The following is a 55,776-nucleotide window of genomic DNA, read 5'->3' as shown; positions in this document are numbered from 1 at the left end:
TGATCGTGTCCTGGCTGTCACAGGTCGGCCCGGTCAGGTGGAACCGGTCGCGGGTCGCGCCACCGCGCGAGTCGGAGACGGGAAAGCGCAGCTGGTTGCCGGTCTCCAGGCTCTCCATGAGCCCGTTGAACGCGCCCACGTCCAGGTGCGCCCAGCGCCGGCCGGCGCGGACCGCGGTGCCGATCACGGTCGTGCGCAGCCGCCCGGCCTCGGCCACGAGCGCCCGGCCCGGCTCGCAGACGGCCTGCACCGGATACGGAAGCTCGGCCAGCCCGGTGCCGATGGTCGCGCCGTAGTCGGCCAGGGGCGGAATCTTTCCGGCGTACCGCGCGGGAAAGCCGCCGCCGAGGTTCACCATGTGCACAAAGACATTTTCGGCCGCCAATTCGTACATCACGTACCCGACGGCCCGCAGCGGCGCCCGCCACGCGTGCGGCAGCAGCATCTGCGAGCCGACGTGGAAGGCGATCCCGTACGGGCGCAGCCCGCGCTCGCGCGCGGCGAGCATGAGGGCCACGGCGTGCCGGGCGTCGACGCCGAACTTGCCCTCGCTGGGCACGCCGCTGCGGATCTGGTGCGCGGCCAGGCGCACCACGACGGCGGCGCCGGGCGCGGCGACGGCGAGCTTGTCCAGCTCGTCCTCGGAGTCGGCGGCGAAGCGCCACACGCCGGCCGCGGACTGCCGCGCGATGTGCGTGAGCGGCTTGACCGGGTTGCTCGACAGCACCAGCCCCGGGTCCGCCCCGATGCCGACGAGGGCGTCGAGCTCGGCGGCGGAGGCGATCTCGAAGCGGCCCCCGAGGGCGTGCAGCAGCGCGAGGATCTCCGGGTGCGGGTTGCACTTCATCGCGTAGTGCACGTCCACGCCGGGCAGCGCGGCGGCGAACCCGCGGTAGGCGGCGGCCACCCGATCGAGGTCGATGACGAGCTCGGGGGACGGCGGGAAGGCGTCGAGGCGGTCCATGGCCCCTCCCGAGATCGCAGATGGCGACGGATTGAGAGCACCATATTGCACAACGTGACTCTTGGACTACTCTCAATACACCATCGATCGAAAAAAGTTGATCGACTCCAGTTCACGGGACCAATGACGTGCCCAGCCGACGGCGATCGGAGTGCTCGACATGAACGTCAAGATTGTCGATCTGGTGCAGGGCGAGCTGCGAGAAGAGGCCTGGAGACTCTACTCGGAGGCATTCGCCGAGCTCAACGCGCTGGCGGTGCAGCGCCACCTGATGTACCGCAACGAGTTCGACGCCGTGATGGACGACCCCCGGGTCGACAAGTACCTGTGCCTGGACGACGACGACACGATCCGGGGCATGTCGATCTACACCAACCACCTCGACGCGGTGCCCCTGATCTCGCCACCGTACTTCGAGCGCCGGTGGCCGGAGCACTACCGCGAGGGGCGCATCTGGTACTGCGGCTTCGTGGCCACCCAGGCCGACGCCCGGGCGGCCACCGCCTTCGGCGAACTGGTCACGCAGATGTACCTGACCGCGGCCGCGCAGAACGGCCTCATCGCACTCGACTTCTGCTCGCGCACCGACGAGGTGCGTCACATGTCCCGCGTCGTCCGGCTGATGCTGCACCGGCTCTCGGGCGACGTGAAGGCGCAGAAGATGGACGAGCAGCAGTACTGGCTCTACGAGTTCCCGTCGGCCTGAGCTGCGGCATCGACGCTACAGCAACGGCTCGCGCCACATCGGCCACACGGGCGGCCCGTCCGGCAGCAGCACCGGCGGGCGGCTGCGGTAGCCGTGGCGAAGGTACAGCTCGCGGTTGCGAGGGTCGTTGGCCTCCAGGTATGCCGGGAGGCCGGCCCGATCGAGCCGCGCGTGGTGCCTCGCGAGCAGTGCGCTGCCGATGCCGAGGTTCTGCCGGTCGGGCCGCACCGCCACGAACGCCAGATAGTGGTGCGGCCCGAGCGGGTGCTCGGCCTCCAGGGCCGCGTCCAGCTCGCAGATGCGGTCGAACGCGGGGCCGGTGACCTCCTTGAGCCGGCTGTCGTAGTCGACCGGCGGCGGGATGGCCCGGGTCAGCGGGAACCACAGCGCGACCCCCGAGAGCTTGCCGTCGATGGGGTCGACGCTGGCGTAGACCTCGCCGTGGCGCAGCGCGTGCTCGGCGAAGATCGCGAAGTACTCCGGGCTCGACTCGCGCCGCAGACCGTCATCCGGCATGAGCCAGCGCGCGACCGCGCCGTCGCTCATCGCCTTCACGAGCACCTCGGTGACCTCCTCGGGGCTCACCGGATCGATGTCGCGGACGACCACGTCCTGTATGGCGTGCGTCATGTGCATCCTCTCCCGAGACGTACGGCCGAGATATCCACAGTGGACGGTGCTAGGCCGCGTGGTGCGCGACGTCGGCGGTGACCCGGTGCGGCCTCGTGGGCCGGCCGAAGACGCTTTCCGCCGCCACGAAGCCCTCGGTGCCGCGGCCGATCCCGGCGTAGGCATCCGGTCGCGAGCCGCGCATGATCGCGGCCCACCCGATGCCGAAGAGGGCGCAGAGTGCGTAGATCGTGGGGAACAGCCAGTTGAACGGCGAGTCGGCCGGCACCTGCAGCAGCTGCCCGAGCCCGATCACGGTCGCCGCGAGCACGACGGACAGCAGCAGGAACGCCATGACCGGGGCGATGCGGGCGCGCCAGACGTTCTCCCGGCGCCGGTTGCGCAGGAAGAAGCCGATCACCGCGGCCGACGTGGCCCACATGAGGATCAGCACGCCGAGGCCGCCGACGACGGTCATCCACGCGAACAGGTGCACGAGCGGGTCGGTGTGCGTCACGAAGTACAGGATCAGCACGACGAGCGCGATGACGCTCTGGGTCACCGAGCCCGCGATCGGCGCGCCGGTGCGGGGGTGCGCGAAGCCGTAGATCCGCGGGAGCACGCGCTCGCGGCCGAGGGCGAACTGGTATCGGGTCACCGAGGTGTGGAAGGCCAGCATCGCGGCGAACACGCTGGTCAGGAACAGGATGTAGCCGATGTTGACCAGGGCCTCGGGGACGTACGGCGTGACCAGGTTGAACACCAGGTTCGTGGTGTCGGCCCGGGCGGCGCCCACGATGTCGCCGGCGTTGGTCGACATGGCGAACGCGGAGACCCCGCACAGCAGGCCGGGCAGGATCACGGCCCAGTGGGTCGCCCGCCCGATGGTCCGCTTCGGGTCCTTGGCCTCCTCGGAGAGCACGACGGTGGCCTCGAAGCCGACGAAGCCCGCGATCGCCAGCACCAGCATCGCGACCACCTCGGGGGTGGCCAGCTGCTGCGGGTCGAGCGGGCCGAAGTCGGTCCGGCCCCCGTGCGGGTGGGCCAGCATCACGAAGTCGTAGATGAGCACGATGGCGATCTCGACCGTGAGCAGCACCGCGAGGACCTTGCCGCTCAGGTCCACCCACAGCACGCCGAGGATGGCCACGAGGAACCAGCCCACGATCGCGCACACGAACCAGCTCGCCTGCACCCCGCCGGCCGCGAGGATGCCGGATGCGACCACCCCGAAGAGGCCGAGCAGGCCGATCTGCATGGCGGCGTAGGCGGGCAGCGCGATGAACGCCGCCGCGACCCCGACCATGCGGCCCAGCCCGTGGCTGATGTAGCTGTAGAAGGCGCCGGAGTTGACGATGTGCCGGCTCATGGCCACGAAGCCGACGGTGAACAGGGACAGGATGGCGGCGGCCACGAAGTACACGAGGGGAACGGCGGTGTTGCCGACGACGGCGTAGATCGTCGAGATCGAGCCGAGGATCACCGTCAGCGGGGCGGCTCCGGCGACGCCGAAGAACACCACCGACGGCACGCCGAGCCGGTTGTTGGCCAGCCCGCGCGCGACGATGTCGGGCCCGGTCAGGGTCGTACGCGCCATAGTCTTCGTCTCTCCTTGAGCGGGACGTCGCCTGGGCTCACCGGCGGCCGGCGGCGAGGGCTGAGCCCACCGCGGCCTCGGTGTACTGCACGAGCTGGACGAGGTCGTCCGGGAGCGAGCCGAGAATCCCCGGCATCGCCTGCATGCAGTCGCGCTGCTGCTGGGGGCTGAAGAACACGTAGCGGGTCAGTCCGGTCGCCACGACCAGTGCCACGAGCACACGGTCGGAGAGGTTCATCGACCGGCGCCGGCCGAGCGCCTCGGCGAGGCGGATGGACTCCCAGGCCGCGGCGTTGCGCTGGTCGGGGCTGACCGGCATGTAGAGGGTCTGGGCGGACAGCAGCTTCCGCTTGGTGACGGGCTCGACCACGCCCGCCCGCAGCAGCCGCTCACCGACCTGGTCGGCCGCATCCTGCGAGAGATACGCCAGCCAGGTCCGGATCTCCTTGTGCTGCGGCTGGGCCACGAGCAGGTCGAGCAGCGTGTGGGAGAGCGAGTCGCCCGGTGGTTCGTGGCTGACCACGTAGAGGTCGCCCGTCATGGCGCGCAGCCGGCCGAAGAGCATCAGCTCGCCGAGCAGCCCCGCCGCGAGGCCGAGCCCGGTCGCCCTTGGGTGCAGCCGGGAACGGCCGGTCCGATCGTCGTGGGCAATGAGGTAGTAGCTGTTGGCAAGCACGACAAATCACGCTCCCCGGCACTAGGCAAAAGGAGATCATGAACGAATGGAGGTTCATCCTCGATGTCCCCAGCATCATGTACCAAGCACTGCGCGTAGTGCAACGAGTACTAGACTCGGAGTATCGGTGAACGCCACATTGTTTAGGATCACCAGCGTGCAGACGGACACCACCAGAACACCCGATGAGCTGCCGACGGCGATCGATGAGGGGCCGACGCTGCGCCGCCGCCGGCTCGCCGCCGAGTTGAAGAAATGCCGCGAGGAGGCGGGGTTCACCCAGGAGGCGGTCTCCCGCCAGTTCGAGTGGCACTCGGCCAAGGTCACCCGGATCGAGAACGCGCGCGTTCCGGTCACCCCGCGGGACGTCAACGATCTTCTGACGCTCTACGGGGTGGCCGACAGCGAGTACCGCGACGCCCTCATGACCCTGGCCCGGCTGGCCCGTCAGCGCGGCTGGTGGACCGACTACAAGGACGTCATGCGCCCGGGCAACTTCGTCGGGATGGAGGCCGACGCCTCCTCCGCGAAGGTCTGGGAGCCCATCGTGCTGCCCGGGCTGCTGCAGAGCGAGCCCTACATGCGCGCGCTCTTCGGCAGCGGCCGCAGCCACGACCCGCAGGCCGCCAACGACCGCCGCGTCGAGCTGCGCAGGACGAGGCAGCGGCGCCTGACCGGGCCCTCGCCGCTGACCCTATGGGCGATTGTGGACGAGTCCGTGGTGCGCCGGATGATCGGCGGCGCGGAGGTCATGGCCGGCCAGTGGAGGCGCCTCATCGAGGTCGCCGAGCAGCCCAACGTCACGCTGCAGGTCCTGCCGTACGGCGCCGGCGAGCACGCGTTCCTGGGCGGTTCGGTCGCACTGCTGGAGTTCCCCGACGTCGCCCACCTGGATGTCGTGTACCTCGAAGGGCTTGCCGGGGACTACTACGAGGAGCAGCCTGCAGAGGTCAAGCGTTATCGGGTCGAGTTCGAGCGCCTCAGCACCAGAGCACTCACGCCGGAGGAGTCGACCGGCATGATCCAGCGCCTGCTCGACGACCTCTGACGGCCGAGGAGTCCGTCAAGAAGGGAGGTGTGCGATGCATGGCTACGAGTTTTCAGCATGCGGCCTGGCGTAAGAGCAGCCGCAGCAACGGCAACGGCGGCGCCAATTGCGTGGAGGTCGCGCTCGCCGGCACGAGCATCGGCGTCCGGGACAGCAAGAACGCCACGGGCCCCGTGCTGCAATTCACGCCCACGGATTGGAAATCGTTCGTGGACGGCACGAAGCACGGTCGTTTCGATTCCGCCCACTAACGACAGGTCACATCAGCGCCGGTGCTGCCAACACCGTCACTGCGTTATGCAAGGGCATTTTTCCGTGCCCTGATGTCGAGCCGAGACGCCTGACGGCGCGTTGCGGGGGCCGATGCGTTCTGCATCGGTCCTCAGCAATCGAACGCATCGATGCTATTGCTTGTCCCGGCGGAAGCCCAGCACGCCGTTTCGCAGCATCTGCGATTTCTGCCCAACCACCAGAGACGGGTCGCTCAGGGGTAGAACTGTCCTCATCGTACCGCACGCAACGATCGGGATCACTCGACCGAAAAGCCCTGTTGACCTGCGGGTTCACCGGCATACGCTCGCGGCTCACGAACGAGCGCGGAGGTATGCGTTGGTCGATCCCGGCATGGTGACGTGGGCCCGAGTGGTGCTCCTGCAGGACCACCCCCGCCCGTACGAGCGTGTCCAGGCGTACCGAATCCTCACCCTCTCCAACCCCGCCGTCCACGCACCGCGGCTCGCCCGGGCCCTGGGCGACCTCGTGGACGGCTTCGCCCCCGGCGCCCCGCACGCGGCCCTCATCGAGGAGGCCGCGACGACCCTGCGGCGCTGGGCCGAGTCCGACGCCGTCGCGTCCGGCGACGTCGCCGGACTGCTCGAGGGCGGCCGCAACCGCCGGGCCGCCGACCACGACGGCCCCGACTGGGAACTGCTGGCCGCGTCCCTGTCCCTGTCCGCGGCCGGCCGGGGCGACGCGGCCCTGGCCGTGGCCGAGGAGCTCGTGGAGTGCGAGCGCCGCCGGCGCCGCCACGCTTCTGAGGTCGCCGGACGGCTGGCCGTGGCGCTGGAGCATCTGGCCGTGCTCCTGGAGTCCCGCTCCCGCACGGCAACGCACCTGCGCGCGGAGGCCGCGGCGCTGACGAGGACCGCGGTGCCCGTGCGCAGCACCGGCATCGCCCACCTCCTGCGGGCCGCGACCCCGGTGCGGCCCGCCCGGGTCAAGCGCGCCCCGGCGCCGTCGCGCAACCCCATGCCCATGCGCTGACGGCCCGGTGCCGGGTGCCCGTCCGGGGCACCCGGCACCGGCCCCGGCGATGGCATGATCACCGATATGACGCGGGGACAGCGCATCGCGTGGATCGTGGGTGCGCTCGCGGGATGTTCCTGATCCTGGGCTCCGGCGCGGCCGTGATCCTGCGACATGAGTCGACGACCGGTATATGGCGACGGGCCCCGCGTCGACAAGCCCCGCGCCGATCCATGAGACTGCTCGGCGTGGAGCAGCAGATCGCCTTCGCCGGGGGACGATCCGGCACCGGCCCGGCCACCTGGGGACAGAGCGCGATCTGGGACGTGGTGCGCCGGCTCGGCGACGACGCGGCGCGCTACAACGTGAGCGGCGGGCTGCCCCTGGACCCGCCGCTGCCGATGGACCGGCTCGCGGCGATCGTCCGGGAACTGCTGCTGCGGCACGACTCGCTGCGCACCACGCTGCGCTGGGACGGCGACCGGCTCGAGCAGGACGTGCACGCCGACGGCGCGGTGGCGCTGCACGTGCGCGAGTCCGAGCCGGCCGACGTCACCGGGACCGCCTACGCCTTCTACCACGAGCTGCAGGCGATCCCGTTCGACGCCGAGCGGCAGCTGCCGGTGCGGGCCGGGGTCGTCACGGCGGGCGGGCGCGCGGGGTACCTCATCCTGTCCCTGTCCCACACCGCGTCGGACGGCTGGGGCCTGCGCAACCTGCTCGCCGACGCGGCCGCGCTCGCCGCCGGGCGCCCGCTCGCCGGCGAGGAGCCGGCGCAGCCGCTCGACGAGGCCGCGTTCCAGACCTCGGACAAGGGCCGCCGCCGCGACGCCGCCGCCCGCCGCTCGTGGCTGGAGAAGCTCGCCAAGGGCCCGGCGAGCCAGTTCCCGGCGCGGGCCGGGCGCCCGGCCGCCGGGACGTTCCCGAACGCGGTGCTGAACTCCCCCGCCCTCGCCCTGTCGCTCGACCGGGTCGCGACCGGGCTCGAGGTGAACCCCGGCGCGGTGCTGCTGGCCGCCGCGGCCGCCGCGGCCGCCCGGCTCGGCGGGGCGCCCGACGCCGTGTTCCAGATCGTGGTCAACAACCGTTTCCTGCCGGGCATGGCGGGCGCGGTGAACACCATCGCGCAGGAGGGCCTGCTCCTGCTGCCCGGGACCGCCGAGGACTTCCCGGGCCTGGTCCGGCGCACGTTCGGGGCCGCGCTGTCGGCGCAGCGGCACGCCTACTACGACAAGCTCGCCCTGGCCCGCGACATCGCCGGGCTCGGCTCGCCCGGCGACCACTCCTGCTTCGTCAACGACGTGCGCGGGCTCGTCCCGATCGCCGGCTACGGCCAGGCGCCCGACGAGCCGCTGGCCGCCGCCCGCGAGCGGACCACCCTCACCTGGCCGATCGAGCACGCGCCGCGGCACAACACCACGTTCGCCCTCGACGCCCAGGACGCGCCGGGGAGCCTGGAGCTGGCCATGACCGCCGACGCCGCGATCCTGCCGCGGGCCGACATGCAGCGGTTCCTCTTCGGCATCGAGGACCTGATCGTCACCCAGGCGATGCGACTCACCGCGGTGTGACCGCCGCGGTGTGATTGCCGCGATGTGACCGTCGCGGTGTGATCTATTGCCGCTTGATGTCCATCAGGTGGTGCTCGCCCTCGTGGACGGTGTGCCGGCCGAGCCAGAGCAGCGTGCGCGGGACGGGTTCGGGCCACGGATACAGCCCGACCCGGTCGAGCTCGGCGGGCCCGAGCGCGGCGAACGCCGTGCCGAGCAGGTCGGCGGCGGCCCCGAGCGCGGCGAGGACGACGGCGGGGTCCTGCCGGTTGTAGGCCGCCGTCACCGCGAGCTCGTCGCGGCCCATCGGCGCGAACTCGGGCGCGTCGGCGCGCAGGGCGAGGTCGAGCCGTTCGCGCTGCACGCGCAGGACGTCCCGGACATGGCACGTGTACTCCAGCGCCGACCACACGCCGGGCGCGGGCCGCCGCCGCACGTCCGCCACCCCGTCGAGCGCGTCGGCGTAGCGCCCGGCGAACTCCCCGAGCCGCCCCGCCACCTCGGCCGCCGCGACACCGTCATACGCGAACCCGCACTCCTCGCAGAGATCCACGTACGGAGATTAGTACCGGAAACTCGCCACCAGGGCGCTGAGCTCGGTCGACATGCGGGCCAATTCGGCCGTCGCCTGCTGGGACTGCCCGACGCCCTCGCTCGTGAGGCGGGCCGAGTCCGCGACGCCGGCGATGGTGCCCGAGATCTCGCCGGAGCCGGCGGCCGCCTCGGCGACGCTGCGGCTCATCTCGGCCGTGGTCGCGGTCTGCTGCTCGACCGCCGAGGCGATCGTGGTCTGGAAGTCGCTGATCCGCGCGATGACCTGCGACACCTGCTCGATCGCGGCGACCGCGCCGGCGCTGTCGGCCTGGATGGCCTGCACCCGGCGGGAGATGTCCTCGGTGGCCCGGGCCGTCTCCTGGGCCAGGTCCTTGACCTCGGAGGCGACGACCGCGAAGCCCTTGCCCGCCTCGCCGGCGCGGGCCGCCTCGATGGTGGCGTTGAGCGCGAGCAGGTTCGTCTGCTCGGCGATCGAGGTGATGACCTTGATGACGTTGCCGATCTGCGCGGAGGAGTCGCCGAGGCGGCCGATCGTGGCCGAGGTGGTGGCCGCGACCGCGACGGCCTCGCTGGCCACCCGGGCGGCCTCGGAGGCGTTCAGGGCGATCTCGTGGATCGAGGCGCCCATCTGCTCGCTGCCGGCGGAGACCGTACCGACGCTGGCCGACACCTCCTCGGCCGCGCTCGCGACCGCCTTGGCCTGTGCCGAGGTCTCCTCGGCGGATGAGGCGATCGACGCCGACACCGAGTGCATCTCCTCCGACGCGCCCGCGAGCGCGGTCGCCGAGCGGTCGATCGTGGACACCGTGGTGCGCAGCCGCTCCATCGCCGAGTCCAGCGCCCGGCCCATCCGGCCCGGCTCGTCGCCCGAGGCGAGCCCGGCCACGCGGGTCAGGTCGCCGGCCGCGAGCCCGTCGCAGACCGCCTGCACCCGCTCGAGCGAGCGCATGATGGCGCGGGCCACCAGCCAGCCGACGACGAGCGCGACGACGAGCCCGCCGATGAGCAGGGCGAGCGAAATCTCGCGGCTGCGCCTGTAGCTGGAGCGGGCGGAGGCGGCCGCCTTCGCGGCGGCCGCGCTCTCGGCCGAGTACATGGTGTCCAGGGCTTCGCTGATCTTCGTGTAGATCGGGCGGATCCGCGTTTCGAGGGTCTGCTGCCACGCGGTGAAGTCGCGCGCCTTCGCGTTGGCCAGCTGGGTGGTGGTGGCGATCTGGACGTACGCGGCCCAGTTCGACTCGAGCTCGTCGCCGACCTGCTGACCGGCGGCCGGGTCGCTGGCGCGGTACTTGTCCAGCGCGGCCCCGAACGTCTTGACGTCGGCGGCGAAGGCATCCGCGTACTGCTGCTGCGCCGCCGCGTCCGACGAGATCATGTTGTTGGCCAGGTCGACCCGCGCCTGCTTTACCGCCAGGCGCAGGTCGCTGACGGCGTTGATGGTCAGCAGGTTGCTGCTGTAGATCGACTGAGCCGCGTTGCTGGCGTTGCGCAGCGCCAGCAGCCCGGTGACGCCGATGACCAGGGCCACCGCCGCGGCCACGGCGATCGCCCCGAGAATCTTGACCCGAACACTCACATGATCCACCGTAAAACTTCCTCAGGTTTCACCGTGGCCGTTTGGCACGCACAGGCAACTCCCAGTCCCGCCACAGCACACGGGCAACAAGCTCCGAGATGGTTGAGCGCATGACTACCGACGCCGTGCCGGTCCGGCGCGCCGGGACGCCGTGGTGGTGGGCCGACGCCGCCGGGATCGCCGCGGCCGCGAGCCTGCTCGTGGTCGCCGGGCTGTGGGTCGGCGACGGCGGCGCGGGCGAGCTGGCCGGGGGCGGCTGGGCGGCGGTCACGGCCGCGGCCCGCCTCTTCGGGCTGCTCGCCGGCGACCTCATGCTGCTGCAGGTGCTGCTGCTGGCCCGGATCCCGGCGGTGGAGCGGGCGTTCGGGCAGGACCGGCTCGCCCGCTGGCACCGCTGGGTCGGGTTCACCTCGTGCAACCTCATGGTGCTGCACGTGGTGCTGGTCGTGCCCGGCTACGCCGGCGGACGGGCGAACCCCTTCGCACAGCTGTGGGACCTCGTCACCGGCTACCCCGGCATGCTGCTGGCCGCGGCGGGGACGGCCGCGCTCGCGATGGTGACCGTGACGTCGCTGCGGGCCGCCCGACGCCGGCTGCGCTACGAGTCGTGGCATCTGCTGCACCTGTACGCGTACCTCGGCGTCGGCCTGGCCCTGCCGCACCAGCTGTGGACGGGCGCGGACTTCATCGGCTCGGCCGCCGCGCGCGCCTACTGGTGGACGCTCTACGCCGCGGCCGCCGGAGCCGTGCTGCTCTACCGCGTGGGAATCCCGCTGTGGCGCAGCCGCCGCCACGCCCTGCGGGTCGGCGAGGTGCGCGCCGAGGGGCCGGGGCTGACGTCGGTGTACCTGCACGGTGAGCGACTCGACCGGCTGCCGGTGCGCGCCGGGCAGTTCTTCCTGTGGCGCTTCCTCGACGGCCCGGGCTGGTCGCGGGCGCACCCCTACTCGCTGTCCGGCCCGCCCCGCTCCGGCCTGCTGCGCATCACCGTCAAGGACCTCGGCGACGGCAGTGCCCGGGTGGCGGCGCTGCGGCCGGGCACCCGGGTGCTCATCGAGGGCCCCTACGGCCGGCTGACCGGGGAGTCGTACCGCGGCGGCCCCGTCACGCTCGTGGCCTGCGGCATCGGCGTCACCCCGCTGCTCGCCCTGCTCTGGGACCTGCCCTACGCCGACGGGGAGGCGACGCTGCTGTACCGCGCCCGATCCGAGGCCGACCTGGCCTTCCGCGACGAGCTCGCCTGGCTCGCCCGGCACCGCGGGGTCCGCCTGGTGCCGCTGGTGGGCCGGCGCGCGCCCGGCTCGTGGCTGCCCGCGCCGGCCGCGGGCGCCTCGCTGGCGGGGCTCGTGCCCGGGATCGCGGGGCCTCAGGTCTACGTCTGCGGCCCCGACGACTGGACGGAGACGGTCGTGCGCGAGGCCCGCTCCGCCGGGGTGCCCGCCGACCGGCTGCACACCGAACGCTTCGCCTGGTGAGGGGGGACGCGTCGATGCGCCGCATCGTGCTCTGGCTGGCATCCACCGCCGTCGCGCTCGTGTTCTTGTTCAGTTACCGTCCGTCATCGGGTGGCGCCCCGGCCGGCGTGACGACTCCGGCCGGCCCCGGCACCGCGGCCGGCTCCGGCAAGACGTACGACGGCTCGACCGCGTCGACGCGGTGGGGCCCGGTGCAGGTGCGCATCACCGTGGAGGGCGGCCGGATCACCGACGTCGAGGCGGTCACCTATCCCACGGCCAACCGGCGGGACCAGCAGATCAACGCGTACGCCCTGCCCCGGCTGCGCACCGAGGCCCTGCAGGCGCAGAGCGCGGACATCGACTCCGTCTCGGGCGCGACGGTCACCAGCGAGGGGTACAAGACCTCGCTCCAGGCCGCCCTGGACGCCGCCGGCATCGGCTGACGCCGGGAGACGATATTCGGGGGAACCGGCGCGCGGCCGTCACGCTATGCTCCACAATCGGCCAAGTCCGCCGACGTCTTCTCGGGAGCAGGCCCAGCATGACGGCAACCGTCGACCACCGCGCCACCGCCCGACTCGGCGGCGCCCGGCGCCCGCTGCACGTCCGCCAGCGGTGCCGCCTGCTCTTCCTCAACACGCAGGAGCAGGCGCCGGTGCGGGAGATGGGGCTGCCGCCGTACCGCGACTGGATCGCCGAGGTGACGCGCCTGTCGCCGGACCAGATCCACTGCGTGAACGTGGCCGACGGCGAGGCGCTGCCGGACACGATCGAGGCGCACGGCATCATCGGCGGCGGCTCGGGCCACTCCTCCTACGAGGAGCTGCCGTGGATTCGCCGGGTGAAGCAGTTCCTGGCCGCGGCCCAGCGCCGAGGCGTGCCGGAGCTGCACGTCTGCTGGTCCCACCAGGCCAAGGCCGAGGTCGCCGGCGCCGTGTCCAAGGTCGGGCACCAGGGCCGCCGCTTCGGCATCGAGACGCTGACGCTGACCCCCGAGGGCCGCCGGGACCCGCTCTTCCGCGGCCTGCCGGACTCCTTCGACGTCTTCACGTCCCACGTGGACGCGGTCTACGACGTGCCGCCCGTCAGCGAGTTCGGCCCCGTCACCGAGCTGGCCTACGGCGTGTACCGCAACGAGGCCCTGGCCATCGGCGCGACCGCCCGCACCCTGCAGATCCACCCGGAGATGACCTCTGGCATCGCGGCGGCCCTGGCCAAGGTGCGGCGGCGGCAGCTGATCGCCGAGGGCCACCTGGGCCCGTCCGACCTCGACTACGCGGCCTTCCTGGAGTCCCTGGACTGGGCCGACCGGGACATCCGCGCCCGGATGCGAACGCTGCTGGACAACTGGCTGCGCTACTACGTGGCCCCGGCCATGTCCCCGCCGACCGCGGCCGCCCTGCACGTCTAGCCGGCCCGCTCGTGGGCCGCGTCCAGGAGCGCGAGCTCATCCGGGGCCAGCTCCAGCGAGCCGGCGGCCACGTTCTGCTCGAGGTGGGCCACGCTGCCGGTGCCGGGGATCACGAGGACGTGCGGGCCCTGGTGCAGCGCCCACGCGAGGCGGACCTGGGCCGCCGTCGCGCCCCGGGCCGCCGCCACCGCCGCGACCTCCGCGAGCTCGGCGACGCCCGCGCCGCGCTCGCGGCCTTCGCGGGCCAGCGCGAAGAACGGGACGTAGGCGATGGCGAGCCGCCCGCACCGGCGCACCAGGGCGTCCTGCCCGGCGCGGAAGCCCAGGCCGTAGGCGTTCTGCACGCACACCACCGGGGCGATCGCCCGGGCCTCGTCCAGCTGCTCCGGGCTCACCCCGGATACGCCGAGATGCCGGATCAGTCCCGCGGCGCGCAGCTCGGCCAGGGCCCCGAAGTGCTCGGCGATCGGGCCGGGGCCGCCGACGCGCAGGTTGACCAGGTCGAGGTGGTCTCGGCCGAGCTCGCGCAGGTTGCGCTCGACCTCGCCCCGCAGCTGCTCCGGGCGCGCCCGGGGCAGCGACTCCCCCGCCGCGTCCCGGCGCGGCCCGACCTTGGTGGCGATGACGAGGTCGTCCGGGTAGGGCGCCAGGGCCCGGTTGATGAGCTCGTTCGCCGAGCGCAGCCGCGAGAAGTAGAAGGCCGCGGTGTCGACGTGGTTGACGCCGAGCTCGACGGCCCGGCGCAGCACCGCGATCGCCGACTCCCGGTCGCGGGGCACGGCCCGCGGGTCGAAGGCCGCCCCGACCTGCGGCAACCGCATCGCGCCGAATCCGACCCGCCGCACGACGAGATCCCCGAGCGGCCACACCCCGGCGCTCACGCGGCACCGATCCCGGCGAGCACGATGCGCAGCCCGAACTCGAAGTGCTCCTCCGGGTGGGGCGCCGCCACGTGCGGCAGCGCCGCGGCCAGGTTCGGGTGCCGAGCCGGGTCGACGGCGGTGGTCAGGCGCCCGGCCGCGGCGGCCGGGTCGGGCTGGGACGCGGCCATCTGCTCCTCGATGACGTGGCCGATCACGTGGTACGTCACCGTGTCCGCCGCCCACGCCGCCTCCCGCGCGCCGAGGCCGCCCGCGCGCAGGGCCGCGATCATCGCCTCCCCGTAGGCGAGGGCGTTCGGCAGCGGGAAGAAGCGGCCCGAGAACAGCAGCGCCCCGTCGCGCCGGGACAGCAGCGCCCGCCGCAGCCGCCGCGCCAGCTCGGCCACCGGCGGCCCGCCCGCGGCCACCCCGGCGATCAGCGCGTCGGCCATGGCCTCCAGCAGCGCCTGTTTGCTGCGGAAGTGCCAGTAGGTCGCGCCGTTCTGCACGCCGAGCGCGGACGACAGCCGGCGCATGCTCAGCGCCTCCAGCCCGTCCGCGTCCAGCAGCTCCAGGGCGGCGGCCAGCACCCGGTCGCGGTCCAATCGGTTTGACGGCACGCCCGAGTATCGCAGAGACTTCAACACCGTTGAAGTCTAGGGGGTGTCGATGGAAGCGGCGGCGGGACAGCTGGTCATCCGCGTCGAGGCGGCCGGGGTCGGGGTCGCGCTCCTCCGCGTGCTCCGCGACGATCCGGGCGCCGACCCCGGCGGCGAGATCGTCGGGCGCGTCGAGTCGGCCGGGGCCGGGGTCGACGGGTTCGCGCCCGGCGATCGGGTCGGCGGGGTGGTGTTCGCGGGGGCCTACGGCGAGCGGGTGATCGGCGTGCCCGGGCTCGTCAACCGCATCCCGGAGGAGCCGGACGCGGGGACCGCGCTCGCCGTCGTGCGCGGCGGGCTGGTCGCGCTCGGGGCGCTGCGCGCCGCCGGGTTCCGGGCGGGGGAATCGGTGCTCGTGACGGCGGCGGCGAGCGGGGTCGGGCATCTGGCCGTACAACTGGCGAAAACCCTCGGTGCGCAGCGGATCGTCGGCGTGGCCGGGCCGGGCGGCAAGGCCGGATTCGTGCGCGCGTGCGGCGCCGACGAGTGCGCGACCTACGACGAGGACTGGGGCGCGCCCGTCGACGTGGTGCTCGACGGCGTGGGCGGCGACGTGCTGCGGCGCGGGACCGGCGCGCTCGGGCCGTTCGGGCGGCTGGTGGCGTTCAGCGCCGGCGGCGGCACGCTCGACGCGGGCGAGCTGCTCGGCGGGGGCCGCACGGTCACCGGGTTCACGGTCGGCCTGTGGCACCGGCTCCGGCCGGCGGTCGTGGACGGGTGGCGGGCCGAGCTGTGGGACCTGCTCGCCGCGGGCCGGATCAGCCCCCGCTACCAGGAGCTCGACGACCTCGGCGCGGCGCTAGACCTCGTCGCCCGCCGGCGCAACCTCGGCCGGGTCGTCGTGCGGACCGGCCGCTGAGACCCCACTGACCCGGCGGTACGCGATGTGCCACAGGGCGGCGGCCAGCACCACGCCGAGCAGCCCCGCCGCCGGCAGCGGGCCGCCGAAGATCCCGGCCGCGACGCACACGAGCACCGACGGCACGCCCCAGCCCAGCACCCACCGCCAGCTCGCCCCGCCGCGCGCGCCGATCGCCGTCGCGGTCAGGAAGTACAGGGCCGCGCCGGTGCACAGCACGAGCCGTGTCGCCGTCTCGACGTGCCCCTGCGGGTGGGCGGCGGCCGAGCCCAGGCCGGCCGCGATGACGACGATGGACACCGTCGTCAGGTAGTGCGCGGGCATGGTGAGGCGCAGGGTGAACACCCGCATGCCGTAGGTCGGGGCGGCGCTCGGGCCGTAGCGCAGCGTGAGCCACCACAGCGCGACGAGCAGCCCGAAGCCGAGCACGACCACGAACCACAGGCCGCTGCGCCAGTCCTCGACCCCGGCGGCGGCGTTGACGAGCTGGGCGACCGCCTCGCCGAGCACGATGATCACGAAGAGGCCGAGGCGCTCGCCGAGGTGCGGCCGGTCGGGCCGCGCGGCCTCGAGCCGGTCCAGCTGCGCGATCTCGGCCTCGCGGTGGTGGCGGCGCAGCGAGCGCTCGCGGTCCCGGCGCTCCTCGGCCAGCAGCGCCTGCGGGTCGCGGGCGCGGGCGATGGAGAAGACGAGGTCCAGGGCGATGCCCGCGAGCCAGAGCCAGTAGCGGGTCGGGGTCTCGAAGCCCAGCGACGCGATCCACGGGATGACGCCGACGGCCTGCTGCACGCCGGGCCACTCGGTCACGATCCGGTGCTCGCGCTTGAACGAGTTGATGCTCAGGAAGCGGCAGTACACGTACGCGAGGACGAACGCGGCCGGCTGGTCGCGCTCGACCAGCGGGATCGACGCGGCCATCACCGCGATGCCGAACATCGCCAGCAGCATGGCCCGCTGGCGGGTGCGGATGCCGGTGACGTTCGCGTAGAGGGTGAACGCGGTCCACACGCTCCACATCGCGTAGTACGCCACGCCGAAGAGCAGCACCTTCTCCCACGTGACGTCCTCGTGCAGCAGGTGCGCCAGCTGGGCGACGGCGGCGACGATGACGAGGTCGAAGAAGAGCTCCAGCCAGGTCGCGTGGCGTTCCTCGGCGCTTGCGGGGGCGGACATGATCGTCACATTAATCGATGGCGACCGGCTCCGCGGTCCGGGCGGGCGCGGCCGTGGGCAGCGCGTGCTCCCGCAGCCCGATGCGCGCGTGCAGGCGCCGCAGCGGGCCGGGCGCCCACCAGTTGTAGCGCCCGAGCAGCGTCATCGTCGCCGGTACGAGCAGGCAGCGCACCACGGTCGCGTCGACCACGACGGCGGTGAGCAGCCCGATCCCGACCTGCTCGATCTGGCCGAGGTCGGCCGCGGCGAAGCAGGCGAAGACCACGACCATGAGCAGCGCGGCGGAGGTGATGATCCGGCCGGTGTGCTGCAGGCCTCGGCGCACGGCGGTGTCGGTGTCGTCGCCGCGCTCGACGTACTCCTTGATCCGCCCCAGCAGGAAGACCTCGTAGTCCATCGAGAGCCCGAACGCGAAGGCGAACACGATCACCACGACGAACGGGTCCAGCCCGCCGACGGTGAGCGTGTGCAGGATTCCGGATCCCCAGCCGTGCTGGAACACGGCGACCATCACACCGAACGTGGCCCCGAGGGACACCACGTTGGCCAGCACGGCCTTCACGGGTACGACCAGGGACCCCGTCATCGCGAACAGCAGCAGCACCATCGCCACGAGCGTCACCGTCACCGCGCCGGGCAGGTCGCCGGCGATGAGCCCGACCAGGTCGATGAGGATCGCGGCGTCGCCGACCACCCACGACTGCACCCCGGCGGGCCGGTCGGCGCGCAGCCGGTGCACGAGCCCCTGGGCCGCGTCGTCCTCGGACCCGCCGCGCAGGGCGAGATCGACCGTCGCGACCCCCGGTCCGGCGGCCTTGGCGGGCTGCACGCCGGCCACCGCCGGGTCGGACGCCCACCGGGCGGCATACGCGTCGAGCGATGCGGCATCGGTACGGGCCACGACGGTCACCACCGGCCGGTACGCGCGGCCGAAGCGCGACCCGAGCTCGTCGGCGACGCGGGCCGACTCGATGCTGCGCGGCACGCCCTCGAGCCGGGGCAGCTTGAGCGTGAGCCCCAGCAGCGGTGACCCGGCGGCGAGCAGCAGCACGGTGGTGCCGAGCGCGATGAGCACCGGGCGGCGCTGGACGAACCGCGACAGGCTCGCGAAGAATCCCCGCTCGCCGTCGCGGACGGTGGCCTGCTTCGCGCGGGGCTTGATGCGCTGGTGGAACAGGCCGATGAGCGCCGCGGTGAACGTCAGCGCGGCCAGCATCGCGACGACGGCGATCGACACGCCCCCGGCGCCGAGCGCGCCGAGCTGGTGGATCGAGAACATCATGAGGCCGGACAGGGCCGCGGCGACGGTGAGCGCGCTGAAGAAGATGGTCCGCCCGGCGGTCGCCCAGGCCCGGCCGATCGCCTCCGGGGGCTCGAAGCCGGCCGCGACCTCCTCCCGGTAGCGGGCCACGAGCAGCAGCCCGTAGTCGATCGACAGGCCGAGCCCGAGCAGCGTGACCACGGTGACGACGTTCTGGTCGAGGTCGCTGACGCGGCTGAACACCCACAGCAGCGGCATGGACGCGGCCACCGAAACGGCGGCGGCGAGCACCGGCAGGCCGGCCGCGACGAGGCCGCCGAAGACGAACACGAGCACGATGAGGGTGAGCGGCAGCGAGACCAGCTCGGCCCGGGCGAGGTCGCGCTTCTGGGCCCCGCGCACGTCGGCGTTGAGCACCGGGTTGCCGCCGACCTCGACCGTCGCGTCCGGCACTCCCGCCGCGGCCAGCTCGGCGTCGAGCCGGTGCAGCCGCGTGCGCAGGGTGTCCAGCACGGCGTCGCGCTCGCCGATGTCGAGCTTGGCGAGGGTCGCGACGACCAGCAGGCCGCGCCCGTCGGTGGCCAGGTAGGCGGGGGCCTTCGCGGCCGGCACCGAGAACGGCGTGTCCACCGCGGTGACGCCGGCCGACCGGGCCAGGTCGGCGGCCGCGGCGCCGACGGCGGTGCGCACGGCGGGGGCCTGCGGGTCGACGTGGCCGACGAGGCCGACGACGGTGCCGCTGGAGTCGTTGCCGGTCGCGATGGCGTCCAGCCCGTCGATCGCCTCGACGTGCCTGGGGTTGCTCGCGTCCGCGATCGCGCTGAAGACCGGCCCGAACGTGAGCCCGCCGAGCACGACCACCACCAGCCAGACCCCGATCACCGACCAGCGGTGCCGGAAGCAGAACCGACCGATCCTCGCCATCGCGCCGAACGCCATGCCGCACAGCTTCGCATCAGCACTCGATCACGGTGACGGCAAGGCCTCCCCGGGCGGTCTCCTTGTACTTCACCGACATGTCCCGCCCGGTCTCGCGCATGGTGCGCACGACCTTGTCGAGGGTGACGTGGTGCGCGCCGTCGCCGTTGAGCGCGAGCCGGGCCGCGTTGACCGCCTTGACGCTCGCGATCGCGTTGCGCTCGATGCACGGGATCTGCACCAGCCCGCCGACCGGGTCGCAGGTCAGGCCGAGGTTGTGCTCGAGGCCGATCTCGGCGGCGTTCTCGACCTGGCCGGGCGTGCCCCCGAGGGCCTCGCAGAGCCCGGCGGCGGCCATCGCGCAGGCGGAGCCGACCTCGCCCTGGCACCCGACCTCGGCCCCGGAGATGGATGCGTTGCCCTTGATGATGATCCCGACGGCCGCGGCGGCGAGCAGGAACCGGACCACGCCGTCGTCGTCCGCGCCCGGCACGAACTTCGTGTAGTAGTGCAGCACCGCCGGGATGATGCCGGCCGCGCCGTTCGTCGGGGCGGTGACGACCCGGCCGCCGGACGCGTTCTCCTCGTTGACCGCCAGAGCGTAGAGGTTCAGCCAGTCCATGACGTGCAGCGGGTCCGACATGTCGGACTTCTCGCTCAGGTCGGCGAACAGCCGCGGCGCCCGCCGGCGCACCTTCAGCCCGCCCGGCAGCACCCCCTCGGGCCGGGTGCAGCCGTTGTGCACGCACTCCCGCATGACCGACCAGATGTGCAGCAGCTCGGCCCGGATCTCCGGCTCCGAGCGCCAGGCCAGCTCGTTGGCCAGCATCACGTCGGAGATCGAGCGGCCCTCGCAGTGCGCGAGCAGCTCGGCGCCGGTGGTGAACGGGAACTTGACCGGCACCTCGGCCTCGGCGACCGCGCCGTCCGGGCCGACCACGAAGCCGCCGCCGACGGAGAAGTAGGTGCGGGTGAGCAGCTCCTCGCCGGCCTCGGTCCAGGCCGTGAAGCGCATGCCGTTCGGGTGCTCGGGAAGGCTGCGGCGGCGGTGCAGCACCAGGTCGGCGTCGGCGCTGAAGGGGATGTCGTGCTCGCCCAGCAGCGCGATCCGCCCGTCGAGCGCCACCTCGGTCCCGGTGTCCACGGTCGCCGGGTCCTCGCCCCGCAGGCCCAGCACGACCGCCCGGGCCGAGCCGTGGCCGTGCCCGGTCGCGCCGAGGGAGCCGAAGAGCTCCGCCTTGACGCGGCCGGTGCGCGGCAGGTGCCCGGCCTCGGCCAGGCCGGTGACGAAGCGGCGGGCGGCGCGCATCGGCCCGACCGTGTGCGAGGAGGACGGGCCGATGCCGATGGAGTAGAGGTCGAACGCGCTGAGCGTCACGGAGGCTCCCTGGTCGAGGACTCGGGTGGGCCTCCCCGCTCTGTCATCGAATGCCTGAGAGCTTCACCGGCACGGCCGCCCGTAGGGTGGCCGGCGGTTTGCACCGTGGGCGCGGGACGCGGCGTCCCGGCTTTCCAGAGTCGCCTTCCCGCGGCGGTACGTGGGCCTGAGAGATTCCGGGGAGGAGTTGCTCCTTCGGCGTCCCGATTCCCTGGGACTCTCCCGTCGCGGGTCGAGCAGCGCGGTATGCGGTTGTCGGGCCGACCGTACTACGGGGCCCAGGGCGCGGCAACGGCCCACGTGATGTCGGCAACCAGGCTGCCGGCGCTGTCCTGGGCCGCGGTGCCGCCGGGCGTGGCCAGCCACAGCTCCGCGTTGATGTGGCGCAGGTAGGAGCCCGGGAAGTTCCAGGACGCCAGCCGCACCCCGCCGGGGGCCGTCTTCGCGCACCAGGTCGCGTCCGCGCGGGTCAGGGCCGTGCCGTCGTCGGCACTGATCTTCACCCGGCCGTTCTGGTGGCGCAGGTAGTAGCCCGGGTAGTTGCTCGCCTGGAGGGAGTAGCACCCGCCCGCGAGGCCGGGCACCACGCGCCAGGTGGCGTCCTGCCGCAGGAGCTGGTCACTGCCCGACGACACCGTCTCGGTGTAGCCGAGGCCGTTCATGTGCCGGGCGTACCGCGTGGTGCAGCACGCCGTCGTGGCCCGCAGCGAGATGGAGGAGCCGGCCGGCAGCGTGGTCGCGGCCCCGTCGTCGCCGGCCGAGCCGGGCACCGCGGCCAGGGCCGAGGCCCAGCGCGCGGCCATCCTGTCGTAGCCCGCCCGGGTCGGGTGCACCCCGTCGGCGAGGTCGCCGGGGCCGAGCGCGGCGTGCATGTCGACGAAGTGGACCTTGGCGCCCTTGCCGGCCACGATGCCGGGGATGGTGGCGTTGAACGCGTTCGCGGCCGCCTCCCGCCCGGCGTCGGCCAGCGGGATGATCGAGGCGACGAAGACGTCGGCGCCGGGCGCGGCCGTGCGCACGTGGTCGATGAGCGCGGACAGGCGCGCGGGCGCGTTGCCGAGGTCGTAGTTCTGCACCACGTCGTTGGTGCCCAGGTGGATGAGCACGCTGCGGGGCGCGGTGGACTGTGTTCATTTCATTGTTGTAAATATTTTGATTTGTTGGGCTGGTACAGTCGGCCTTGGAACTCCGCGTTCCGCGCCCCCGGGACACGTCGCAGAACGGGCGCGGGACCCCGCAGCAGTCGCGGGGAGGAGGTGGCGACAGCACTGCTCGCTGCCGTTCTTGCTTCTGGGAGTACCACATGGAAATCGGTCTCGGCCTGCCCGTCAGCGACCCCGCGCGCCTGCCCGAGTGGGCCCGCCGCGCCGAGGCGGCCGGCTTCGCCACCGTCGCCCTGCTGGACCGCCTCGCCTACGACAACCCCGAGCCGCTCGTCGCGCTGGCCACCCTCGCCGGCGCCACCACCCGCATCCGGCTGCAGACCGAGGTGCTGCTCGCCCCGCTGCGCGCCACCGCGCTGCTGGCCAAGCAGGCCGCGACCCTGGACCGCATGTCGGGCGGGCGGCTCCGGCTCGGCGTCGGCATCGGCGGCCGCGACGACGACCACGCCGCCGCGGGCGTTCCCCTCGACCGCCGCGGCGCGATCATGGACCGGACGCTGACGGACCTCGCGGCCATCTGGTCCGGATCCGCATACCCGCTCGCGCCGATCGGCCCCTCCCCCGTCACCCCGGGCGGCCCGCCACTGCTCGTCGGCGGGTTCGCGCCGCCCGCGCTGGCCCGGGTCGCCCGCCACGGAGCCGGGTTCCTGTGTGCCGCCCCGCTGGGGTGGGCCGGCGGTCTCGTGCGCACCGTGCACGAGCAGTGGGCGGCGGCCGGCCGGCCCGGTCGCCCGCGGCTGGTCTGCCAGGTCAACGCCGCGGCCGGCTCGCCGGAGTCGGTCGCCCGGGCCCGGTCGGCGATCGCGGCGTACTACGCGTTCACCGGCCGCGAGGGCTGGGGCGAGCCGATCGCCGACGCGAACGAGCTCGCCGACACCGTGGCCGCGTACCGCGACTTCGGCGCCGACGAGCTGGTCCTCTACTGCTGGGGCGACGACCCCGACCAGATCGAGCTCCTGGCTTCTTTGCTTTAGCGCTGCACCCGCGCGCCGGCCCCGGCAACCAGGGCCTCGACCTCCTTGAGGCTGGCCATCGAGGTGTCGCCGGGCGTGGTCATGGCGAGGGCGCCGTGGGCCGCGCCGTATTCGACGGCCGTCTTCAGGTCGCCGAAGGTCATCAGCCCGTAGATGAGGCCCGAGGCGAAGCTGTCGCCCCCGCCGACCCGGTCCAGGATCTCCAGGGCCGGGCGGTGGGTGGCCTCGGCGAACTCCCCGCCGGACGCCGTTTTCCACCAAGCGATCGCGCCCCAGTCGTTCACCGTGGCGGTGTGCACCCCGCGCAGGGTGGTCGCGACGACCTGGAAGTTCGGGTAGGCCGCGACCGCCGCCGCGATCATCGTGCGGAAGTTCGCCGAGTCCAGCGCCCCCGCGTGGATGTCGGTGCCGGGCACCTCGAGGCCGAGGCAGGCGGTGAAGTCCTCCTCGTTGCCGATCATCACGTCGACGAGGCCGGCCAGCCGCCGGTTCACCTCGCGGGCCCGCTCCTGGCCGCCGATCGCCTTCCACAGGCTCGGCCGGTAGTTGAGGTCGTAGGAGATCACCGTGCCGTGCCGGCGGGCGGCGGTCAGGCAGGCCTCGATCGTGTCCGGGGTGGTCTCGGACAGGGCCGCGTAGATGCCGCCCGTGTGCAGCCAGCGCACGCCCAGCTCGCCGAAGAGGTGCTCCCAGTCCACGTCGCCGGCGCGCAGCTGGGCGGCCGCGGTGTGCCCGCGGTCGGAGACGCCGACGGCGCCGCGCACCCCGAACCCGCGCTCGGTGAAGTTGAGGCCGTTGCGGACCGTCCGGCCGATCCCGTCGTACGGCATCCAGCGCACGAACGTCGTGTCCACGCCGCCCTGCAGGATCAGGTCCTCGAGGAGCCGGCCCACGTCGTTGTCGGCGAACGCGGAGACGAGCCCGGTGCGCAGCCCGAAGCAGCGGCGCAGTCCGCGGGCCACGTTGTACTCACCGCCGCCCTCCCACGCGCGGAACTGCCGGGCGGTGCGGATGCGGCCCTCGCCCGGATCGAGGCGGAGCATGACCTCGCCGAGGGAGACGAGGTCGTAGCGGCACTCGGCGGCCGGTCGAACGGTGATCATCGGGCCTGCTCCAATGCGTCTCGGGTGCGGCTGGTGACGGCGGCCCAGTCGCGGGCGGCCAGCAGCTCGGGCGCGACCATCCAGGTCCCGCCCACGGCCAGCACCGACGTGACCGCGAGGTAGTCGGCGAGGTTGGCGGTGTTGACGCCACCGGTGGGGACGAACCGGACGGTGCGGAAGGGGGCCGACAGGGCCTTCACCATCGGCACGCCACCCAGCTGCTCGGCGGGGAAGAACTTCACGGTGTCCAGGCCGGCGTCCAGGGCCTGCATGATCTCGGACGGCGAGGCGACGCCGGGGAACACCGGCACGCCGTGCTCCTGGCAGCGCGCCACCACGGACGCGCTGAAGCCGGGGCTGACGACGAACCGCGCGCCCGCCGCCACGGCCCGGTCGACCTGCGCGGCGTTGATCACGGTGCCCGCGCCCACGAGCATGCCGGGGCGCTCGGCCATGGCCCGGATGGCGTCGGCCGCGGCGGCGGTCCGGAACGTCACCTCGGCGCAGCCCAGGCCGCCGGCGACGAGCGCGTCGGCCAGGCCGGCGGCGTCGGCGGCGTCCTCGAGCACGACGACGGGCACGATCCTCCCGGCCGCGATGGTTTCGACAACGGGGTGTTGTTCAGTATGCTGAACGTTGGTCACACATGTGACCATAGTGCATCGGAGGCCGTGTGACCACTCCCGTCAAGTCCGCCGACCGAACCCTCGACATCCTGGAGGCCCTGGCGACCGGCGGCCCGTCGACGCTGTCGGAGCTCACGCGAGCCCTCGACATCCCGAAGAGCAGCCTGCACGGCATCCTGCGCACGATGGCGGCCCGCGGCTGGATCGAGACGACGCAGACCCGGTTCCGGCTCGGGCTGCGGGCCCTGCAGGTCGGCGCGGCCTATCTCGACGCCGACGACACCGTGGGCCTGCTCGCCGGCATCCTCGACGATCTCGCCGCCCGCTTCGGGGAGACGACCCACCTGGGGCGCCTGGACGGCGCGGACATCACCTACGTGGCGAAGCGGGAGTCGACGCACCCCCTGCGCCTCTACTCGGCGATCGGCCGCCGCCTGCCGGCCCACGCCACGGCGCTGGGCAAGGCGCTGCTGGCCGCGCGCACCCCGGAGGAGGTCGACGCCCTGTTGCCCGACCCGCTGCCGGCCCTGACCCCGCACACGGTCACGGACCGGGCCGCGCTGCGGGCCGAGCTGGCGTCGATCCGGGCGCTCGGCTATGCGGTTGACCGCGAGGAGAACACCGAGGGCATCGTGTGCGTGGCCCGCGTGGTGCCGACGCGCGACCCGGCGACGGACGCGATCAGCCTGTCGATCCCGCGGACCCGCCTATCTTCGTCCACAGTGGACGAGGTCGCCACCGCCCTGGCCGAGGCCGTGGACAAGGCGTCCAGCGCGCGGCGCTTTCTCTAGCCGGCCGGCTTGCTCTAGCCGGCCAGCAGGGCCGAGACCTGGGGCGAATACGTCGAGTGCAGCACCAGCGCCGCGCCGCCGATCACGGCCGCGTCGTCGCCCAGCGGGGACAGGGCCACGTCCACGGTGCGGATGCGCCGGGCGATGGCCCGCTCCCCCAGCGCCCGCACCACCGCGGTGCGGAACTGCGACTCGACGTGCCGGATGCCGTGCCCGCCGACGATGATGAGCTCGACATCGACGATGTTCACCACGTTCACCGCCACCGCGGCGAGGCGCTCGGCGGCCCGGTCGATCACTCCCCCGGCGAGCGCGTCCCCCGCGGCGGCGGCCCGGCAGAGGGCCCCGTGGTCCACAGTGGACGGCGATCGCCGGAAGGGCTTCGTGAGAGCGCTCTCACCGCCGGCCGCGAGCAGCCGATGGGCGTCGGCGACGAGTGCCGCCGGATTGATGAGGCTCTCGAGGCAGCCGCGGTTGCCGCAATAGCAGTCGGGACCACTCTCCGTGACCGACGTGTGCCCGAACTCGGCCGCGTTCATGGAACCGCCCCGGTGGACCTGGTGGCCGAGCACGAGCCCGCCGCCGACGCCGGTGCCGAGGAAGAAGTACGCGAAGTTCGCGACCCCCCGCCCGGCCCCCGCCCAGCGCTCCCCGATCGCCGCGGCGGTCGCGTCGTTGTCCAGCGTGACCGGCAGCCCGGTGGCGTCGGCGACCATCTGCTTGAGCGGCACCCGGGTCCAGTCCGACAGCTGCGGCGGCGAGATGACCTCGCCGAGCGACTGGTCGATCGGGCCCGGGGCGGCCAGCCCGACGCCGAGCACGCGCTCGCGCTCGACCCCGGCCTCGCGCAGCACCTCGCCCACGAGCTCGGCCATCGCCGCCGTGACCTTGACCGGATCCATGTCGGCGGGGGTCGGGCGGCGGGCGGTGACCAGCGGCCGGCCCAGCAGGTCGACCACGACACAGGCCAGCTCGACCGGGTCGAAGTGCAGCCCAACGGCCCGTCCGGCGTCGGCGTTGATGCGCAGCACGGTGCGCGGCTTGCCGCCGCTGGACGAGCGCGCGCCGTCCTCGCGCACGATCCCCTCGTCGATCAGCCGGCGCACGATGCCGGAGACCGTCTGCGGCGTCAGGCCGGTGTGCTCCGCGATCTCCACGCGACTCGTCCCGTCGGCCAGCTGGATCTGATCCAGCACGACCGCCCGGTTGTACTGACCGACCTTGGGGAGATTTGTCCCGACTTGCCGCACCCGGCCTCCCGCCTACGTACCGTTACCTACATGATGCCCCGCGCCGTTGACTTAGTAAAGCAATTGGATTTAGAGTCCGACACGCGCGGCTAACGCCCTGGACACGTGAGAGCGCTTCCCCGGCCGCCGCGATGGCGGCCACGGCACTAGATCATTGCCGGATTGTTACCAAGAAACGACCGGCGGGACTGGGCAGGATCGCCACACTGGAATAAGTTGGTCGTCACAACAAACCTGGCCTTGCGGCAGTGGTTCCAGTAGCCCCTCGGAGGCAACATGATGTCGGTGACAAGGGGGCTCGAGGCATGAGCACCGCACCGGTTCTGCTCGAGATGCGGTCCATCACCAAAGAGTTCCCGGGCGTCAAGGCGCTCAGCGACGTCAACCTGGTGGTCCGTCAAGGCGAGATCCACGCGATCTGCGGCGAGAACGGCGCCGGGAAGTCGACGCTGATGAAGGTGCTCAGCGGCGTCTACCCCTATGGTTCGTACGACGGCCAGATCTTCTACCAGGGCTCGGAGAGCCGCTTCAGCAACATCCGGTCGAGCGAGAAGGCCGGCATCGTGATCATCCACCAGGAGCTTGCCCTGGTGCCCCACATGTCGATCACGGAGAACCTGTTCCTGGGCAACGAGCCCCGGCGCAACGGGGCCTACGACTGGAAAGCCGCCAACCGCAAGGCGCACGAGCTGCTGACCCAGGTGGGCCTGCGCGACGACCCCGACACCCTCATCAAGGACATCGGCGTCGGCAAGCAGCAGCTGGTGGAGATCGCGAAGGCGTTCGCCAAGGACGTCAAGCTGCTCATCCTCGACGAGCCGACCGCCGCGCTCAACGAGAACGACTCCAAGCACCTGCTCGACCTGCTGCGCGGGTTCAAGGCGCAGGGCATCACCTCGATCATGATCTCGCACAAGCTCAACGAGATCGAGGAGATCGCCGACTCCATCACGATCCTGCGCGACGGCAAGACGGTGGAGACCCTCGAGGTCGGCGCCGAGGGCGTCAACGAGGACCGGATCGTGCGCGGCATGGTCGGCCGCGACCTGGAGAGCCGCTACCCCGATCACACCCCGAAGATCGGCGAGGTCTTCTTCGAGGTCCGCAACTGGACGGTCCGCCACCCGATCGCGGCCGACCGGCTGGTCTGCAAGAACTCGAGCTTCAACGTCCGCCGGGGCGAGATCGTGGGCTTCGCCGGCCTCATGGGCGCCGGGCGCACCGAGCTGGCGATGAGCCTCTTCGGCCGCTCCTACGGCGTCTACCAGTCCGGGCAGATCTTCAAGGACGGCCAGGAGGTCCAGCTCAGGTCGGTGGCCGAGGCGATCAGCCACGGCCTGGCGTATGTCAGCGAGGACCGCAAGTCCATCGGGCTCAACCTGCTCGACGACATCAAGACCTCGATGGTCGCCGCCAAGCTGTCGAAGATCATCCGCCACGGCGTCATCGACGAAGTGGCCGAGCACAAGGCGGCCGAGGAGTACCGCAAGGCCCTGCGGGTCAAGGCCCCCACGGTCGACGAGGGGGTCGGCAAGCTCTCCGGCGGCAACCAGCAGAAGGTCGTCCTGGCCAAGTGGATGTTCACCGACCCCGACCTGCTGATCCTCGACGAGCCGACGCGCGGCATCGACGTGGGCGCCAAATACGAGATCTACGGCATCATCCAGCGGCTCGCCGACCAGGGCAAAGGCGTCATCGTCATCTCCTCGGAGCTGCCGGAGCTGCTCGGTCTGTGCGACCGCATCTACACGGTGTTCGAAGGCACCATCACCGGTGAGGTCCCCCGCAGTGAGGCCAACCCGGAACTCCTCATGAAGCAGATGACCTCTACGAAGAAGATGCCGACGCGATGAGCCGACTCAAGGACCTCCAGAAGAACCTGTTCGGGGGCACGACCTCGAACGCCCGCCAGTTCACGATGATCTTCACGCTGGTGGCGATCATCCTGCTGTTCCAGTGGTGGACCGACGGGCTGACCCTCAACTCCGGCAACCTGATCTCGCTGACCCAGCAGTACGCGTACATCTCCGTGCTGTCCATCGGCATGCTCATGGTGATCGTCGCCGGCCACATCGACCTCTCGGTCGGCTCGGTCGCCGCGTTCGTCGGCATCATCGTGGCCAAGACGATGCGCGACCACAACCTGCCGTGGTGGGCCGGCATCCTGCTCGGCCTCGCGGTCGGCGCCGTGATCGGTGCGTGGCAGGGCTTCTGGGTCGCCTACATCGGCGTCCCGGCCTTCATCGTCACGCTCGCCGGCATGCTGATATTCCGCGGCGGCAACCAGTTCATCGGCAACGCGGAGACCATTCCGGTGTCGAAGGCCTTCACCAAGATCGGTGCTGGGTACCTTCCGGAGTGGGGCCCCAACACGGGGTACAACAACAGCACCCTGATTTTGGGTCTGGTCGCCTGCCTGGCCGTGATCTGGCGCGAGTTCCAGTCGCGCAAGACCCGCCGCCAGATGGAGGCCGAGCAGAGCCCGATGTGGGTCTCGATCCTGCGCATGGCCATCATGGTCGCGGTCATCCTGTTCGCCACCCTGCGCTTCGCCGGCGGCCGCGTCGGCACCAGCTTCCCGATCTCGGGCTGCATCCTGGCCGCGCTGGTCATCGCGTACTCGTTCTACACCCGCAACACCGCGGGCGGCCGGCACATCTACGCCGTCGGCGGCAACGCCCGCGCCGCGGAGCTCTCCGGCGTCAAGCTGCGCCGCGTCAACTTCTTCGTCATCATGAACATGGGGATCCTCGCCGCGCTGGCCGGCATGATCTTCGTGGCCCGCTCCGGCGCCTCCGGCCCCCAGGACGGCCTGAGCTGGGAGCTCGACGCGATCGCCGCCGTGTTCATCGGTGGCGCCGCGGTCGCCGGCGGCATCGGCACCGTGAGCGGCTCCATCGTCGGCGGTCTGGTCATGGCCGTGCTCAAGAACGGCCTGCAGCTGCTCGGCATCGGCACCGACCGCGAGCAGATCATCCGCGGCCTGTTCCTGCTGCTGGCCGTCGCACTGGATGTCTACAACAAGAGCCAGGGGCGGTTCTCGATCATCGGATCGATCATGCGCCCCTTCCGTCGGCAGGAGAGCACCGATCCCGCCGCGCCCAACCAAGCCGGCCAGGAGTCAATCAGGACTCCGGTCGGCGGCTGACCCACCCGCCGCACACCCGCGGCAGACGCCCCTATCCCCAGTAACATCCCGAAAGAAAGGGCTTTCAAAGCCATGCGCAAGTTCCTCACCAGGAGCCTCGCGGTCAGCGCTGTCGCGCTGGTTGCGCTGAGCACCGCCGCGTGCGGCAACAGCGACCGCACCGACTCGGGCACCGGCGCCTCCGGCGCGGCGGCCAAGGGTTTCGCCAAGGACGCGCTGATCGGCGTCGCCCTGCCGTCGAAGACCTCGGAGAACTGGGTGCTCGCGGGTGACCTGTTCACCAACGGCCTCAAGGACGCCGGCTTCAAGTCCGACGTGCAGTACGCCGGTGCGTCGACCACGGTCGCCGACCAGCAGTCGCAGATCTCGTCCATGGTCACCAAGGGCGCGAAGGTCATCGTCATCGGCGCCACCGACGCCGCGCAGCTGGGCACCCAGGTCAAGCAGGCCAAGGACTCCGGCGCGATCGTCATCGCCTACGACCGGCTCATCACCGGCACCGCGGACGTCGACTACTACATCGCGTTCGACAACTTCAAGGTCGGCCAGCTGCAGGGCCAGGCCCTGCTGGACGGCATGAAGGCCAAGAAGCCGACCGGCCCGTGGACCATCGAGCTGTTCTCCGGCTCGCCGGACGACAACAACGCCGGTGTCTTCTTCAACGGCGCCATGGACGTGCTCAAGCCGCTCATCGACAAGGGCGACCTGATCGTCGGCTCCGGCCAGAAGGACGTCAAGCAGACCGCCATCCAGGGCTGGAAGGCCGAGGGTGCGCAGTCGCGCATGGACACCATCATGACCTCGACCTACGCCAAGGGCGACAAGACGCTGGACGGCGTGCTCTCCCCGAACGACACCCTGGCCCGCGCGATCATCACCTCGGTGAAGGCCGCCGGCAAGCCGGTCCCGGTCGTCACCGGCCAGGACTCCGAGGTTGAGTCGGTCAAGAGCATCATGGCCGGCGAGCAGTACTCCACGATCAACAAGGACACCCGCAAGCTGGTGGCCGAGACCATCAACATGGTCAAGGCGCTCCAGGGCGGCGGCGAGCCGACCATCAACGACACCAAGTCCTACAACAACGGTGTCAAGGTCGTCCCGGCCTACCTGCTCCCGCCGGTCATCGTGACCAAGGCGAACGCGGCCGAGGCCTACGCCAACGACCCGAAGCTGTCCCCGCTCACCAAGTAAGGCACACCGGCAACAGCGTCGTGGGTCCCCGGAGCGCTTTTCCGGGGACCCACGCGCGTTCCAGCCAAGACACAGCCCTCGCCGGCCCGGACCGATCGGCCGGCGGCGGCGCCGGGAGGCGTGAAGCGTGTCCTCCTCGACCAGCCCGCAGGAGTCGGTGCGCCGGCAGAACCTGGGGGCCCTGCTGCGCTACATCCACGTCCGCGGCGCCACGTCGCGGGCCGAGCTCACGAGCCGGCTCGGCCTGAACCGCAGCACCATCGGCGCGCTCACCGCCGATCTGGCCACCGCCGGTCTGGTCGACGAGGGTGTACCGCACGAGACCGGTCGCGCCGGCCGCCCCTCGATCGTGGTGCGTCCGCGGTCGTCGCGCGTGTACGGGTACGCGCTGAGCCTGGAGCTCGACCGTCTGCGGGCCGCCCGCGTCGGGCTCGGTGGAAAGGTCCTCGACGGCCGCACCGCCGATCGCCCGCCCGGCCCGGACCCTGCCCCGACCATCGCCGCGCTGGCCGGCCTCGTCGCCGACATGCAGCGCTCCGCCCCGGCCGACGCCGTGCTCGTCGGCTCCGGCCTCGCCGTGTCCGCCTCGGTGCGCCACCACCTCGGCTGGGCGGATGAAACGATCGAATCCGAGCTCGCACACGGCATGGCCGACGCCGTGCGGCCCCGGTCCGGCCCCCCGGCCGGCCCGTTCCTCGGCGGCATCGCCGACCTCGCCGCCCTGGCCGAGCACACCCGCGGCGCCGCGACGGGCGCCGACAACGTCATCTACCTGCACGGCGACGCTGGCATCAGCGCGGGCATCATCGCCGGCGGCCGGCGCATCACCGGCTACGGCGGCCACGGCGGCGAGGTCGGCCACATGGTCGTGAACCCGTCCGGCCGGCTGTGCGGCTGCGGCTCGCGCGGCTGCTGGGAGACGGAGATCGGCGAGCGCGCCCTGCTGCACCTCGCGGGCCGCACGGTCGCGACCCCGGGCGCGGCGGTGGCGGCCGCGATGCTCGCCGCCCGGTCCGGCGACCCGGACGCGAGCGCGGCCGTGGCCCACGCGGCCGACTGGCTCGGCTTCGGCGTGGCCAACCTGGTGAACATCTTCAACCCGACGGTGGTCGTCTTCGGCGGCACGCTGCGGGAGTTGTACCTGGCCGGCGCCGACCGCGTGCGCGAGCGCCTCTTCACGATGGCCCTGCCGGCCTGCCGCGCCCACGTGGCCCTGCACACCCCCCAGCTCGGCGACGACGCTCCCCTGGTGGGCGCGGCGGAGCTCGCGTTCGAGTCCCTGCTGTCGGACCCCCTCTACGCGGGCCGCCCCTGAGGGGCACGTTCGGCCCGGGCACCCCGCGCTCCTGCGTGCGCTCCCGCTCAACCTTTCGCGGCGCCCCCGCGTGCATGCTGTGACGGCGTCCGACGGGAGGCGGCAGGCGTGCCGGGTGATGGCTTCGAGCAGTTCGTGCGGGTCCGGTACACGGAGTTGCTGCACACCGCGTACCTGCTCACGGGCTCGCCGCCCGCGGCCGAGGACCTGTCCGAGGCCGAGACCGCCGAGGCGCTCGGCTGCTCGGTCGGGACGGTGAAGAGCCAGGCGTCGCGCGGGCTGGCGCGGCTGCGGGTGCTGCTGGAGTCGGGCGACGCGCAGAGGAGCGAGCGATGAGCACCCTGGAGGAGCGGCTCCGCGAGGAGATGGCGCGCTCGGTCGCCGGCGTCCGCCCGGCCCCCGACCCCTTCGGCCGCCTCCTGCGCCGCCGCCGTCGCGGCCTGCGGCGCTGGGCCGGGGCGGGCATCGGGGCCGTGGTCGTCGCCACCCTGCTCGGCACCCAGGCGCTCACGGCGAGCGGCCCGAGCCCGGCGCCCGCACCGGCCCCGTCGTACTTCACGCCGGCCGTCGGGCTGGACCGGTGGAGCCGGCAGGTGATCGACGCCCCGACCCGCGGGAACCTGGCGGGCGAGCGGGGCCTGGTCGAGGCGCTGCGCACGGCGCTGGACGGTGCCCGGGCGCGCTGGGCCGTCGACCCGGCCCTGGACCGCGTCAAGGTGCTGTTCCTCGCCCTCGACGACGATGGCGAGCGCAGCTTCGGCGCGGCCTACTACAACGACGAGCGGGCCATGTACGTCGGCGCGTGGGCCCCGGCCGAGGGGCCCATCGCGGACCTGGTCTCGGCCCGCTACGGGGGGAGGGCGGGCGATGTGAGCCCGTTCATGTGGGTCGGCCGACACGACCGACTGTCGGGGGTGATCGCCCCGCCCGGCTGCGAGGTGCAGTACTCCACCACGACGACCGTGCACGCCGACGGCACCCTCGTGCACTCGTGGACCCGCGGCGGCGGCGAGTGGACGGCGAATCCGAGTTCCAACCTGGTGTGGCAGGTGACCTGCGACGGCGTGGTGCGCGTGCACGTCTCGCAGTACGTGACCCCGCCTCCCCCGAGGCCGAGCCTCCCCCCGGCGGAGCGCGGCAGCGCCGACCCGAAGACGGCCGAGCAGACGGTGTCGTGGTGCGGGAGCGTGCCCGGCCTCGAGGTGCGCTCAACGCGGGTGTTATGGGGTGGGACGCCAGCCGGCGAGGGCAGGCCGAGCGTCGTCGCGCTCGGGGTGCTCGACGGCGGCGCGGTCGAGGTGTGCGCGGCGACCGGCACCGGCGACGCGATCGAGATCGGCGCGGTGTCCGGCGAGCCGCCGTCCGCGAGGCTCGGCCGCAACGGCCTGGCCCGGCTGACGAAGGCCTTCGCGGCGTCGGACCGGCTCGTGGTGGTACGGCTGCCGCACGAGCAACGGCTGCAGCTCGGCGACCGGCTCCTGGTGATCGCCCCGCCCGATGCGACCCGGCTACGGGTCACCGGCGCCCGCGACCCCCTCGTCACGCTCACCGGCGGCGTCGGCGTCATCGACGCTCCGCTGCCCGCGACGCTGACCGTCGACGCGCTGGACGCGTCCGGCGCCACGGTGGCCGCGACCCGGTTCGCCGAGCCACGGGGCTTCGAGCGGTTCTCCCAAGGGGAGCAGTACGTCTGGAACTGGGACTGACGGTGCCGTCAGCTCACGTAGTCCTCCAGCAGCGCGGGCGTGAGGCCGGCGGTGGCGATGGCGTTGAGCACGGCCAGGAAGTCGTCGACGAAGGCGGGCCGGAAGTGCATGAGCACGATGTCGCCCGCCTTGACCTTCTGGCCGGCCTGGTAGCGCACGATGCCCTTGTCCGTCGTCTCCCGCCAGTAGAACGCGGCCTTCATCCCGCAGTCGTGCACGACGCGCAGGGTGGTCGCGTCCTTGTCGCCGTACGGTGGCCGGAACAGCAGCGGCCGTCGCCCGTAGAGCCGGGCCAGCTCGTCGGCGGAGCCGCAGATCTCGTGCTTCTGCGCCTCGTAGGACTTGCCCTTGAGGTCGGGGTGGGAGATCGTGTGCGCCTCGATGACCGCGCCGGCCTGCTGGAGGCGGGTGAAGTAGCCGGGGTCGGACTTGATCGCGTTGATCTCCAGGAACAGCGTGACCGGCACGTGCGCGGCCTCCAGCAGCGCGAGCGCGTGCGGGTCCTTGGTCCAGCCGTCGTCCATCGTGATGAAGGCGACGGGCTGGTCGGTCGGGATCGCGCTGTACCAGCCCGCGGACGGCCCGGCCGGGACCGTGACCGGCCTGGGCGCGGGCGCCGGGCCGAAGTGCGGGATCCGGGCCAGCTGCGCCGAGCTGAGCCCGGATCCACCGGGCACCTCCGGCCGCGAGGCCGTCACCGAAGGACCGGGCCGCCCCTGGGCGGGTTCGCCGCCATGGGCTGCACACCCGGACGCGAGCAGTGACACGGCGACGAGGGCCAGGAGACGTGACCGCACCACCCAAGTCTCGGGTTCGGCGCCCGGGCCGGCCTCGGTGCCGTCCCGCACCCCGGTTGCGGGTTTCCCGCAGTGGTTAATCTTCTATATGTCTATGTATCATTGCTCAGCCCTCAACCAGCCGCGCCACAGTGTGGTGGCGGGGTGTGCCGTGCCCGCACGCCGAGAGGACATCGTGGCAATGACCGAAGTACCCGCGCAAACGCTGCCGTGCGCCCATCGCCGGGCCCTGCTCGCCGGCCTCGGCGGCCTGAGCGCCGCCGCCCTGCTGGCCGCCTGCGGCGACGGCGACGCCACCGCGAAGGCGCCGGCCGCGACATCACCGGCCCCGGCCCAGTCGTCCGCCCCCGCGAAGACCACCGTCGCGGACACCGCCCAGGTGCCCGTCGGCGGCGGCATCGTCGCCAACGGCGTGCTGATCACGCAGCCGGTGAGTGGAACTTTCAAGGTGTTCGACGCCGCCTGCCCCCACAAGGGAATCCTGGTGACCGCGCCGCAGAACGGCATCGCGGTCTGCCCCGCGCACCAGTCGAAGTTCAGCATCGCCGACGGCTCGAAGATCGACGGCCCGACCCCGACGGGTCTGAAGCTGCTCAAGAGCGAGGTCGACGGGACCTCGATCGTGCGGCTGCCCGACTGACCGGGCGATGGCGGCGGCCCGCGCCCGGGCCGCCGCTATCCGCGCACCGCGACCTGCCCGGCGGCGGTCCGGCCCAGCGTCGTGAGCTCCTCGGCCGGGACCGGGCGGCCGTAGAGGTAGCCCTGCGCGTACTGGTAGCCGAGCCGCCGCAGCGCCTGCGCCTGGGCCTCGGTCTCGACGCCCTCGGCGACCGCGCGCAGCCGCAGCCCGTCCGCGATGCCGATGAGCGCCTCGGCGATGACCGAGCGGGCGCCGGCCTCGGTCACGTTGTCCACGAAGGACTTGTCCACCTTCAGCACGTCGACCGGGCAGGTGCGCAGCAGGCCCAGCGAGGAGTGCCCGGTGCCGAAGTCGTCGAGGGCGACCTGCACACCCAGCCGCTTCACCTCGTGCAGCTCGTCCAGGGCGGAGCCACCGTCGAACACCGCCGTCTCGGTCACCTCGACCATGAGGCACGCCGGCGGCAGGCCCGCGGCGCGCAGCTCGTCGCGCAGGCGCCCGGCGAACCCGGACTCGCGCAGCTGGCGCGGGGAGACGTTGACGGAGACGTACCGCAGCGCCTCCGGCCCGAGCTCGCGGCGCCAGCGGGCCGCCTGCCGGCACGCCTCGGCCAGCACCCACTGCCCGACGGGCACGATCATGCCGGTGCGCTCGGCGGCCGGGATGAACAGGTCGGGCCGGATCAGGCCGCGCTCGGGGTGCACCCAGCGCACCAGCGCCTCCACGCCGACCGGGCAGCCGTCGTCGAGGCGCACGATGGGCTGGTAGAACACGCGCAGCTGGCCGGTGTCGAGGGCGGTGCGCAGCTCGGCCGCGACCCGGGCCTGCTCGGCGCCGCGCTGGTCCATCGCCGGGTCGTAGGCGACCTGCCGGCCCTTGCCCTGCATCTTGGCCGCGTACATGGCCACGTCCGCGCGCCGCAGCAGCTCCCCCGCCGGGGTGCCCGGGCCGCCGACCGCGACCCCGATGCTCGCCTCGACCACGAGGGCGTGCCCGGCCGCGTCGAGCGGGCGGCGCAGCCCGGTGGCGAGCGCACCGAGGAACCGCAGCGCCTCGGGCTCGTCGGCGGCCGGGAACACCAGCGCGTACTCGTCGCCGCCGAGCCGGGCCACGAGCGACCCGGGGGCGACCACCTCCTCGAGCCGCCCGGCCACCGCACGCAGCAGGGCGTCGCCGGCCGGGTGGCCGAGGTCGTCGTTGATCGCCTTGAAGTCGTCGATGTCCACGAGCGCGACCGCGACCCGCGCCCGCTGCTCCAGCGCGCCGGTCACGTGCTGGCTGAGCAGACGACGGTTGGCCAGGCCGGTGAGCGAGTCGTGGGTGGCCTGCCAGGCGAGCGTCTGCACGAGCCCGGCGTTGTCGCGCAGCACGGTCAGCTGCCGCGAGGCCACGAGCACCACCAGCACGACGGTGCCGGCGGCGACGCCGAGGATGTCCCCGCCGTGCATCCAGGCGTCGGTGAGCAGGAGCACGCAGGTGGCGGAGACGGCTGTGTACGACACGAATCCCGGCCGCTCCCGCCGCGCCGGCGTCGGCGGGATCGCCCCGTCGGCGCGGCGCTGCCGGTCCGCGGCCAGCCCCAGCACGAGGCACGTGACGGGCAGGATGACGGGCGTGCCGTTGAGGTAGGGCCGCGAGTGCAGCAGCGGGGTCAGGGCCCCGCCGAGCGCCCCGACCCCGCCGGCCGAGGCGAGCAGGTAGAGCGCCCGCCGGTCCAGCGGCCCGGTCCCGGTGAACGCGATCTTGACGAACGCGAAGACGCACACGGCCAGGCACGCGAGCAGCGACATCACGGCCCGGGCCCCCGTCGCGTTCCCGCCGGACCACGCCTGCCAGTCGCTGAGCAGGAAGTGCCACGCGAAGGTCATGACGGCGACCAGGACGGTGGCCGAGTCGAGGCCGAAGCGCAGCCACTCCCCGCGGGTCCGCCGCGCCCCGGGGATGCGCAGCAGCGCCCACAGCAGCACCGCCAGCCCCGCGATGTAGATCGCCGCGGTCAGCGGCCCGACGTGCTGCGGCCGCACGATCCCGCGCAGCATGTCGACGCCGTTGCTGACCGCGCCGAGCCCGACGAGGGCCATCCCGAGCGCGACGTGCCGCCAGAACCGGGCCGCCCCGGGCGCGATCCCGTCCGCGGCGGCGGCGCGCAGGCAGCCCACCACGGCGAGCCCGACCACGGGCGGCACCGCCGCCCAGCTGATCAGCTCCGGGGTGGGGTGCAGCAGGCCGACCCCGAACCAGATCTCGGCCCCGGCGGCGAGCGCCGCGGCCGCGATGAGCAGCCGCGTCGGTCGCCAGGGCGCCACCCTCTCCACGCCGCCGAGATCGGCACCGCGCCGCCGTTCATGAACATTCCCGCCCCATGGCCCCGAATCCGCGTAGCGCGGCCCTCGTCGGGGTCGCGTTCGCGTGCGTCGGCCTCGAGCTGCGAGTCCTCCCCGGCCCCGCATAGGATTCGCACATGGTGACGGCCAAGCCGGCGGCCGGCGGCGGTCGCTGGGTGGAGATCTCCCCGGAGCGCCTGCGGGGCTGGCTGGACGGCTTCTACGGCCGCCATCAGGGCGCCGAGGAGGCCGGCCTGACGCTGACCGGCACGAGCAACGGCGACCGGGCGACCCTGCACCCGCCCCCGGGCCTGGACGCGGCCGAGGACATCGACGCGCTCCTGCGCGGGATCGCCTCCCCGCCCCGCATCGGGCTCCTCCTGGCCCGCAAGGGCGCCGTGGCGGTCGGGATCGCCGACAACGGCGCCATCACGTCCTCGAAGGTCGAGCGGTTCCACGTCCACGGGCGCACCGCCGCGGGCGGCTGGTCCCAGCAGCGCTACGCGCGCCGGCGCGACAACCAGGCCGACGCGGTCGCCGGCAAGTCCGCGGACATCGCCGAGCGGGTGCTGCTGCCCGAGGTCACGAGCCTCGCCGCGCTCGTCTGCGGCGGCGACCGCGGGATGGTCGAGGCGATCCTGGCCGACCGGCGCCTCGCCGCCCTGGCCGCGCTGCGCCACCCGCACCTGCTCGAGGTCGCCGAGCCCCGCCTGACCGTCCTGGAGGAGGCCGCGGTCACGGCCCGCAAGGTGCGCATCCATCTGGTGCCGTAAGCGAACGGGCCGCCCGGCGGGGTGCCGGGCGGCCCGTCTGCGGGACGGTCCTACGGGAAGTTGATCACGTTGTGCGGCACGACCGCGCTCGGCAGGGCGGCATCACCGGTGTCGTTGATGACGTGGGTGATGGAGCCCTTGCCCAGGGAGACGGTCAGGATGTTGTGGAACTTGACGTTGGGGTTGACCGGCGTCTCGTAGGAGTGGTAGGCGGCGATGGATTCGTCGCTGGTGAAGACGCAGTAGCTGCCCATGCCCCACGCCTCGTGCGAGGTGACCGTGTTGGCGACCTTGTAGGCGGCGTAGCCGGTGATCCCGTCGTGGGACCAGGCGGCGGCCGACGGCGGGTCGTAGGGCAGCTCGTTCTGGAAGAAGATGGTCTTGCCGCCGTTGCCGTTCCAGATGACGTTGTACTTCTCGAAGTGCTCGACGAACAGGCCGTAGGCGGTCACGTTCTGGCCGTTGACGATGAGCCCGGTGTCGGAGGGGTTGGAGGTCCAGCCCGCTCCGGCGCCGTGGTCGGCCCGCCAGGCCCAGATGTGGTCGATGATCGTGTTGTTGTTGTTGACCACGAGGGCGTTGGTGACCTTGGCCGCGCCCGCACCGCCGACGCGCAGGAACACGTCGGAGATCAGGTTCGGGGCGCCCGCGTGGTTGCCGGTCGCGCCGTTGGGGCCGACCTGCAGCAGCGCCGGGGAGTTCGTCGGGCCGGCGTCGAAGAGCAGGCTGGCGATCTTGACCCCGTCGACGTCACCGACGGCCATCGGCAGCGCGCCGTTGTCCGCCACGATCGTGGCGTAGCCCAGGCCCAGGACCACGGTGTTCGCGCGGTTGATGTTCACCGTCGAGCTCAGGTGGTACACGCCGGGGGTGAACAGCAGGTTCAGGCCCTGCGCGACCGCCTGGTTCAGCGTGGCGGCCGTGACGCCGGGCTTGGCCACGTAGAACTGGCTCAGCGGCAGCGACGTGCCCGGGGTCTGGCCGTTGATCCAGGTCGCCCCGCTGCTGTTGGTGCGCAGCGACGGCACGAACACCCGGTAGCCCGACGCGTCGGCGTAGAGGTACGGCTTCTCCTGCGTCACCGGCGAGGTGCCCAGGACGGTGTACGGCGGGTTCGGGAAGCTGTTCGCCGGGGCGCCCTGCACGCCGGAGAACACCATGTTCCACACGGAGCCGTTCCAGCTGCCGATGGTGGAGTCCCGGGTGAACCACTGCTGCTGCGAGCAGGGGTTGATGTTGCCGCTGACCCGCGAGTCGGCGATGTAGCCGCCGGACGCCCAGCCACAGTTCGGGCTGGCGAGGGTCATGCCGCCGTGCACGTCCATCCGGCGGAACGGCGCGGCCTGGGCGACGGCCCAGCGGTCGACACCGGAGACCGGGTAGACCGAGAGGTTCTCGGCCGAGCGCCAGAAGTTCTGGGTCGCGTTGCCCTGGAACCAGCCCGCGTCGACGGTGATGTCGCCGTGGATCTGCACGTCCTGCGGGTTCTGCCCGAGGCCGTTGATCGAGGTGTAGAAGCCGATCTGGGCGTTGAGACCCGAGTACGAGCCCGGCTTGAACAGGAACTGGTAGCGCTCGGTGCCGAACTGGTTCGTCTCCTGCTGGGTGAAGACCTGGTCCAGCTTCGCCTGGATGGTGGCGGAGGACTGGCTCGGGTCGAACACGATCACGTTCGAGCCGAGGTCACCGCCGCCCGGCAGCTGCGGGCCGGTCGGGGTCGGCGTCGGGCTGGTGGTCGGCGACGGCGACGACGTGGTCGGCGACGTGCCACCGGTGTTGACGATGAGCTCCCAGATCGAGTAGCCGTAGCCGGTGCCGCGGGCCGTGCCGTAGACGCGGATCCAGCGGCCGGAGCCGCTCAGGCCGCTGAGCACCTGGTTGCCGCCGGTGCCGCCGGTGACCGTCTTGATGGTCGTCCAGTTGGCGTTGTCGGTCGACGTCTGGATCTGGAAGTCCTTGCCGTAGGCGGCCTCCCAGTTGATGGTCACCTGGCAGATCGACTGCACGGAGCCGAGGTCGACGCGCAGCCACTGCGGGTCGCTCGCCGCGCTCGACCAGCGGGTGCCGGCGTTGCCGTCGACCGCCGCGGAGGCCGGGGTGCCGCCGTTCTCGGTGCTGGAGGCGTCGGCCGCCTTGCCCTGCGCCGCGTTGGCGGTGGTGTTGCACGGGCCGCTGGTCGGGTTCGTGGTGCCGAACGAGCCGTAGACCTGCATCTCGTACAGCGAGTAGCCGTAGCCGGTGGCCCGGGCCGTGCCGTACATGCGCACGTAGCGGCCGCTGCCGGTGACGGTCAGCGTCTGCGTCCCGCCGGTGCTGGTCGTGGTCGAGTAGACGTTGGTCCAGGTGTTGCCGTCGGGCGAGGTCTGGATCTGGAAGGACGTCGCGTAGGCGGCCTCCCAGTAGAGCTTGACCTGCGAGATCGTGGCCGTCTGGCCCAGGTCGACGCGGATCCACTGCGGGTCGCTGAACGCGCTGGACCAGCGGGTCCCGGTGGTGTTGCCGTCGAACGCGGCGGAGGCGGGCGTGCCACCGTTCTCGTCGGACGACGACAGGGCCGTCTTGCCCTGTGAGATCAGGGAGTCGGCGGCCGAGGCGGTGAGGGTGGTGGTGACCACGTACGTCGCCAGCACCACGAACGTGGCGATGGCGGCGAGGATCAGAGTTCGGCGGCGGCGGTTCGCCGTTGGCGGTGCGGCGGTGTGCATCACTGCTCCTGATTCAGGGCATGGCGGCAGCCGGACGAGCCGCCGCGGGGGTGCGGCGCCCGGTCTTGTGTTCCGGCCGACGGGGTGTCAGGCTCACCGGACCGGGAACGGGCGGCCCGGGAACCCGGGGTGAGGTTCGGAGAGCGCTCTCCAAGGACGAGGGTTATCCGTGGCAGCCCCGAAGTCAAGAGGGCTGCGGTTCCGGAACTGAAAATCTAGAGAGCGCTCTCTAGGAGTGAGCCCTCGGATCGAACCCTGTAGTCGATCCCCACATCCTGTGCGAACCGGGCCGCGGCCTCGGCGAATGCCCGCGATCGATCGTCGTGCCCGGCGAGCGGCTCGACGATCACCGCGGTGAAGGGCAGGGCGCTGAGCAGGTCCAGCCGGACCGTGTTCGTGCCGGTCTGGTCCAGGGCCAGCCCGACGCCCGCCGCCCGCAGCTCCCGCATGACCCGCCGCAGGACGCCGTCGACGGTCAGCTGCGCCGCCGGCAGCGCGAGGGTCAGCCCGTCCGGCTCCAGCCCGGCCTCGGCGAGCAGGCCGGTCAGCTCGGCGGCGAACCCGGGCGACACCAGCGCCGCCCGCCCCACCTCGAGCGTGAACGGCGGCCGGGCCGCCGCGAGCGCCCGCCGCAGATCGGTCAGCCGGGACTCGGGGGTCATGAGCAGACCGCTGAGATCCGGGGTGTACCGCGCATGCGTGCCCTTCCCGCGCCGCTTCGCCGCATACATGGCGATGTCGGCGTGGCGCAGCAGGTCCTGCGCGCCGTCGCCGTCGGCCCGGGCCGCGACCCCGACGCTCGCCGTTATCGCGAGCACGTGGCCGTGGGTGTGCACGGGCCGGTCGAGCTCGGCGAGGATGCGGGCCGGGAGGCCGTCCAGCCCGTCCTGTGAGCCCTTCGGCACCAGGACCGCGAACTCGTCCCCGCCCAGGCGCGCCACCAGGTCCGCCGGGCGCACCGCGGCCCGCAGGCGCCGGCCGACCTCGATGAGCAGGCCGTCGCCGACCGGGTGGCCGAGCGTGTCGTTGACGGCCTTGAAGTCGTCCAGGTCGACCAGGACGGCCGCGGCCGCGTGCTCGAGGCGCTCGTTGAACAGCGCCCGGTTCGGCAGCCCGGTGAGCGCGTCGTGCGTGGCCTGCTCGTGCAGGAGCCGCTGGTGCTCGCGCAGCGACCGCAGCAGCCCGTCGTTGTCGCGGAACGCGAGCAGCTGGCGGGCGACGACGGCGGCGGTGGCGGTCACGGCGCCGAAGAGCACGGGCAGGGTGCCGAGCTCGTCGACCGTGACGGCGACGAGGAGGAGGTTGACGGCGGCGACGGCGAGGTACGGCAGCACCGAATAGGGCCGTCGCCGCTCGACCGGGACCGTCTCGCCCGCGCCCGCCCGGCGCGCCTGCAGCACCCCGGCGACGGCGACCGTCAGCGCCTCGCACATGGTGACCAGGTCGGAGACGCCGGCCAGGCGGGGGCTGGACAGCACCGGGACCAGGGCGGAGCCGACCGCGCCGATCACGACCACGAGCGCGAGCGCCCGCAGGGCCCAGGCGTCGACGGCGGCGGTACCGGCGAGGATGAGCTTCACCACGGCCAGCACGGCGAGCAGGCACAGCACGCTCAGCACGACCAGGCCGAGCACCTGCGGCAGCGGCGCGCCCGCGACCCCGCGCAGCACGAAGTGCCACAGGAACGTCGCCGAGCAGACCAGCACCGTGGCCGCGTCGAGCCCCAGCCGCAGCCAGTCGCGGCGCCCGCGGACCCGGGTCGGCAGCCGCAGCAGGGCCCAGAGCACGAGCAGCAGGGCCACGGCGAGCAGCCCGACGGCGGCGAAGAGCAGCGGGCCGGACCGGCGCCCGCCCAGGCTCGCCTCCGTGAACGGGCCGGTCGAGGGGGCGATGAGCAGCGCGGCGACGGCGAGGTGACGCCAGAACCGGCGCCCGGCGGGGTCGAGCCCGGGCGTGCGCGACGCGGCCAGCAGGTAGCCCCCGCCGACCGCGATGCCGACCGCGCCCGGCAGCCAGCCCAGCACCAGCGCGCCGTCGAAGCCGGCGAGGCGCAGCAGCGCCCACGCGACGGCGACGGCGAACAGGGGCGCGTACACGGCGATCAGCCGGCTGGTCTTCACCGCCCGTCATCACCGCCTTTGCCCCGGCCGGCGGACCTCCGGCCGCCATACCTTCGGCCGACCCTGAGCCGAGATGAGCGGTATCGCCCACCCATCGCGGGCGGTGCGGACAGGGTAGCGCCAGGTGCGCGGCACGATCCAGTGCGCCGCAACAGTGGATCATTACTCAGTTTTGTGCCCGCCCGGCCGATCCGGCGGGCATGATTCGGGCATGACCAGGGTGCTCGGGCTGCCCAAGGCGCTCGACGGGCGGATCCGCTGGTTGTGCCTCGTGTTCGGGGTATTCTGCCTGCTGCTGGTGCTGCCGCGGGTCTTCACCGGCGACAGCGGCGCGTCCGTGCCCGCGCGGGTCGCGGCGGCCGGGGCCGCGGTGGTCCTCGGCTGCTGGTGGCTGCATCGGTACCGCCGGGAGAGCTACCCGCCGTGGTCCTGGCCCTTCGAGGCGTCCGCGCTGGCGATCATCGGCCTCGGCGTGCGCGACTGGACGAGCTCGCTCGGGCTCGCGTGCGTGCTCGTGGCCTACCGGGGGCTGTACGGCGCCTGGCCGCACGTGCTCGCCTACACGGTCGCCGTGCTGGTCGCGGTCACGGCCGTGGTCGCCCTGACCCAGCCGGACTCGCTCCTGCGGATGCTGCGGCAGGCGCCCGGAGTGCCGGCGCTGGCGCTCTTCACCGCCGTGGTCGCCGAGACCACCCGGCGTCTGGAGCGCGCCGCGGCCCGGGAGCGGGTCTTCGCGCGGCTCGGCTCGTCGCTGGGCACGACCGCCGACGCGCGGGCCGTGTGCCGGCACACCGTCGAGGCGGCCGTGGAGCTCATGACCGGCGCACCGGGCGCGTGGGCGGTGACGACCTGCCCGGGGCCGGAGGGCGAGCAGGTCACGGCGGTGGCCGGGCCCGCGCCGGCGACGGTGTTCGCGGGGGCGGGCGGGGCCCGGGCCGAGGAGTTCGAGCTGCGGATGTCCACGGTGCGGTACGGCACCCTCCTGGTCGGCGCCGCCCGGCCCGTGCCCGCCGAGTCCCGCCCCGCCCTGCAGTCGCTGGCCGCGCAGTCCTCGCTCGGGCTGGCGTGTGCGGAGCGGGCGGCGGCGCTGCAGTACCAGGCGTTCCACGACGCGCTCACGGGCCTGGCGAACCGGCAGCTGCTGCGCGAGCACCTGACCCGCGCGATGGCCCGGGCGCGCCGCGGGAGCCCGGTCGCGGTGCTGCTGATCAACCTGGACGGGTTCCGGAAGGTCAACGACACGTACGGCCACGCCGCCGGCGACCAGCTGCTCGCGGCCGCGTCCCGCCGGCTGCTCGACTCGATCCGCGCCGGCGACATCGCGGCCCGCCTCGGCGGCGACGAGTTCGGGGTGATCCTCGACGGGCTGAGCTCGACCGGCGACGCGGTATACGTGGCGAACCGCCTGCTGCACGCGATCCGCGAACCGGTCCGCGTCGCCGGTGTCGAGCTGAGCGCGACGGCCGGCATCGGCATCGCGTGCTGGCGCAACCACGCCGAGATCGACCAGCTGCTGCACGACGCCGACGCCGCCATGCACGGGGCGAAGCACGCCGGGCCGGGCCGGATCGGCATCTTCGCCGACGGGGCGGTGCGGGTCCTGTCACCGCTGGAGGCCGCGGCCTGACCCGGCCGGTTGCCAGATCTCCCGTTTCAGCGCCCTGACCTGCTCCCGCTGGTCCCGGATGAGCGCCGCGGCCGCCTCCCGGACCCGGTCCCGCGTGACCTCGCCGGCGACGCGGAACACCCGCAGCCCCCGGATCTCCAGCCGCCCGTCCCGCGACCGTCCACATGCGACGATCTCCGCCCTGCGCCGCACGTACTCCTCGGCCCGCCGTCCGACCGGCGCCGGCTCCCGCGTCAGCCCGGCCCGCCGCAGGGTCTGCCGGACCCGGGCCGCCCACAGCGCCCGCCCGATCGCCTCGAGATCCCCGGCCGGGCACGGCCCCGAGATCTCGACGGTGTCGTCGTGCAGCGTGGCGGTGGTGCCCCGCACGGTGACGGTCATCGCCATCCGAACAACCCCGGCTGATCCGTCAGGACCCTCCCGGTGTCCCGCAGCGCCCGGTGCACCTCGTCCTGCTTGTCGTGGACGTGCCGCCGCAATCGCGTGATGGCCTCCCGCACCCGGTCGGCGACCTCGGCGGGATCGTCGGCACTGAACGTGGTCCGCGGCGCCTCGGCCGGCCCGGTGGCCGCGGCGACCTGCGCCAGCCCGGCGATCCCGCCCGCGGCGAGCGCCAGTCCCCCGCCGACGGGGACGGCCACGATCGCCGCCACCGAGGCGACCACGGTGAAGGTGACCGTCCATTCGGTACGCGTACAGTCCCCGCACGCCCCGACCGCCGCCAGCCCCTGCTCCGCGATCTGGTCGGCGTCCTGCCGCGCCCTGGCCCAGATGTCGCGCTGCGCCTCGAGCCCGGCCTTGAGCACCACCCCGACGGTGTACTGGTTGCGCACGAACGCCGGCCACGGCTCGACGAACCCGGCCTTGAACCGCTCGGCGGCCTCCCCCTGCCAGTTGCGCAGCGAGCTGCTCAGGTCCCCGAGCCCCGGCGCGGCCAGTTCGCCGTCCCCAGTGGACAGTCCACGCAGGACATCACGCACCCGATCGACCCTGGCCTCGAAGTCCCGCGGATCGGGGAAGCCCGCGACCGGCCGGAACGCGTCGGGCAGGTCGGCGAACTCCCGCTCGATGCTCCGCCGCCGGTTCGGATCGTCCCCGGTCCCGGCGGACGCCACCGAGACCGCGAGATCGCGCATGTCGGCGGCGTGGCGCATCAGCATCTCGTACGTCATCCCCGAAGCACCCCGCCGGCGTCGCGCAACCGCCGGAACTCGCGGCCGGCCCCCGCATCGGCCTCGGCGTAGCGCACCACCGCGACGCACACCGCCTCGGCGGCCTCCTCGACCTGCCCGGCCGCGGCGGCGAGCACCCCGACCAGCTGCCACCGAAGCGAGACCCATTCGGCGTCGTCGTGCGGCACCGCCCGCAGATCCCGGGCCGCCCGCGCATACGTCTCCGCGAGCGCCGGCATCCGAACCCGCCCGACCCGCCACAGCTCCAACAGCTCAACACCCAGCACGGCGTCGGACGCTAGGCCGCCGAGCCGCCGGTCCGCGAGGGCGTTTCGCCCCTTTTGGCGGCTTCCTACCGCGGTCCGAGCAGGTCCCACCGGTTCCCGGCAATATCCCGGAACACCACGATCCGCCCGTACTCCTCCACACGGGGTGACCCTTCGATCACGACCCCGTGCTCGACGAGCCGCCGGAAGGCCGCATCGAAGTCCTCGACCCGCAGAAAGAACCCGACCCGCCCAGCCGCCTGCTCCCCAACCCCGGCCACCTGGCGCTCCCCATCCGCCTGCGCGAGGAGGATGCCGGTCTGCGCCCCGGGCGGCCGGACGACCACCCACCGCTTCGCCCGCCGCCCGGCACTCGTGAACGAGGGCGCGTCCTCGACGAGCTCGAACCCGAGCACGCCGACGAAGAACTCGATCGCCGGGTCGTACTCGTCCACCACGATCGTGACCAGCTCAAGCCGCATCGCGCGAGGGTAGCGGGGGTTGGCTCGCGGGAGGGGGATACTGCTTGGGCGGGGGGCGGGGGGATGCGCTACGCTGTACCGGCTGCGCGCGTGAGCGTGGGGCACCGGGACATAGCGCAGTTTGGTAGCGCACTTGACTGGGGGTCAAGGGGTCGTGGGTTCAAATCCCGCTGTCCCGACCAGCGAAATCGCAGGTCAGAGCCGGTCTTCTGGAAACAGGAGATCGGCTCACTTCGTTCTTGCCGTCCCGCCGGGAGAATTCCGGGAGACGATCTTGGGGTGATCACGCCCGCTCCTCCCGCAGCAGCCGGTCCAGCACACCGACGGGTGATCCCGGGCTCATCGCCCGCCGCGCAGCCAGCGCCGCGTTCCACAACGCTGTCAGGCCGTCGAGCAAGCGTCCGACCATGCCCGCCGTGACGTGCTCGTACGCCTCCTGGACCGACGTCTTCGCGTGCCCCATGTGCAGGTCCATCAACGGCCGAGGCGTGTTGAGCTCCACCATCATCGTCTTGTACGTGTGACGCAGCCCATGCGGCGTCAGGTCCATCGCGACCGGCGTCCAGCAGCAGTTCGCGCGTCCGCTCGCGTTCCGGCCGCGAACCGGCACGCCCGGCCACGGCTCGGCCAGCACCGGCACCGGCCGCGCCGGTTGCGGTGCCTTCGCCGGGTACCACCCCGACACCGCAGGGCCGAACAGCCAGGTCGCGAACCCGCTCCTGCGCCAGTGCGCGGCGGTCGGGCCGTCCGGTGGTCCACCGACGATGTACCCCAAATCGGTGATCGCCCGGTCGACGCGCACCCGGGTCTCCTCCGCCACCAGCTCCCGCCGGTTCAGCACGTTCCAGACCGTCCCGGCCGACACCCCGGCACGCCGGCCCACATCCGCCAAACGCGGCCCCTGCTGCCGGGAGCCCTGACGCGGGGGCCGGTGCCCGCTGTACACGTACGCCCGGCCGTGGCACGCGCAGGGCTTCAGGTCCGCCCGATCCATCTGCTCGGCCAGTAGCGCGGTCAGCCAGGGCGGCACGGCGATGGTGCGATACGAGTCGTCCTTGGGCGGGCAGCGCAGCAGTTCTCCGCTGTCCAGCTCGTACAGCTGCCACTCGACGCGGATCTCCCCCGGCCGCACGAACGAGCGCTCCAGACCCACCGTCTCCCCGAACCGCATGCCGGAGAACCCCATGCCCACCGTCGCGACGAACTCATCGTCCCGCCCCGACAGCAACGCCATCCGCTCCGCGATGAGCAGCACCCCGAGCGCGGTGGTAATCGTCTTCTCCGGCGCCCGCAGTTGCGAACGCCCCGCGACACGGCCACGTCCCCGGGGCCGGGAAGCCGGATTGAACGCGAGCAGCCCCTCACCCACGGCGTCAGCCAGAATGACGTGCAGCACCTTCCGCCAGCCCTGCACCGTCAGCGGCGCGTAGCCGGCCCGGCCTTCCTTCTCCCACCTCGCGATCTCCGCGCGCCCGTCACGCGCCAGCTCCGCCATCGTCATAGCCCCGAAGGCGGGCAGGATGTGACCCTCAATCGTCCGGCGGTAGCTCTGCATCGTCGACGCGGCCAGATCCTGCATGCCGTACCAGCGATTGACGAAGTCGCTGAACACCATCGCCGGGCTGGAACCAGGCTCACGCCGCCCCTCCCGGGCCTTGGCCTCCGCCTCGTTCGCAGCCCGCTCCGCATCGCGGCGCGTCCGGAACCGCACCGTCGCACCGTCGGCATCCTTCACCGCCGGGTACTTCCCCGCAGCCGACTTGTACCGAGCACGCCAGTAGCCGTCACGCTTCTCAGCGAAACCCATCCCGATCCTTCCTCCTCTCCGGCCTACGCCGCCGCAGACGACTGCACGCCCACACGCGGACGTCGCGGAGGCCGAGCCCGCAGCAGCGGCACGGCATCCGCCGAATCCGCCGCCCTGCGCACAGGGTTCACCGCTGCAACGTCCTGCCGCGTCGCGCCGACAGCCACCTCCCGCAACCGGATCACCGCGTCGATGTGCTCGGCCGTGAACCGGTACGCACCGCCGGTGCGGGTGTGCGGGGCACGGCCCTCCCGGGCTTCCTTCTTCAGCCACCAGGCCGAGCAACGCAGCACCGCTGCTGCTTCCTCCGCCGTGTAGAGCAGGGGGGCTGACGCGTTCGTGTCGCGTCCGGGAGCCCCCGCCAGGTCTCGCATGTCCCGTGCTTCCCTTCCCGTGTCTGGTGTCAAGCCGCGCTTGACGAGGAATCGACGTTCATGCGGCCAGGGCCGCGAGGTCTGCCAGGGCGGCTTCGTGGTGCTCACGGGCGAGTGCGGCGGAGGTGTTGGCGAGCATCGCGTCGGCGGTGGTGTGCCATCCGGCGCCGACGAAGGCGAGGAAGTTGACGACCAGGACGGTCGGGGTCTCGTCGGGCCGGTCGGCCGGCGGGCCGCTGGTCTCGACGCGGCGGAAGACGACCCGCTGTTGCCGCAGGAAGCTGAACGTCACGGAGTAGGCGCGGGACTTGGTGAGGAAGTGGCCGCCGAAGCCGAGCATGTGTGCCCAGCGGCGCAGCCGCAGGTACGGGTTCACGGCGTCGTCGTCCGGGGTGTCGTCGTCGGCGGTTGCCGGGCGCTCGAGGTGGCACGTCGGGCAGGCGGGCAGGACCGTGGACCGGTCGCAGCCGTGGCAGGTCCACGGGTCGCGGGTGCCCGCGGCCGGGCGGCCGAGCTGCCAGCAGGCGTCGAGAAGCCGGGCGGTGTGGTCGCCCTCGGGGTCGGCGTACAGGTCGATGGTGGCGGCGTTGAGCCGTCCCGAGGTGCTGCACGCGACGATGCCCAGTGCTCACCGGAAGCGTGACCACTGGGCATGCGAACGGTCGCGGACTGTGTTGGGGCTCCTATGTGATCACGACGCTTGGTGACGCTCGCTCCGCGAACATGCAGTCCCCGGCGACGCCGCCGCGCCTTAGCATCGAAGCACCGACATGGCGGGGAGTTGTGGATGCGATCTCGTATATCGCGGCCTCTGCGGATTCTCATTGCGGCAGGCTTGATCCTGACCCTGGCCTTCATTGACCACTACGTGTTCCATCGCTCGTTCGTGTACGTGCTTGTCTTCATTGGGTCGGTCGTTGGCCCGGTGGTCTGGCGCCGCCTGGAGGAAGCGGCGCAGCGGCGACGGACCCGTGCGCAGCAGGCTCCGAACGGGGCAGAACGCGATGCCTCCGGCGGGTAGGGCCTCCGGCCCTACGACCCGGGACCGGCCTCCGGCGGCCAGGGCATCCCGCCCTGGACCCGACGCTCCGGGATGCCAAGATCCGCCGCGGCCTCCCGCCGCACACCACAGACAGCCAGACCACACCTGCTCGCGCCAGGCCAAGCCGCTTCGCGGTCGCCTGCGGCGAGCCTGGCGCGAGCAGGCGCGGCCCGGCAGGGCAGAGCCTGCGCGACGGGATGCCACTTCAAGCACGGCGAGCGTTGCGGTGAGGACCGCAAGAACCACGTGCCGGGAGAAATCTGGGAGACGATCTTGCGAAATCGGCACCGGAAGACCTCGCCAGACCAACGCAGACCAAGGCTCCGACCAGGCTTTTCTCGGCGCGAACCAGGCCCGCCAACCCCTCTGACCGCGCTGGGGGTCACGGGGTCGTGGGTTCAAATCCCTGCTGCGCGACGGGTTGGCGACTGGCCTGCCGCTGCCGTTTCTCGACGCGTGAAGATCGACCATATGCCGCCTGAGCTGCCCTTTCGCACATGCCGCAGTCACCTCGGTTCCGCAGCTGCGGAGATGACTAGTCCACGCTTCCGTGGCCTGAGCTGTGGCAACTCTTGGTTACCTAGCGGTAGGGCGTGTCACTAGGCCGAAGCATCTGCCCAGGTCAACCCACCGGCTCCGCGTCCACCCCACGTTGGTGCAGTCGTGACGGTCGATCGCGATTCGCGGCCAGTTTGCCACACAAGACCGGACGTGGCGCCCCCACCCATCGACGACCGACTCTCAACGGAGTCGGTCGGATCTACTCCGCCATGCCTTCTGCCTCACGAGCCAAGAAGCATCGCCAAGGCCCTTACCTGCGGAAACGTCCTCGCCTAGTCACACGGCCAATCACTAGTTGGCCGTGCGTTCTCGCAGCTCAGTGACCAGTTCTGGTGCTCTAGGCGATCACTCAGCTGCGGAACCCGGGAGTCAGCCCCTGCCGCACAACCGGCCCCTTGACGCGTCCGGACCCCCCCACGTCCACTGTGGATGATCACGACACATCCGCGACACGTACATCCGTACGGGGATCTTGGGCCGCCTGGACGGATCGAGCCGTCTGTGGAGCGGCTGGTGAGCACGTTGACCGCGGAGCCGTTGATGCCGAGGCTCGAGATGAGCCAGACGTTTTGCCGGGCGTCGAAGGGCGGCCGAGGCGCCGCGGACGGCGCCTGCCTAGGCAGCGGTACCAGATGGAGTCGATCGTCGCCGACCTGGCCGAGGAGTGCGCCGGCGAGTGGAGCAGCGTCGCCTCGGCCCTGCGCGATCGCACCCGGCCCCGACGGGCCCGTCCCGGACTGCCTGCTCCGTTCGGCGGCGATCCTCGCCCGATGCGACACTTGCCCGCCGAGTCGGTCGGCCCGCAGGATTCCCGCATGTCGCGTCCCGGCCGGTCATCGGACTCCGTCATCGCCGTCGTATGCGCCGTGGCCGTGCTGGCCACGACCGCGGCCTGTGGCGGCCACGACGAGAAGCGGCCGCCGCTGCCCGCCGACCCAGGAACCGTCACCGTCGTCGCCGGGCAGGCCACAACGCTGCAGATCGGCGGGGGTGCCGACCTCATCATCCCGCCGGGGGCCATGACACCCGGCGCCAAGGTGAGCGCCACCTACCGGGGCGCGCCCGCCGGAGCCCTGGACGCCACCGCGTCCACCTGGTCGCCGATCGAACTCATCGCGGACCCGCCGGACGCCATCCACGGGCTGCTGACGCTCGAGTTCCCGGTGCCGGTCGACAAGCTGCCCGACGGCGTCGACCCGGCGATCGCGTTCGGGCTGTCGACCTACGACCCGGCGACCAAGACGTGGACACCGTTCGCCGCCACCTACGACGAGGGGCGTCACATGGTGGTCGCCCAGATCCCCCACTTCTCTTGGTGGGCGCCGTGGACGTGGGACTTCGACGGGATCTGGCGCGACGTCGCGCAGGGCTTCGGGCAGCTCACCGGCGCACGCTCCGGCCCGGCCCGGTGCAACGGCGCTGCGCCGGACTGGGTGCGCTCGATGGTCGGTATCGGCAACGGCGCCGACATCGCGATCCACTCCTGCGTGCAGGCGCAGAGCGACGTGCTCGACGTCGAGATGGTCAACAACCGGCCGTACGGACAGATCATGACCTACGGCAGCGGCGTGAAGTGGGGCTGGCACGACGAGGGCGACAGCGTCGAGGATAAGGCCCGCAACGCGGTGGTCGACCACTTCGTCGGCAAGAACCAGCTGTACATCCCGCCGCTCGGCCGGGCCTCGGTCGGCATTCTCAAGCCCGCCGCCAACAGCAGTTCCATGTGGTACATCGGTCCGACCGCCCTCACCGTCGGCACCGATCTCACCTTCTACGCGCTCGGCAAGGCCATCGACTACATCCCGCTCGTCGGTTGCACATTGTCCGCCCTGTTGTCGGCGAAGTTCGACCTGTCCATCGGCGCGCTGCGCGACGACCTCGTCGCGGTCGCCCAGTGCGTCTATGAGTCCGCACAGGACGCGCTCAAGCACGGCAAGCTGGACAAGGTAAAGGTCAACAAATTGGGTTCGATCCTCGGCAACCTCAAGAAGGCGTCGCTGCTGGCCCGGGGCATCGAGGTCGCGGGCGGACTGACCTGGAAGATCGGGGACCTGGTCGCCGACTGGGTGGTCAACCAGAGCAACCAGCTGGGCAACGGCTTTAGCGTGTTCAGCAAGGCGGCCGGGGCGACCGGGGCCACCGCGCCGCCAGCCGTCACGACCAGCACCAACCCGCCGTCGACGGGCGGCAGCGACAACCCGCCGCCGCCCGTCGACCGGACCGGGGTCGTCAGCTACAACCGGATGAGCGGCGGGGCGCCGTACTGGGGACGATCGTCGAAGGGCTGGCAGGGCTTCACGGCCGCGAGCAACACCGTCACCGTCGTCGGCGTGACGTGGAATGACAACAACTACACGCACGGCGCCACCCTGTCGGGCGTCACCACCCGGATCTCGCTGTGCACGGGCGTGGGCGGGGGCGCCGACCCGTGCGTCGGCCGGATTGCGGACGGATACGCCACGGTCAACAACACCGCGGACACCCGCATCGACTTCGGCGACGTCGGCGTCACGCGGGGCAACACCTACTACGTCTTCTACTACCAGCCGACGACCGATGCCGGAAACTGGGACCTGTACTGGTGGAACTGCCCGGCCTGCTCGGGCAAGGGCCGACAGAGCGCGGTGAACAGCGACCAGAACCAGGTCGTCGTCCTCGGCTACAACCGGTGAGATCCGCCCGGGCCCGACCCGACGACGACGCGCGCTCGCGGGGCCGGCTGGGCTACGATCGCCGCCCATGACGGCACAGGCGACGTACATGACGGTGCGCGAAGGCGACGTCACCGTCGCGCATAACTATGTTGGCGCGTACGAACTCCTCGAAATCAGTGAGCACGGGCCGAAGGTGCATCGCCCGGTTTTCTCGGTGCATGGCAGCGGCTCGAACTGTGGGATGAGTGGACCGACGACGACGGCGCCGAGGGCGGTCTGCTGATCGGCTTCGACCGCCGGGTGCTGATGATGTTCAGCGTCGACAGGGGGCCGGCGCTGCGGGCGGCCTACCTGGACGTGGGTGACCTATACCTGGCCGGGCTGGGGCGTGCGCTGGGCCTACGACGGCATCGCCGATCTGATCGGGCACGTCGGTTGCCTCGCTCCACGATCCGGACGAACGGGTGCGGATGTCGGCGCTCGGTCGGCTCGGCTCGACCAGCCGGCCCGACGCGGTGATGCCCCTTGCAGCCATCGCCGACGACCCCGCAGTGCGGGTCCGGGCAAGGACGGCCTACGCATTCGGACGCCTCGGCAGGGCCGAGGCGACACCGACTGTGGTGCGCTTGCTCGGCGACTCTGACCGGCACGTCCGGGACCAGGCTCTCGACTCGCTCGGCTCGATAGGCGGCTAAGCGGCTGTCGATGCCCTACTCGCGGAGGCGACCCATCAGGACCCGCGGCGGCGAGCGCAGTCCGCGAAGGCGCTCGCGAAGGCCGCCGACTCCAATACCCGGGTCATACCCCGGATCATGCTGCTGGGGCGAGACGATGAGGCAGCGGTGCTTGCGGCCACGCTGAGTGGGCTTGCGACTGCCGCCGACACCTCATCGCGTTGGGCGTCGCCCGTGGCCGAGCTGGCCGACGACGCCGACTCGACCGTTCGGCAGCGCGTCGCAGCCGTTGCAGTTCACCTCGCGCCCAGCGAAGTCGCCGACATCCTTCACCGCCTCGCTGACGATCGCGAAGCAACCGTACGCCAGGTCGCCACGGCCGAACTCGACCGCTTGCCCCGGTCACGCCGATAGCAGATACGGCAGGCGCAGCTCATCGGTCGGGCGAGAACAGCTGTCATCGGCATGTCCGTATAACAGAAGGCTTGGCGAAGGCCTGTCCGCCCGGTGGTCCTACATCGCCTTGACCGCCGCAACCAGTGCCGCAACGGCGGCGATTGCGGCGCTGGCGGAGCCCACGAGATTCGAAGCGCCCAGGGTTACCGACTTGACCAGTTGCGGGAAGTGCTGAACCTTCTGCCACTTGTGCTGCCTGTAGGAGCACCCAAGGAGGACGCCTTGAGCGTTCTTGCGGCATGGTTCACCACTACGTGTCGTTGCGCCACACCAGGCTGGCGCCACGAACATCATGTAAGCCAATCCAACGAGGAAGCCACCGGCAAGCACCAGTGGATCGACCGGCGTCTTGATCCACAGAATGAAGAGAGTTGCGATTAGAAGATACCCCCAGTACCGCTTCAAGAAGCGCTCCATAGTGGCTTAGAGTAGAACTGCGACCAGTTCCAAGGAATAGCTAAGCCCTCGATCAACTCTCATGAGGCGTGAATGAACCGTTGGCAGCGGCGCCGGACCCGTCAAGGTCACGTGCACGCTCATCGGCTACTTATAGGCTTGGATCTACGACCTCAACCCGGCCAGGTGGGGTCGAGGTGGCCGACGGGATCGCTCTCATCATCGGCTGCCCACGGCATCAGGGTGCGACTCTCATTTGGCGTGCGCCCGCCGGCCAGATGAGTGAGCCTCGACGTTGGTCGCGGGAGCCGATGACGACTACGCAAAGTGACCGAACTCCGGTTGATGGCCCAAGCTCGCACGTGACGTCGGAGACGGCCGGCCCTCCCCCACCTGGTCTTCAAATTTCTCCATCGCCTCCCGCACTGGGTCATCTACACCGCGATCAGACCACCTTCCGCCGGATCAATCTCGCCGCGCCCGGCTGACAGCCGGGAACGAACACCCCGGTCGGGATGGGCGCATCACCCGATTGGGGGTTCCCCCAGACGTATAGATCGCCGTTGTGGTGCACCTCGGCGAGCGATTCCATGAAGAGAGGACGACTCACGTCACAGCCTTACCGAGACGAACGACGGAGGTTGTCATGGCCGATGTCGATGTAGTCGTGCAGGACCCGGCGACCGGGTTGTTCTGGTTCCGGCTCGAGCTCGGCCGCGACCGCTCCGGGGCAAGAATGCAGGCCAGACGAAGCGGGTTCGTCACCGAGCAGGCCGCACTGACCGAGTACCGGCGGCTGCGCCGGCAGCGCGACGCGCAACGCCTCGACCGCGGATGTCCGACACGATGCAGACCCTCTGCGAGGACTGGCTCACCGCCCGGGAGCAGCAGTTGCAGCCCAACACGGTGTACAGCTACCGCTGTCTGCTCCACCTCATCTACCCGTACGTCGGCCGGGTCCGCGCATCACGGCTCAGCGCCGGCATGGCCGAACACGCCTACCAGCAGCTGGAGGCCGCCGGCTACTCCCGCACCACCCTGCGAACCCTGCACCTGATCCTGACCAAGGCATTCGGCGAACAGACCGGCCGTACCCTCGGCGCCCACAAACCACGAGAAACCGACGACCTCCGGCCG

At 72.1% G+C, this 55,776-nt stretch carries 52 protein-coding genes, 1 tRNA gene, 1 pseudogene and 2 riboswitches (2 of these 56 cut by a window edge); of the genes and pseudogenes, 27 read left to right on the top strand and 27 right to left on the bottom strand.

Annotated elements, in window-relative coordinates; translation table 11 throughout:
* Window positions 1-964, bottom strand: partial view of a type III PLP-dependent enzyme gene (locus ACQP2P_RS12915; RefSeq protein WP_433615849.1) — the 5' portion only. The gene continues 176 nt to the left of window position 1, outside the view; the window shows 964 of its 1,140 coding nt (coding positions 1-964); the start codon lies at window positions 962-964; its stop codon lies beyond the left edge, outside the window.
* A 160-nt stretch (window positions 965-1,124) separates the two neighbouring features.
* Here ACQP2P_RS12915 and ACQP2P_RS12910 point away from each other — a divergent pair, with 160 nt between their 5' ends.
* Window positions 1,125-1,670, top strand: coding sequence for a hypothetical protein (locus tag ACQP2P_RS12910; RefSeq protein ID WP_433615848.1), 546 nt, complete (start codon window positions 1,125-1,127; stop codon window positions 1,668-1,670).
* A gap of 15 nt (window positions 1,671-1,685) precedes the next feature.
* On the opposite strand, the gene ACQP2P_RS12905 is transcribed toward ACQP2P_RS12910, so the two are convergent.
* The 3 genes from ACQP2P_RS12905 to ACQP2P_RS12895 are packed head-to-tail and all read right to left on the bottom strand — an operon-like array spanning window position 1,686 to window position 4,552.
* Entirely contained in the window at window positions 1,686-2,300 is a 615-nt protein-coding gene (locus tag ACQP2P_RS12905) for a GNAT family N-acetyltransferase (RefSeq protein WP_433615846.1), read from the bottom strand.
* 49 nt (window positions 2,301-2,349) lie between these two features.
* Window positions 2,350-3,876 carry an APC family permease gene (locus tag ACQP2P_RS12900; protein WP_433615844.1) on the bottom strand — a complete coding sequence of 509 codons (1,527 nt, stop codon included), beginning with the start codon at window positions 3,874-3,876 and terminating at the stop codon, window positions 2,350-2,352.
* 37 nt (window positions 3,877-3,913) lie between these two features.
* On the bottom strand, window positions 3,914-4,552 hold the full coding sequence (locus ACQP2P_RS12895; protein WP_433615842.1) for a GOLPH3/VPS74 family protein: 639 nt from the start codon (window positions 4,550-4,552) through the stop codon (window positions 3,914-3,916).
* 157 nt (window positions 4,553-4,709) lie between these two features.
* Here ACQP2P_RS12895 and ACQP2P_RS12890 point away from each other — a divergent pair, with 157 nt between their 5' ends.
* The 4 genes from ACQP2P_RS12890 (at window position 4,710) to ACQP2P_RS12875 (ending at window position 8,416) form a co-directional block, all read left to right on the top strand.
* Complete coding sequence (locus ACQP2P_RS12890; protein ID WP_433615840.1) at window positions 4,710-5,600, top strand: helix-turn-helix domain-containing protein; 891 nt, start codon at window positions 4,710-4,712, stop codon at window positions 5,598-5,600.
* A gap of 38 nt (window positions 5,601-5,638) precedes the next feature.
* Window positions 5,639-5,851 carry a DUF397 domain-containing protein gene (locus tag ACQP2P_RS12885; protein ID WP_433615838.1) on the top strand — a complete coding sequence of 71 codons (213 nt, stop codon included), beginning with the start codon at window positions 5,639-5,641 and terminating at the stop codon, window positions 5,849-5,851.
* A gap of 373 nt (window positions 5,852-6,224) precedes the next feature.
* Entirely contained in the window at window positions 6,225-6,863 is a 639-nt protein-coding gene (locus ACQP2P_RS12880; protein WP_433615837.1) for a hypothetical protein, read from the top strand.
* A gap of 230 nt (window positions 6,864-7,093) precedes the next feature.
* Window positions 7,094-8,416 carry a condensation domain-containing protein gene (locus ACQP2P_RS12875; RefSeq protein ID WP_433615835.1) on the top strand — a complete coding sequence of 441 codons (1,323 nt, stop codon included), beginning with the start codon at window positions 7,094-7,096 and terminating at the stop codon, window positions 8,414-8,416.
* 43 nt (window positions 8,417-8,459) lie between these two features.
* Here the strand turns inward: ACQP2P_RS12875 and ACQP2P_RS12870 are convergent, their stop codons facing one another.
* Window positions 8,460-8,948, bottom strand: a complete 489-nt coding sequence (locus ACQP2P_RS12870) for a DinB family protein (RefSeq protein ID WP_433615832.1) — start codon at window positions 8,946-8,948, stop codon at window positions 8,460-8,462.
* Window positions 8,949-8,957: 9 nt separating this feature from the next.
* Window positions 8,958-10,526, bottom strand: a complete 1,569-nt coding sequence (locus ACQP2P_RS12865) for a methyl-accepting chemotaxis protein (protein WP_433615830.1) — start codon at window positions 10,524-10,526, stop codon at window positions 8,958-8,960.
* A gap of 110 nt (window positions 10,527-10,636) precedes the next feature.
* Between ACQP2P_RS12865 and ACQP2P_RS12860 the strand changes: the two genes are divergently transcribed.
* The 3 genes from ACQP2P_RS12860 (at window position 10,637) to ACQP2P_RS12850 (ending at window position 13,394) form a co-directional block, all read left to right on the top strand.
* Window positions 10,637-12,001, top strand: a complete 1,365-nt coding sequence (locus tag ACQP2P_RS12860) for a ferredoxin reductase family protein (protein WP_433615829.1) — start codon at window positions 10,637-10,639, stop codon at window positions 11,999-12,001.
* A complete protein-coding gene (locus ACQP2P_RS12855) occupies window positions 11,998-12,426 on the top strand; it encodes an FMN-binding protein (protein WP_433615827.1) in 429 nt (142 codons plus the stop codon). The genes ACQP2P_RS12860 and ACQP2P_RS12855 overlap by 4 nt, the downstream gene beginning before the upstream one ends.
* Before the next feature lie 98 nt (window positions 12,427-12,524).
* Window positions 12,525-13,394 carry a type 1 glutamine amidotransferase gene (locus ACQP2P_RS12850; protein ID WP_433615825.1) on the top strand — a complete coding sequence of 290 codons (870 nt, stop codon included), beginning with the start codon at window positions 12,525-12,527 and terminating at the stop codon, window positions 13,392-13,394.
* Here the strand turns inward: ACQP2P_RS12850 and ACQP2P_RS12845 are convergent.
* Window positions 13,391-14,215, bottom strand: a complete 825-nt coding sequence (locus ACQP2P_RS12845) for an aldo/keto reductase (protein WP_433619118.1) — start codon at window positions 14,213-14,215, stop codon at window positions 13,391-13,393. The two genes, ACQP2P_RS12850 and ACQP2P_RS12845, sit on opposite strands and share 4 nt — an antisense overlap.
* A gap of 56 nt (window positions 14,216-14,271) precedes the next feature.
* Window positions 14,272-14,901, bottom strand: a complete 630-nt coding sequence (locus tag ACQP2P_RS12840) for a TetR/AcrR family transcriptional regulator (RefSeq protein ID WP_433615823.1) — start codon at window positions 14,899-14,901, stop codon at window positions 14,272-14,274.
* Between the two features lie 22 nt (window positions 14,902-14,923).
* Here ACQP2P_RS12840 and ACQP2P_RS12835 point away from each other — a divergent pair, with 22 nt between their 5' ends.
* Complete coding sequence (locus ACQP2P_RS12835; protein WP_433615821.1) at window positions 14,924-15,772, top strand: zinc-binding dehydrogenase; 849 nt, start codon at window positions 14,924-14,926, stop codon at window positions 15,770-15,772.
* Here ACQP2P_RS12835 and ACQP2P_RS12830 read toward each other — a convergent pair.
* The 4 genes from ACQP2P_RS12830 to ACQP2P_RS12815 all read right to left on the bottom strand — a co-directional run bounded on the left by ACQP2P_RS12830 (window position 15,713) and on the right by ACQP2P_RS12815 (window position 21,608).
* The gene (locus tag ACQP2P_RS12830; protein WP_433615820.1) at window positions 15,713-16,945 is read right to left on the bottom strand and encodes a low temperature requirement protein A; all 1,233 of its coding nucleotides are present in this window, start codon (window positions 16,943-16,945) and stop codon (window positions 15,713-15,715) included. The genes ACQP2P_RS12835 and ACQP2P_RS12830 overlap by 60 nt on opposite strands.
* A 10-nt stretch (window positions 16,946-16,955) precedes the next feature.
* On the bottom strand, window positions 16,956-19,145 hold the full coding sequence (locus ACQP2P_RS12825) for an MMPL family transporter (protein ID WP_433615818.1): 2,190 nt from the start codon (window positions 19,143-19,145) through the stop codon (window positions 16,956-16,958).
* A 16-nt stretch (window positions 19,146-19,161) separates the two neighbouring features.
* Window positions 19,162-20,502: an L-serine ammonia-lyase gene (locus ACQP2P_RS12820; RefSeq protein WP_433615816.1), complete on the bottom strand. Its 1,341-nt coding sequence runs from the start codon at window positions 20,500-20,502 to the stop codon at window positions 19,162-19,164.
* Window positions 20,503-20,540: 38 nt separating this feature from the next.
* A riboswitch (glycine riboswitch) is annotated at window positions 20,541-20,642 on the bottom strand.
* Window positions 20,643-20,646: 4 nt separating this feature from the next.
* Window positions 20,647-20,737: riboswitch (glycine riboswitch) on the bottom strand.
* Window positions 20,738-20,771: 34 nt separating this feature from the next.
* Window positions 20,772-21,608 carry an AbfB domain-containing protein gene (locus tag ACQP2P_RS12815; protein WP_433615815.1) on the bottom strand — a complete coding sequence of 279 codons (837 nt, stop codon included), beginning with the start codon at window positions 21,606-21,608 and terminating at the stop codon, window positions 20,772-20,774.
* A 197-nt stretch (window positions 21,609-21,805) separates the two neighbouring features.
* On the opposite strand from ACQP2P_RS12815, the gene ACQP2P_RS12810 reads away from it, so the two are divergent.
* Window positions 21,806-22,639 carry an LLM class flavin-dependent oxidoreductase gene (locus ACQP2P_RS12810; protein ID WP_433615813.1) on the top strand — a complete coding sequence of 278 codons (834 nt, stop codon included), beginning with the start codon at window positions 21,806-21,808 and terminating at the stop codon, window positions 22,637-22,639.
* Here ACQP2P_RS12810 and ACQP2P_RS12805 read toward each other — a convergent pair.
* Window positions 22,636-23,742: a sugar kinase gene (locus tag ACQP2P_RS12805; RefSeq protein WP_433615811.1), complete on the bottom strand. Its 1,107-nt coding sequence runs from the start codon at window positions 23,740-23,742 to the stop codon at window positions 22,636-22,638. The two genes, ACQP2P_RS12810 and ACQP2P_RS12805, sit on opposite strands and share 4 nt — an antisense overlap.
* A complete protein-coding gene (eda, locus tag ACQP2P_RS12800; protein WP_433615809.1) occupies window positions 23,739-24,386 on the bottom strand; it encodes a bifunctional 4-hydroxy-2-oxoglutarate aldolase/2-dehydro-3-deoxy-phosphogluconate aldolase in 648 nt (215 codons plus the stop codon). Before eda ends, ACQP2P_RS12805 begins: the two co-directional genes overlap by 4 nt.
* A 29-nt stretch (window positions 24,387-24,415) precedes the next feature.
* Here eda and ACQP2P_RS12795 point away from each other — a divergent pair, with 29 nt between their 5' ends.
* Window positions 24,416-25,159 (top strand): IclR family transcriptional regulator, encoded by a 744-nt coding sequence (locus ACQP2P_RS12795; protein ID WP_433615808.1) that lies wholly within the window; start codon window positions 24,416-24,418, stop codon window positions 25,157-25,159.
* A 14-nt stretch (window positions 25,160-25,173) separates the two neighbouring features.
* Here the strand turns inward: ACQP2P_RS12795 and ACQP2P_RS12790 are convergent, their stop codons facing one another.
* On the bottom strand, window positions 25,174-26,409 hold the full coding sequence (locus tag ACQP2P_RS12790) for an ROK family transcriptional regulator (RefSeq protein ID WP_433615806.1): 1,236 nt from the start codon (window positions 26,407-26,409) through the stop codon (window positions 25,174-25,176).
* 305 nt (window positions 26,410-26,714) lie between these two features.
* Here ACQP2P_RS12790 and mmsA point away from each other — a divergent pair, with 305 nt between their 5' ends.
* The 6 genes and pseudogenes from mmsA (at window position 26,715) to ACQP2P_RS12760 (ending at window position 33,769) form a co-directional block, all read left to right on the top strand.
* Window positions 26,715-28,262, top strand: coding sequence for a multiple monosaccharide ABC transporter ATP-binding protein (mmsA, locus tag ACQP2P_RS12785; RefSeq protein WP_433615804.1), 1,548 nt, complete (start codon window positions 26,715-26,717; stop codon window positions 28,260-28,262).
* Window positions 28,259-29,557 carry a multiple monosaccharide ABC transporter permease gene (gene mmsB, locus ACQP2P_RS12780; protein ID WP_433615803.1) on the top strand — a complete coding sequence of 433 codons (1,299 nt, stop codon included), beginning with the start codon at window positions 28,259-28,261 and terminating at the stop codon, window positions 29,555-29,557. Before mmsA ends, mmsB begins: the two co-directional genes overlap by 4 nt.
* A 72-nt stretch (window positions 29,558-29,629) precedes the next feature.
* Window positions 29,630-30,748 (top strand): substrate-binding domain-containing protein, encoded by a 1,119-nt coding sequence (locus ACQP2P_RS12775; protein ID WP_433615802.1) that lies wholly within the window; start codon window positions 29,630-29,632, stop codon window positions 30,746-30,748.
* A gap of 127 nt (window positions 30,749-30,875) precedes the next feature.
* Entirely contained in the window at window positions 30,876-32,063 is a 1,188-nt protein-coding gene (locus ACQP2P_RS12770; RefSeq protein WP_433615800.1) for an ROK family protein, read from the top strand.
* A 201-nt stretch (window positions 32,064-32,264) separates the two neighbouring features.
* A pseudogene (locus ACQP2P_RS12765) lies at window positions 32,265-32,399 on the top strand (sigma factor-like helix-turn-helix DNA-binding protein); the annotation flags it as partial.
* Window positions 32,396-33,769 carry a hypothetical protein gene (locus ACQP2P_RS12760; RefSeq protein WP_433615798.1) on the top strand — a complete coding sequence of 458 codons (1,374 nt, stop codon included), beginning with the start codon at window positions 32,396-32,398 and terminating at the stop codon, window positions 33,767-33,769. The pseudogene ACQP2P_RS12765 and the gene ACQP2P_RS12760, both read left to right, overlap by 4 nt.
* Window positions 33,770-33,777: 8 nt before the next feature.
* Here the strand turns inward: ACQP2P_RS12760 and ACQP2P_RS12755 are convergent, their stop codons facing one another.
* The gene (locus ACQP2P_RS12755) at window positions 33,778-34,566 is read right to left on the bottom strand and encodes a polysaccharide deacetylase family protein (protein ID WP_433615797.1); all 789 of its coding nucleotides are present in this window, start codon (window positions 34,564-34,566) and stop codon (window positions 33,778-33,780) included.
* A 181-nt stretch (window positions 34,567-34,747) separates the two neighbouring features.
* Here ACQP2P_RS12755 and ACQP2P_RS12750 point away from each other — a divergent pair, with 181 nt between their 5' ends.
* Complete coding sequence (locus tag ACQP2P_RS12750; RefSeq protein ID WP_433615795.1) at window positions 34,748-35,206, top strand: Rieske (2Fe-2S) protein; 459 nt, start codon at window positions 34,748-34,750, stop codon at window positions 35,204-35,206.
* A 35-nt stretch (window positions 35,207-35,241) separates the two neighbouring features.
* Here ACQP2P_RS12750 and ACQP2P_RS12745 read toward each other — a convergent pair whose 3' ends face one another.
* Window positions 35,242-37,512, bottom strand: coding sequence for a putative bifunctional diguanylate cyclase/phosphodiesterase (locus ACQP2P_RS12745; protein ID WP_433615794.1), 2,271 nt, complete (start codon window positions 37,510-37,512; stop codon window positions 35,242-35,244).
* Window positions 37,513-37,667: 155 nt separating this feature from the next.
* Here ACQP2P_RS12745 and ACQP2P_RS12740 point away from each other — a divergent pair, with 155 nt between their 5' ends.
* Complete coding sequence (locus ACQP2P_RS12740; protein ID WP_433615792.1) at window positions 37,668-38,303, top strand: acVLRF1 family peptidyl-tRNA hydrolase; 636 nt, start codon at window positions 37,668-37,670, stop codon at window positions 38,301-38,303.
* 50 nt (window positions 38,304-38,353) lie between these two features.
* On the opposite strand, the gene ACQP2P_RS12735 is transcribed toward ACQP2P_RS12740, so the two are convergent.
* The gene (locus ACQP2P_RS12735) at window positions 38,354-41,008 is read right to left on the bottom strand and encodes a discoidin domain-containing protein (RefSeq protein WP_433615791.1); all 2,655 of its coding nucleotides are present in this window, start codon (window positions 41,006-41,008) and stop codon (window positions 38,354-38,356) included.
* A 215-nt stretch (window positions 41,009-41,223) separates the two neighbouring features.
* A complete protein-coding gene (locus tag ACQP2P_RS12730) occupies window positions 41,224-43,128 on the bottom strand; it encodes a diguanylate cyclase domain-containing protein (protein WP_433615790.1) in 1,905 nt (634 codons plus the stop codon).
* A 211-nt stretch (window positions 43,129-43,339) separates the two neighbouring features.
* Here ACQP2P_RS12730 and ACQP2P_RS12725 point away from each other — a divergent pair, with 211 nt between their 5' ends.
* Window positions 43,340-44,755, top strand: coding sequence for a diguanylate cyclase domain-containing protein (locus ACQP2P_RS12725; RefSeq protein WP_433615788.1), 1,416 nt, complete (start codon window positions 43,340-43,342; stop codon window positions 44,753-44,755).
* Here ACQP2P_RS12725 and ACQP2P_RS12720 read toward each other — a convergent pair.
* From ACQP2P_RS12720 to ACQP2P_RS12705, 4 genes are all read right to left on the bottom strand, one after another.
* Window positions 44,732-45,142, bottom strand: a complete 411-nt coding sequence (locus tag ACQP2P_RS12720; RefSeq protein WP_433615786.1) for a hypothetical protein — start codon at window positions 45,140-45,142, stop codon at window positions 44,732-44,734. The genes ACQP2P_RS12725 and ACQP2P_RS12720 overlap by 24 nt on opposite strands.
* Window positions 45,133-45,927: a hypothetical protein gene (locus tag ACQP2P_RS12715; RefSeq protein ID WP_433615784.1), complete on the bottom strand. Its 795-nt coding sequence runs from the start codon at window positions 45,925-45,927 to the stop codon at window positions 45,133-45,135. The genes ACQP2P_RS12720 and ACQP2P_RS12715 overlap by 10 nt, the downstream gene beginning before the upstream one ends.
* Window positions 45,924-46,214: a hypothetical protein gene (locus tag ACQP2P_RS12710; protein ID WP_433615782.1), complete on the bottom strand. Its 291-nt coding sequence runs from the start codon at window positions 46,212-46,214 to the stop codon at window positions 45,924-45,926. Before ACQP2P_RS12710 ends, ACQP2P_RS12715 begins: the two co-directional genes overlap by 4 nt.
* 65 nt (window positions 46,215-46,279) lie before the next feature.
* Window positions 46,280-46,675, bottom strand: a complete 396-nt coding sequence (locus ACQP2P_RS12705; protein ID WP_433615781.1) for a VOC family protein — start codon at window positions 46,673-46,675, stop codon at window positions 46,280-46,282.
* A gap of 105 nt (window positions 46,676-46,780) precedes the next feature.
* Here ACQP2P_RS12705 and ACQP2P_RS12700 point away from each other — a divergent pair.
* Window positions 46,781-46,857: transfer RNA gene (locus tag ACQP2P_RS12700), tRNA-Pro, on the top strand.
* Window positions 46,858-46,958: 101 nt separating this feature from the next.
* Here ACQP2P_RS12700 and ACQP2P_RS12695 read toward each other — a convergent pair.
* From ACQP2P_RS12695 to ACQP2P_RS12685, 3 genes are read right to left on the bottom strand one after another with little or no spacing between them, the layout of a single operon-like run.
* Window positions 46,959-48,482 (bottom strand): LacI family DNA-binding transcriptional regulator, encoded by a 1,524-nt coding sequence (locus tag ACQP2P_RS12695; protein ID WP_433615779.1) that lies wholly within the window; start codon window positions 48,480-48,482, stop codon window positions 46,959-46,961.
* Window positions 48,483-48,505: 23 nt separating this feature from the next.
* Entirely contained in the window at window positions 48,506-48,856 is a 351-nt protein-coding gene (locus ACQP2P_RS12690; protein WP_433615778.1) for a helix-turn-helix domain-containing protein, read from the bottom strand.
* A gap of 58 nt (window positions 48,857-48,914) precedes the next feature.
* Window positions 48,915-49,427, bottom strand: a complete 513-nt coding sequence (locus ACQP2P_RS12685; protein ID WP_433619116.1) for a replication initiator — start codon at window positions 49,425-49,427, stop codon at window positions 48,915-48,917.
* A gap of 264 nt (window positions 49,428-49,691) precedes the next feature.
* Between ACQP2P_RS12685 and ACQP2P_RS12680 the strand changes: the two genes are divergently transcribed.
* The 5 genes from ACQP2P_RS12680 to ACQP2P_RS12660 all read left to right on the top strand — a co-directional run bounded on the left by ACQP2P_RS12680 (window position 49,692) and on the right by ACQP2P_RS12660 (window position 54,201).
* Complete coding sequence (locus ACQP2P_RS12680) at window positions 49,692-49,877, top strand: hypothetical protein (protein WP_433615777.1); 186 nt, start codon at window positions 49,692-49,694, stop codon at window positions 49,875-49,877.
* Between the two features lie 1,352 nt (window positions 49,878-51,229).
* Entirely contained in the window at window positions 51,230-53,131 is a 1,902-nt protein-coding gene (locus tag ACQP2P_RS12675) for a hypothetical protein (RefSeq protein ID WP_433615775.1), read from the top strand.
* Between the two features lie 67 nt (window positions 53,132-53,198).
* A complete protein-coding gene (locus ACQP2P_RS12670; protein ID WP_433615773.1) occupies window positions 53,199-53,396 on the top strand; it encodes a hypothetical protein in 198 nt (65 codons plus the stop codon).
* A gap of 187 nt (window positions 53,397-53,583) precedes the next feature.
* The gene (locus ACQP2P_RS12665; RefSeq protein WP_433615772.1) at window positions 53,584-53,808 is read left to right on the top strand and encodes a HEAT repeat domain-containing protein; all 225 of its coding nucleotides are present in this window, start codon (window positions 53,584-53,586) and stop codon (window positions 53,806-53,808) included.
* A gap of 117 nt (window positions 53,809-53,925) precedes the next feature.
* A complete protein-coding gene (locus tag ACQP2P_RS12660) occupies window positions 53,926-54,201 on the top strand; it encodes a hypothetical protein (protein ID WP_433615771.1) in 276 nt (91 codons plus the stop codon).
* 99 nt (window positions 54,202-54,300) lie between these two features.
* Here ACQP2P_RS12660 and ACQP2P_RS12655 read toward each other — a convergent pair whose 3' ends face one another.
* Window positions 54,301-54,660: a hypothetical protein gene (locus ACQP2P_RS12655; protein ID WP_433615770.1), complete on the bottom strand. Its 360-nt coding sequence runs from the start codon at window positions 54,658-54,660 to the stop codon at window positions 54,301-54,303.
* 813 nt (window positions 54,661-55,473) lie between these two features.
* Here ACQP2P_RS12655 and ACQP2P_RS12650 point away from each other — a divergent pair.
* Window positions 55,474-55,776 carry the start of a tyrosine-type recombinase/integrase gene (locus ACQP2P_RS12650; RefSeq protein WP_433615768.1) on the top strand. 435 nt of this gene lie beyond the right edge of the window, so only the first 303 of its 738 coding nucleotides appear in the window; the start codon lies at window positions 55,474-55,476; its stop codon lies beyond the right edge, outside the window.

This window comes from Dactylosporangium sp. CA-139114 (assembly GCF_050955725.1).
GTDB lineage: Bacteria > Actinomycetota > Actinomycetes > Mycobacteriales > Micromonosporaceae > Dactylosporangium.
This window is presented reverse-complemented; position numbering and strand designations above follow the sequence as displayed.

What these genes read in the sequence shown, in the direction of transcription:
- ACQP2P_RS12910 (WP_433615848.1), top strand. Translation starts at nt 1,125, where the DNA reads ATGAACGTCAAGATTGTCGATCTGGTGCAGGGCGAGCTGCGAGAAGAG.
- ACQP2P_RS12905 (WP_433615846.1), bottom strand. Translation starts at nt 2,300, where the DNA reads ATGACGCACGCCATACAGGACGTGGTCGTCCGCGACATCGATCCGGTG.
- ACQP2P_RS12900 (WP_433615844.1), bottom strand. Translation starts at nt 3,876, where the DNA reads ATGGCGCGTACGACCCTGACCGGGCCCGACATCGTCGCGCGCGGGCTG.
- ACQP2P_RS12885 (WP_433615838.1), top strand. Translation starts at nt 5,639, where the DNA reads ATGGCTACGAGTTTTCAGCATGCGGCCTGGCGTAAGAGCAGCCGCAGC.
- ACQP2P_RS12880 (WP_433615837.1), top strand. Translation starts at nt 6,225, where the DNA reads ATGGTGACGTGGGCCCGAGTGGTGCTCCTGCAGGACCACCCCCGCCCG.
- ACQP2P_RS12860 (WP_433615829.1), top strand. Translation starts at nt 10,637, where the DNA reads ATGACTACCGACGCCGTGCCGGTCCGGCGCGCCGGGACGCCGTGGTGG.
- ACQP2P_RS12850 (WP_433615825.1), top strand. Translation starts at nt 12,525, where the DNA reads ATGACGGCAACCGTCGACCACCGCGCCACCGCCCGACTCGGCGGCGCC.
- ACQP2P_RS12845 (WP_433619118.1), bottom strand. Translation starts at nt 14,215, where the DNA reads ATGCGGTTGCCGCAGGTCGGGGCGGCCTTCGACCCGCGGGCCGTGCCC.
- ACQP2P_RS12835 (WP_433615821.1), top strand. Translation starts at nt 14,924, where the DNA reads ATGGAAGCGGCGGCGGGACAGCTGGTCATCCGCGTCGAGGCGGCCGGG.
- ACQP2P_RS12830 (WP_433615820.1), bottom strand. Translation starts at nt 16,945, where the DNA reads ATGTCCGCCCCCGCAAGCGCCGAGGAACGCCACGCGACCTGGCTGGAG.
- ACQP2P_RS12825 (WP_433615818.1), bottom strand. Translation starts at nt 19,145, where the DNA reads ATGGCGTTCGGCGCGATGGCGAGGATCGGTCGGTTCTGCTTCCGGCAC.
- ACQP2P_RS12810 (WP_433615813.1), top strand. Translation starts at nt 21,806, where the DNA reads ATGGAAATCGGTCTCGGCCTGCCCGTCAGCGACCCCGCGCGCCTGCCC.
- ACQP2P_RS12805 (WP_433615811.1), bottom strand. Translation starts at nt 23,742, where the DNA reads ATGATCACCGTTCGACCGGCCGCCGAGTGCCGCTACGACCTCGTCTCC.
- mmsA (WP_433615804.1), top strand. Translation starts at nt 26,715, where the DNA reads ATGAGCACCGCACCGGTTCTGCTCGAGATGCGGTCCATCACCAAAGAG.
- mmsB (WP_433615803.1), top strand. Translation starts at nt 28,259, where the DNA reads ATGAGCCGACTCAAGGACCTCCAGAAGAACCTGTTCGGGGGCACGACC.
- ACQP2P_RS12775 (WP_433615802.1), top strand. Translation starts at nt 29,630, where the DNA reads ATGCGCAAGTTCCTCACCAGGAGCCTCGCGGTCAGCGCTGTCGCGCTG.
- ACQP2P_RS12760 (WP_433615798.1), top strand. Translation starts at nt 32,396, where the DNA reads ATGAGCACCCTGGAGGAGCGGCTCCGCGAGGAGATGGCGCGCTCGGTC.
- ACQP2P_RS12750 (WP_433615795.1), top strand. Translation starts at nt 34,748, where the DNA reads ATGACCGAAGTACCCGCGCAAACGCTGCCGTGCGCCCATCGCCGGGCC.
- ACQP2P_RS12740 (WP_433615792.1), top strand. Translation starts at nt 37,668, where the DNA reads ATGGTGACGGCCAAGCCGGCGGCCGGCGGCGGTCGCTGGGTGGAGATC.
- ACQP2P_RS12735 (WP_433615791.1), bottom strand. Translation starts at nt 41,008, where the DNA reads ATGCACACCGCCGCACCGCCAACGGCGAACCGCCGCCGCCGAACTCTG.
- ACQP2P_RS12725 (WP_433615788.1), top strand. Translation starts at nt 43,340, where the DNA reads ATGACCAGGGTGCTCGGGCTGCCCAAGGCGCTCGACGGGCGGATCCGC.
- ACQP2P_RS12720 (WP_433615786.1), bottom strand. Translation starts at nt 45,142, where the DNA reads ATGGCGATGACCGTCACCGTGCGGGGCACCACCGCCACGCTGCACGAC.
- ACQP2P_RS12715 (WP_433615784.1), bottom strand. Translation starts at nt 45,927, where the DNA reads ATGACGTACGAGATGCTGATGCGCCACGCCGCCGACATGCGCGATCTC.
- ACQP2P_RS12705 (WP_433615781.1), bottom strand. Translation starts at nt 46,675, where the DNA reads ATGCGGCTTGAGCTGGTCACGATCGTGGTGGACGAGTACGACCCGGCG.
- ACQP2P_RS12695 (WP_433615779.1), bottom strand. Translation starts at nt 48,482, where the DNA reads ATGGGTTTCGCTGAGAAGCGTGACGGCTACTGGCGTGCTCGGTACAAG.
- ACQP2P_RS12690 (WP_433615778.1), bottom strand. Translation starts at nt 48,856, where the DNA reads ATGCGAGACCTGGCGGGGGCTCCCGGACGCGACACGAACGCGTCAGCC.
- ACQP2P_RS12675 (WP_433615775.1), top strand. Translation starts at nt 51,230, where the DNA reads ATGCGACACTTGCCCGCCGAGTCGGTCGGCCCGCAGGATTCCCGCATG.
- ACQP2P_RS12670 (WP_433615773.1), top strand. Translation starts at nt 53,199, where the DNA reads ATGACGGCACAGGCGACGTACATGACGGTGCGCGAAGGCGACGTCACC.
- ACQP2P_RS12665 (WP_433615772.1), top strand. Translation starts at nt 53,584, where the DNA reads ATGTCGGCGCTCGGTCGGCTCGGCTCGACCAGCCGGCCCGACGCGGTG.
- ACQP2P_RS12660 (WP_433615771.1), top strand. Translation starts at nt 53,926, where the DNA reads ATGCTGCTGGGGCGAGACGATGAGGCAGCGGTGCTTGCGGCCACGCTG.
- ACQP2P_RS12655 (WP_433615770.1), bottom strand. Translation starts at nt 54,660, where the DNA reads ATGGAGCGCTTCTTGAAGCGGTACTGGGGGTATCTTCTAATCGCAACT.